The organism is Salinicola halimionae (assembly GCF_003206065.1).
Taxonomy (GTDB): Bacteria; Pseudomonadota; Gammaproteobacteria; order Pseudomonadales; family Halomonadaceae; genus Salinicola; species Salinicola halimionae.
In genome coordinates this window covers 173,015-229,350 of record NZ_PZJQ01000003.1, presented here as the reverse complement: position 1 = coordinate 229,350, position 56,336 = coordinate 173,015, and the positions used below count along the sequence as shown (strand labels likewise).

The window sequence follows — 56,336 nt, the reverse complement described above, 5'->3', positions numbered from 1 at the left end:
GGCGTAAGCGGTTCGGGGATCGGTCATGGCATGGTTATCGGTCGTGGAATGGGATGTGTCGCACTATCGGGCCGACTCAATGGCCAAGAGTATACCTTCGATTGATCGGGGATTCGTCCCTTGAACGGTCGCGAGCACAGTCGTTCAGTGACGGCTGGTCGCTACCGCCAAGGTTAGGATACAATGTTCGATAATCAATCTCATTGAATTGGTGGATGCTGCATGGATGACCCGATTATGGTCGAGGTCAAGAATCTGCACTTTTCCCGCGGCAACACCGACATTTTCCGCGGTGTCGATCTGCAGATTCCGCTCGGCAAGATAACCGCTATCATGGGGCCCAGCGGAACCGGCAAGACGACGCTGCTGAAGTTGATCGGTGGCCAGTTGGTTCCGGATCGAGGGCAGGTTCTCATCGACGGACAGGACGTACACCAGCTTTCCAGACGTTCGCTGTTCACGCTGCGGCGCCGGATGGGCATGCTATTTCAGAGTGGCGCCCTGTTCTCTGATCTCGACGTGTTCGAGAACGTTGCCTTTCCGCTTCGCGTTCACACTGAACTGCCGAATGCCATGATCCGCGACATCGTGCTGATGAAGCTTCAGGCGGTAGGGTTGCGCGGCGCGCGGCATCTGATGCCGTCCGAGCTTTCCGGTGGTATGGCCCGTCGTGTGGCGCTGGCGCGAGCGGTGGCTCTGGATCCCGATCTGGTGCTGTACGACGAGCCATTCGTGGGTCAGGATCCGATCTCGATGGGCGTGCTGGTGCAGCTGGTCAAGAAGGTCAACCAGGCGCTCGGGCTGACTGCCGTGATGGTTTCTCACGATATCAAGGAGACGCTGTCGATCGCGGATTACGTTTACATCATCGCCGACGGCCAGGTCATGGCGCACGGTACGCCGCAGACACTGAACGTGAATGATGACGCCCATGTGAAACAGTTTGTGCACGGCGAGCCCGATGGACCGGTGCCGTTCCACTATCCGGCGCCGGATTTCTTCGACGATATTCTGGCGCCGGCGGGGCAGTTTTCATGACGGGATATATCTCCGCCCTGGGTCGGGCCACCCTGGACACGCTGAGTTCGATCGGTCGGGCCGGTCTGTTTCTGATTCAATCGATCTTTTGCCTGCCGTCCCGCGAGGGCTTTCATCTCTGGCTTCGTCAGATGCATTTCGTTGGCGTGATGTCGGTGGCGATCGTGCTGGTGTCGGGGCTGTTCATCGGGATGGTATTGGCACTGCAGGGCTTTACCATTCTGGTTGGCTTTGGTGCGGACGAGGCGCTGGGCCAGATGGTCGCGTTGTCGCTGGTCCGGGAGCTGGCGCCGGTGGTGGCCGCGCTCCTCTTCGCCGGCCGCGCGGGTTCCGCGTTGACGGCCGAGATCGGCTTGATGAAAGCCACCGAACAGCTCACCAGCATGGAGATGATCGGCGTCGATCCGCTAAGGCGCATCGTTGCCCCGCGACTCTGGGCGGGGTTCGTCTCGCTACCGATCCTGACCGTGCTCTTCGGCGTGGTCGGCATCTGGGGTGGTTACCTGGTCGGCGTCGATTGGCTGGGCGTCTACAAGGGGTCCTACTGGAGCAACATGCAGGATAGTGTCGACTTCGTCGACGATGTGCTCAATGGTGTGATCAAGAGCCTAGTGTTCGGTCTGGTGGTGACATGGATCGCGGTGTTTCAGGGTTACGACCTGGTTCCCACCTCGGAAGGTATTTCGCGCGCGACCACCCGGACGGTGGTATACGCCTCGTTGGCGGTATTGGGCCTCGACTTCGTGCTCACCGCGTTGATGTTTGGAGATCTTGGATGAAGCGCAACAATTTACTGGAACTGGGCGTCGGCATTTTCATGCTGGCAGGCATTCTGGGGCTGGTGTTCCTAGGCCTCAGGGTCAGCGGTCTGGGTGTTGGGGTGCCCAACGACACCTTCACGCTGAGCGCGAACTTCGCCAACATCGGCGGGTTACGGCCTCAGGCCAAGGTTACCATGTCCGGCGTGCGCATCGGCGAGGTGACCAATATCCAGCTCGATCCCAAGTGGTTCGATGCCAAGGTCACCCTGAAGCTGGACTCGAAGTACGACGGTAAGCTTTCCAACGACACCACGGCGGCGATCCTGACGTCAGGATTGCTGGGCGAGCAATACATCGGCCTGACCGTGGGCGGGGCACCCGACATGCTGCATGACGGTGACGTCATCCATGACACCCAGCAGGCACTGGTGCTCGAGGAGCTCATCCAGCAGTTCGTGTCGAATATGTCCAAGTGAGTCAATCGCAGGTGTTAGCAGACAAGGAGTCGATGATGAAAATGATTTCCGCACGATACCCTTCGGAAGTTGAGTCAAGGTCTGAGGTTGAGTCGAAGGCTACATCGAGGTCTTCGAAGCGCATTGCCCAGGGCGCAGGCAGCTGGATTTTCGGCACGGCAATACGTCGCGCCTGCATGGCCAGCCTGACACTGGTCGCGATGTGTCTGGCCGGCCTCGTGACCCCGGCCCAGGCGGAGGAATCGCCGACTCAGGTGATTCAGCAAAGCGTCGATTCGTTGATGTCCGAACTGGACGGCAAGAAGGACTACTACGCCCAGCACGAGGGCGAACTGTCGAAGCTCGTCGATACCAACATGGCGGACGTGGCCGACTTTCGTTACATCGGTGCCAGCGTGATGGGCCGCTATTTCCGCGGAGCCACGCCGGAGCAGCGTTCGCAATTCGTCACGGTGTTTCGCAAGACGCTGATCGACACGTATGCCAAAGGCCTAGTGACGTTCGACTACAAGACGCTCCGAGTGAAGGAAGACCAGGATGCGGGACGTTACGACGACCAGGCATCGGTGGCGATGGAGGTCGTTTCTACCGGCGGGGAAACCTATCCGGTCAACTTCACGCTGCGTCAGAGCGACGGGCAGTGGAAGGTAATCAATGTGATCGTCAACGGCATCAACCTCGGCCTGACGTTCCGTAATCAGTTCGATCAGGCGATGAGAGACAACAATCGCGATATCGACGCGGTGATCTCTAACTGGGCACCGGAAGTAGGTACCGACGAGCTCGAAAAGGGCGGCGACGCGTGAGCATGCTGCTCGAGCGCAAGGACGCCACGCTGGAAGTCGTCGACGAACACGTGTTGACGATTCGCGGCGAGGCGGACTTCGACAGCGCCGGCCCGCTGGCCCAGGCGGGCCGGCATTGGCTCGCGGATCAGCCGGAGCAGACCGAGGTCTCCTTCGATCTGACCGGTGTGCAGATAGCCAGTAGCGCCGTCCTCAGCGTGCTGCTGGTATGGGTGCGTAGCGTCAATCGGCACTCTCTGACGTTACGCCGCGTCTCGCTGTCGTTGCCTCTGCAACGGCTGATGGATATCACCGAGCTGGCGCCGTTGCTGCCGGTTGTCGAGTCCACCGGCGCCGAGTCGGCCGAGCTTCGGCGCTAGCGCAGGCTCCGGCGGCCAAGTTCGATCCCCGGCGTCGGCGTCACCTCCGGCCTTATTCTGGCTGTCGACAAGATCGCCAAGACGGGGCGCTTTCCGCTACCATGTGGCGCTTTCCCTGCGCATTCTGCGCAGCTGTCACAAGGGAGCCCGATCGTCATGCAACCCAGCGATGTCAAAAGCCGCCTCGAGAACCAGATCGACGGCTGTGAGTTCCATATTCAGGGTGAAGGCTGCAACTTCCAGGTGATCGCCGTGGGCGATGTCTTCGATGGCATGAGCCCGGTCAAGCGGCAGCAACTGATCTACGGCGCGTTATCGGATGAAATCGCGTCCGGCGCGTTGCACGCCATCACCATCAAGACTTTCACGCCTGCGCAGTGGCAAGCAGCGCCCGAAAACCTGGGCGCTTGATTCAAAACAGGCGCCTGAACGTCGTTCTGGACCTTCGGGTCGGTCATCTCTCTCGATTCTATAGCGAACCTTCATGGACAAGCTGATCATCACCGGTAACGGGCCGCTCGACGGCGAGGTCTGGGCCAGCGGCGCGAAAAACTCCGCGCTGCCGATCCTGGCGGCGACGTTGCTCGCCGACGAACCCGTCACCATCGGCAACCTGCCACATCTTCAGGACATCACCACGACGCTCGAGTTGCTCGGAAGGATGGGCATCGAGCCGGTCATGGGTGAGAAAATGAGCATTCAGATCGACGGCTCCCAGGTGCGTGATTGCCACGCACCCTACGAGCTGGTCAAGAAGATGCGTGCCTCGATCCTGGTGCTAGGCCCGCTGCTGGCACATTTCGGCACGGCCGACGTGTCGCTGCCGGGCGGCTGTGCCATCGGCTCCCGCCCGGTGGATCTGCATATCCGCGGGCTCGAGGCGATGGGCGCCGAGATCACGGTCGAAAGCGGCTATATTCGCGCGCGCGTGAACGGCAAGCTCAAGGGTGCCACGATATTTTTCGATACCGTGACCGTGACCGGCACCGAGAACCTGCTGATGGCGGCAACGCTGGCCGAAGGCACGACGGTGCTGGAAAACGCTGCCCGCGAACCGGAAGTCGTCGATCTGGCCGAATGTCTGATCGCCATGGGCGCCAACATTCGCGGGCAGGGTACTGACACGATCACCATCGAAGGTGTCGAGCGTCTTCACGGTTGCCACTACGAGGTCATGCCGGACCGTATCGAAACCGGAACGTTCCTCGTCGCTGCCGCGGCGACCGGCGGCCGCGTTCGCGTACGCAAGACCCGCTCGGACATCTTGGAAGCGGTGCTGGCCAAGCTCGAGGAAGCCGGCGCGACCATCACCACCGGCGAAGACTGGATCGAGCTCGACATGGGCGGGCGTCGGCCCAAGGCCGTCAATCTGCGCACGGCGCCGTATCCGGCGTTTCCGACCGACATGCAGGCGCAGTTCGTGGCGATGAACGCCGTGGCCGAAGGCACCGGCACCGTGGTCGAGACGATCTTCGAGAACCGCTTCATGCACGTGCAGGAGCTCAACCGCATGGGCGCGCATATCGCTCTCGAGGGCAACACGGCGGTGGTGACCGGCGTCGAGAAGCTGTCCGGCGCGCCGGTCATGGCGACGGACCTCCGCGCCTCGGCGAGCCTGGTCATCGCGGCGATGCTGGCGCAGGGGGAGACGATGGTCGACCGGATATATCACATCGATCGCGGTTACGAGTGCATCGAAGAAAAACTGCAGCTACTGGGCGCGCGCATTCGTCGCGTGCCGGGTTGAGCGACGGCTAGAGAGACCATGAGCAACCAACTGATTCTGGCCCTTTCCAAAGGCCGTATCCTCGAAGAGACCTTGCCGCTGCTGGCGGATGCCGGCATCACGCCGGCGGACGATTTCGGCAAGAGCCGCAAACTGCTGTTCGATACCAACCTGCCCGACGTCAAGCTGGTGGTCATTCGCGCCGTCGATGTGCCGACTTACGTGCAGTTGGGGGCAGCCGACCTTGGCGTCGCCGGCAAGGATGTGCTGCTGGAGCATGGTGCCGAAGGGCTCTACGAACCGCTCGATCTGGGTATCTCGCGTTGCCGTCTGATGACGGCGGGAATCGTCGGCGCAGAGCCGGCCCATGCCAGGCGGCGCGTGGCGACGAAGTTCGTCAACGTGGCGCGCCGCTATTATGCGGAGCAGGGAATTCAGGCCGAGGTGATCAAGCTCTACGGGGCGATGGAGCTGGCGCCGCTGATGAATCTGGCGGATGAAATCGTCGATATCGTGGACACCGGCAATACGCTGCGTGCCAACGGCATGGCGCCCCGCGAGTTGATCGAGAACATCAGCACTCGGTTGGTGGTCAACAAGGCGTCGATGACCATGAAGCACGAACGGCTGCGTCCGCTGATCGAGCGTTTGCGTCAGGCGGTCCAGGATCGAGGTATCACCGCCGTCTGAGACGAACCCGGCGCCCCAGGCGACGGGCATCGACAGCGTCGTTCGAACGTAGAGAGAATCGAGAGAATCGAGAGATGAGCCAGATGACAACCATAGCCCGTCTTACCACTCAGGACGTCGACTTCGAGGCGCGACTCGAGTCGCTGCTGGCCTGGGAAGGGGTTTCCGATCAGGAGGTCGGTTCGCGGGTCGCGGAGATTATCGCCGCCGTCCGTCAGCGCGGCGATGACGCCGTGGTCGAATACACCAATCGCTTCGATCGTCTTTCCGTGAGCTCGATGTCCGAGCTGGCGATCGGCGCTGAGCGCCTGGCGGCAGCGTTCGCCGCGGTACCGCAGGAACAGCGCGAAGCGCTACAGCAAGCCGCCGAACGCATCCGCGCTTATCATCAGCGCCAGAAGCCGGAATCCTGGCAGTACAACGAGCCGGATGGAACCCTGTTGGGGCAGAAGGTTTCGCCGCTCGACCGGGTCGGCATTTACGTCCCCGGTGGCAAGGCCGCTTACCCATCGTCCGTGTTGATGAACGCGGTGCCGGCGCACGTGGCGGGCGTGGCGGAAATCATCATGGTCGTGCCGACGCCGGATGGCATCGTCAACGAACTCGTGCTGGCCGCTGCGCATCTTGCCGGCGTCGATCGTGTATTCACGTTGGGCGGCGCTCAGGCGGTGGCGGCGCTGGCCTACGGCACGCAGACCGTACCGCGGGTCGACAAGATCGTCGGGCCCGGCAACATCTATGTCGCTACCGCCAAGCGGGCAGTTTTCGGACAGGTAGGTATCGACATGATCGCGGGGCCGTCCGAGATTCTGGTGGTTTCCGACGGCAAGACCGATCCGGACTGGCTGGCGATGGACCTGTTCTCCCAGGCCGAGCACGACGAGGACGCACAGGCCATTCTGGTGACGTGGGACGCGGATCACCTGGATGCCGTGCTGGCTTCGATCGAGCGTCTGCTGCCGACGATGGAGCGAGAGGCGATCATTCGCGAGTCGCTGGCCCGTCGTGGGGCGCTGATTCTATGCGATGGGCCGGCGCAGGCGGTCGAGCTGATCAACCGGGTCGCGCCAGAGCACCTGGAACTTTCCGTGGAGGCGCCGCAGGAGATGGCGGAAGGCGTGCGTCACGCCGGGGCCATCTTCATGGGACGCTACACGGCAGAAGTCCTGGGCGACTACTGTGCCGGGCCCAATCACGTGCTGCCGACCTCCGGAACAGCGCGCTTCTCGTCGCCGCTGGGGGTCTACGACTTCCAGAAACGTTCGTCGTTGATCCAGTGTTCGGCGGAGGGTGCCGACACACTGGGCCGAACCGCTTCCGTGCTGGCGCGGGGCGAGTCACTGACCGCTCACGCACGATCGGCCGAGAACCGTTTCAAGCGTTAGCAATGACGCGCCTGGCAATGATTCACCCCCGTCATGACCGCGATCGCCGCCCTTCGAGGCGGCGATCCTGTCTGGGTGCCGGCCCGAGCTAGGGCTGGTCGTTGCCGTCGTCGCCGTTACCCGGTGGCGTTGTTTCGACACGCTGCTCGTCGCCGTTCGTGCCGTTTTTACCCGGTTCCTCGAGGCTCTTGTCATCGGTGCCCGATCCATTGGCGTCGGGTTGCTCAGTGCTATCGGATTGCGGTGCTTGCCGGGACGCGCTATCGCGATTTTCGGTGGGTTGGGGGCGCTCGCCGACGTTCAGGGTCACCTGGCGCTTCTCACCGCCGCGCACGATCGTCAATGGCAGCCGTGTACCGGGTGCGATTTCGGCGATGTCCACCTGCGTCTCCCTAGGGTCGAGAATCGGCTTTCCATCGATCGCCAGCAGAATATCGCCAGGCCGGAGCCCGGCTTCGGCGCTGGGGCCACCCGGTGCCACATTGGCGATTATGACGCCGCTCAAGGTCTTGAGGCCGAACGAAGAGGCGAGGTCTGGAGTCATCTGCTGGGCATCCAGCCCCAGCCAGCCACGGATGACTCGGCCCTGAGTCACGATGTCGTCCAGAATGCTGCGTGCCAGATTGGCCGGGATCGCGAAGCCAATGCCTTGAGAGCCGCCGGAGCGCGAGAAAATCGCCGTGTTGATGCCGATAAGCGAACCGTTGGCATCCACCAGTGCGCCGCCGGAATTGCCCGGATTGATGGCGGCGTCGGTCTGGATGAAATCCTCATATCGGCTCAGGCCCAGATGGTCCCGTCCGGTCGCACTGATGATGCCCATGGTGACGGTCTGACCGACCCCGAAGGGGTTGCCGATCGCCAGGGTGACATCACCGATGGCAATATCTTCGGAGTCGCTCAGCTTGATGACCGGGAGGTTCTCCATATCGATCTTGAGCACCGCTAAGTCGCTGTCGGGGTCGGTCCCTATCACTCGGGCAATGGCTTCCCGGCCATCCCGCAGCGCAACCTGAATCTCATCGGCATCGCTGATGACGTGGTTGTTGGTGAGGATGTAGCCGTCTTCGCTGACCACGACCCCGGAACCGAGACTCGACAGCATGCGTTGACGCTGAGGCATGTTCTTGCCGTAGAACTGTCGGAAGAAAGGATCCGACATCAGCGGATGCTGATTGGTATCGACCACGCGGGACGAGTAGACGTTGACCACCGCGGGAGCGGCGTGATTGACGGCTCGGGAGTAGCTGACAGGACCTTCGTGGCGACTCAGCGCCGGGGCATCGACCACCTCGGGCGCGGAGCGATCGCCGGCGGTCGTGGCAGCCGCTGTGTCAGCTTGCGGGTTTGCGCCGCGGGGCTGCTGGCGGCCCAGCAGCGATGGAAACGTATAAAGCAGGACGATTGATAACAGAATGCCGCAGAGAGCGGGCCACAGGTAGGTAGCGAGATGGCGGCGCATGTGCTGGGTCCTTGGACTCGAGGTCGGGCTATTTCGTGGCAGCCGATGGCGATAAAAAGGGTGGTGTTGCGTTCATTGGGATGACTCGCCGACACGATAAGGCGGCTCGGCCAGGCGGCTCTCTGCCGTGACAGCTTCCTAGTTACCAATACGGGCCCGGCGTGTTGTCGTGCTAATGACAGAAGGACGCTAAGCTCGATGACAGTCACGCCGTAAAGGCGATGGCGATACATACTATAAGTGTAACATTCAACAATGCTTTTCGCTGGGAGGCGGTATGGTTTCGCGACAGGTGCTGCAGGCGGCTATCGACACTGAATTGCGTGTCGATACGTTCCAGGACTACACCGTCAACGGTTTGCAGGTCGAGGGGCGTGAGTCGGTCAGCCGAATCGTGACCGGTGTTACCGCATGCCAAGCGTTGCTGGACGAGGCGGTCGCCTGGCGCGCCGACGCCGTGCTGGTTCATCACGGTTATTTCTGGAAAAACGAGCCTGCAATCGTGACAGGTATGAAGCGGCGCCGCTTTGCGACCTTGCTTCAGAACGATCTCAATCTTCTGGCTTACCACTTGCCTCTGGACGCGCATGTCTCGCTAGGCAACAACGCTTGTCTGGGGCGACGTCTTGGCTTTCGAGCAGAGCGTTGCCTAGATGGCGAGCTGGGGCAGGGGCTGCTATGGATGGGTGTGCCGGAGGTAGAGCTCGACAGCCAGGCGCTGGCGGCTCGGATCCAGGACACATTGGGGCGCCAGCCGACGTTGATCAAGGGGCATGCCGGGGTGATTCGCCGTGTTGCCTGGTGCACGGGCGGGGCACAGGACATGTTGCCGCTGGCGGCGGAGGCGGGTGCCGATGCATTCATCTCCGGCGAGATATCCGAGCGCACCACGCACATGGCACGAGAACTCGGCATCACCTATCTGGCCGCAGGTCATCACGCCACCGAGCGGGATGGCATCGAGGCGTTGGGACAATGGCTGGCAGATCGGTTCGAGATCGAACAGCGCTTTATCGATATCGACAATCCGGCATGAGTGACCGCCGCCGCCAGCTCGCCGTCGGTCTTTCGGCGAGTGGCGGGCTAGCGTGAGCGGCGTCAGTCGGGTTGAGGGCGCCAGCAATATCGATGGCGCGGTCGTGTGGGTGGCACCTGCAGGATTGCTGGCGCCGATAGCGCTAATGGCGTCAGTAGCGGGGCGGCTGAGGCGAGTCTTCCTGCTGCCGGCCGGCGTTATGACGTTGCCGAATGCCGTAATCCTCGGCAAGCGTGCCGCCGGTGCCGTCGGCGTAATCACGTGGGACCTCGGGTGCGTCGATCTCCTCGCTCTCTTCCTGTTGGCCGTGCAGGCGGCGCTTCAGCTTCAGGTCGTCGACCAGCTTGTCCGCGCCCTGAACCAGATGTAGTTCTAGGTCGTGGCTCTGGCGCTGAATGCTGGCTGCCAGGTCGGCTACCTTGGCGAAGTGATCATTGAGCCCGTCCTTGACCTGATTGAGTTCGAGTTCGGTCTCGGCCAGGCGTTGCCGCACTTTCTGATTGCGGGCCACATTGGCATTCATCAAATGATAACAAAGGGCGCCGATACCGATGCCCGCCAGGAAGCAGGCGATGGCCAGAATCCAGTCGATATTGCTTTCGTTCACAGTGCGCTCCTCGTCGTCGTGCCCGGCACGACCTGTCCTGTAGGTCTTTGCAGGGCCATTATATCGATCTGCTTGGCTCTCGGGTCAAACCTTGCTTGCGCGTGCCCCCCTGTCAAGACTTTCGTCGAAGCGTATAATCGCGCCACCTGTCCCGACGTGAGGTCACGATACCGCCATGAGTTCTCCCCAGTCTGCGACGTCCGATCCTGATACGATGAAAAGCGCCATGACGCCGATGTCCCGCTATCGCGCCGACCTCGAGCGCGATGATTTCAGCCATGACGCCGCGCAGGAGAATGCGGTCAAGCATTTGCAACGTCTCTATGATGACCTTGCGCGGACGCCGGCGCCGAAGCCGTCATCCTCGGCGCCGGGGGAGTCGAAGCTGTCCAAGATGGCGGGGCTATTCGGCAAGCGTAAGTCATCGGAGCCGGAAGCGAGTGGGGAGCCGCGTGTGATGGGGCTCTACTTCTGGGGCGGCGTCGGCCGCGGCAAGACCTATCTGGTCGATGTTTTCTACGAGTCGCTGCCGTTCGATAGCAAGATGCGCACGCACTTCAATCGCTTCATGCAGCGAGTGCACCGTGAGCTCGAAATTCACAAGGGCGAGAAAAATCCGCTGACCCAGATTGCCGCCACATTTGCCGGCGAGGCGCGTGTCATCTGTTTCGACGAGTTCTACGTCAAGGACATCACCGACGCGATGATCCTCGGCAATCTGATGGAGGCGCTGTTCGCGCAGGGCGTCGTACTGGTGGCGACTTCCAATATCGTGCCGGGCGATCTCTACAAGGACGGCCTGCAGCGGACCCGGTTTCTGCCGGCGATCGATCTGCTTAAGCGGCACTGCGAGGTGGTCAACGTCGATTCCGGCGTGGATTATCGCCTGCGGGCACTCGAGCAGGTCGAAATCTTCCATTCGCCGCTGGATGCCGAGGCCGAGCAGCTGCTAGCGAAGAGCTTTCGCTCGGTGGCGGGCAACGCGGGCCGCGAGAATGCCTCGCTGACGATCAATCATCGTGAGCTGAAAGCTCTTCGGCTTCACGAAGGCGTGGTGTGGTTCGATTTCAAGATGCTTTGCGATGGGCCTCGCAGCCAGAACGATTACATCGAACTATCCCGGGAATTTCATACCGTGCTGGTCTCCGATGTGCCACGGATGAGCGCGAACAGCGACGATCAGGCAAGGCGTTTCATCAGCATGGTCGACGAGTTCTATGATCGTGCCGTCAAGTTGCTGCTTTCCGCCGAGACCGACATCGAGTCGCTTTACACCGGCGACAACCTCAGCTTCGAATTCGAGCGTACGCTGTCGCGCCTGCAGGAAATGCAGTCTCGCGATTACCTGGCGCTGGCGCACAAGCCTTGATCCGGGGGGTGCAGCAAAAGCGCAAGTCGATCTTTCGTCGTTCATTCGGCTCGTGTACAATGCGCGCTCTCGATCCGTTACCGCCATGTCGGCCGCCGTTTTTGGCTCAAGCATGATCGGTAACCCAAGAAAAATAGGGATGGCCGAGAAGCATTGGCTTCGACGCCCAAATACGCTTATTTGGTGAAACACTCATGAAGACGTTCAGTGCCAAGCCGCATACCGTGGAGCGCGATTGGTATGTCGTTGACGCGACGGGCAAGACGCTCGGTCGCCTGGCGACAGAAATCGCACGCCGTCTGCGTGGCAAACACAAAGCGGAATACACCCCGCACGTTGACACTGGCGATTACATCGTCGTCGTCAACGCCGAGAAAGTGCATGTGACCGGCAACAAGGCGCAAGCCAAGACCTATTATCGTCACACCGGTTACCCGGGCGGTCTGCGCACCATGTCGTTCGAGAAGCTGATCGACCATGCGCCGGAACGTGTCATCGAAACCGCCGTCAAGGGCATGCTGCCCAAAGGGCCGCTGGGTCGTGCCATGCACGCCAAGCTCAAGGTGTATGCCGGTACCGAGCATCCGCACGCCGCGCAGCAGCCGCAAGAACTGAACATCTGAGGGTAATCCGTCATGGCACAACAGTATTACGGCACCGGGCGCCGCAAGACTTCTACCGCTCGTGTGTTTCTCAAGCCGGGTACCGGCAAGATCACCGTCAACGACCGCGAGCTGAATGAGTTCTTTGGCCGCGTTACCGCACAGATGGTCGTGCGTCAGCCGCTGGAACTGACCGAGACCACTGGTCAGTTCGACGTCTACGTCACGGTCAAGGGTGGCGGTGGTTCCGCTCAGGCCGGTGCGATTCGTCACGGCATCACGCGCGCGCTGATGGAATACAACGAAGAGTTGCGTCGTCCGCTGCGTGCGGCCGGTTACGTGACCCGCGACGCTCGTGAAGTCGAGCGTAAGAAAGTGGGTCTGCGCAAAGCTCGTCGTCGTCCGCAGTTCTCCAAGCGCTGATCCTGCGGGTCGCGTCTGCGCTCAACGCCCGACTTACTCAGTCGGGCGTTTTGTCGTTGGTACGATGCGTATGGGCATTTGTGCTTCCCGTGGTTGCGGCGGAAACCCAGCCGGGTTACCCGTCGTGTTACCATTGGCCATTGAATTAATGCGAGGAAAGTTTCATGGGTGTAGTGGCCAAGCGATCGTCGATGATCTTTTACTCCGGTAGTGATGATCATTTCAGCCATCGCGTCAGAATCGTGTTGGCAGAAAAGGGCGTGGCCGTCGATATCCTGGAAGTCTCAGCCGACGAGCACAACGCCGAACTGGCGGATCTGAATCCGTACAACAGCGTGCCCACGCTACTGGATCGTGATCTGGTGCTGTACGAGTCCAAGGTCATGATGGAGTATCTCGACGAGCGTTTCCCGCATCCGCCGTTGTTGCCGGTTTACCCGGTGGCGCGTGCGCAGAGTCGCCTCTGGATGCACCGTATCGAGCGCGAATGGTGCCCTCTGGTCGAGCAGATTCAGCAGGGCTCCAAGAAGGATGCGGAGAAGGCGCGCAAGGAACTGCGCGAGAGTCTGACGGGAATTTCGCCGATTTTCGAAGACATGCCGTTTTTCATGAGCGAAGAGTTCACGCTGGTGGATTGCTGCATCGCGCCGATTCTCTGGCGCTTGCCGGCGCTGGGCGTTGAGCTGCCCGAAAAGCAGGTCGCCCCGCTGGTAAGCTATATGGAGCGCGTCTTCGCGCGTGATGCTTTCAAGGTGTCACTATCCGAATCCGAACGTGAAATGCGTAGCTGACACGGCCGTGTCGATAGCTGCCCGAGAGGAGATGACATGCTGACTAGCCGTCCCTATCTGGCGCGAGCCCTCTATGAGTGGCTGCTGGATAACGAGCAGACGCCTTATGTCGTGGTCGATGCCGGAAAGCCCGATGTCAGGGTTCCGCAGCAGTTCGTGCAGAACGGCCAAATCGTGCTGAATATCGCACCGGCGGCGGTACGGGATCTGTCCATCGACAACGTGGCGGTCACCTTCGGGGCCCGATTCAGCGGCCAGCCAATGCAGGTCGTCGTGCCGATGGATGCCTTGATCGCGATCTATGCTCGTGAAAACGGCGTTGGCATGGTTTTCGGTCAGGAGCCAGTCATGCCGAGCTTCGCCAGTGAGGAGGATGCCGCGCTGGAAGACGAGGGGCGGCCTACGCTGGAGAGCGTCGACAGTCGTGTGGAAGAGGATGCTGTCGAGTCATCCGAATCCGCGGCTGAAACGAATGATGCCCGCTCGGATCGTCCCGAAAAAGGCAAGCCGTCCTTGCGCATCGTCAAGTAGGCTCTGCTTTTGTCAGCGCCGTGATTTCATCGGCGTTCGTCAAACGTCAAAGCATTAAAAAAGCCGCCGCCGAATTCGATTCGGCAGCGGCTTTTTCTTTTCGACCCGGGCTTTAGAATCTGGCCTTGGACTCAGGCGATCAATTGAGGTATTCGAACACCTTGACGATACGCTGTACGCCGCCGACGCCGGAGGCGGCGCCGGTCGCTTCGTTGGCTTGTTGCTGGGAGACCAGGCCCATCAGATAGACCGTTCCGTTTTCGGTAATCACCCGAATCAGGTTGGCGTCCAGGTCTTCGTTGGCGACGATGTTGGCCTTGATGCGGCCGGTGATCCAGGTGTCGGTCATGCGCTGGCTGACCGGCGTGTTGGCCGATACCGTCAGCTCGTTGTGCACCTGACGCACGCTGCGTACGTCGCGAGAAATTTCGGTGGCTCGCTGCTTCAGGTCGTCGCTGGGCACCTGGCCCGTCAGCAGCACATTGCTGTTGTAGCTGTCGACATTGACATGCGCGTCGCCGTAGCGAGCGTCAGCGGTATTGAGAGCATCGAATATCTTGCTCTGGATATTACTGTCTTCGACTTTGGCGCCGGGGGTGCGCTCGGCATAGTTCTCTTCCTGGCTACCGGTGGCGCAGCCGCCCAGTGTCAGCAGGCCAATCAAGCAGGAGGAAACGATCAGGGTTCTGTTCATAGGGCTCACTCGTTGCTGCCAAAAAGCTGTTGGTCGATCAGATCGCACAAGCAGTGGATCACTAGAAGGTGGACTTCCTGGATACGCGCGGTGGAGGTCGCGGGAACGCGAATTTCGCAATCTTCCTGGCCGAGCAAGGAGGCCATGTCGCCGCCGTCACGGCCGGTCAGGGCGACGACGTTCATCTCCCGATCGTGGGCGGCCTGAATGGCCTGAACCACGTTGGCGGAATTGCCGCTGGTCGATATGGCCAGCAGGATGTCGCCGGGTTGGCCCAGGGCGCGAATTTGCTTCGAAAACACATCGTTGTAGCTGTAATCGTTGGCGATCGATGTCAGCGTCGATGTGTCGGTCGTCAACGCCAGTGCTGGCAGGCTGGGGCGTTCGCGTTCGAAACGATTGAGCAGCTCGGACGAAAAGTGCTGGCTATCGCCGGCGCTCCCACCATTGCCGCAGGCAAGAATCTTGCCTTCGCTCACCAGACACTGAACCATCATCTGGCTGGCAACTTCGATGAATGGCGGTAACACCTCGCTGGCGTAGGTCTTGGTGTCGATGCTTGAGTTGAACAGGTCGAGAATGCGTGCTTGAAAATCCATGAGCTGCCTATTAGGGCCTGGGTCAATATGCGTCGAAGGCGGCGCGAATCCAGTCGAATTCGAGCGCAGGTAAGCTTCCGGTCACGCCAACGACGTCGAAGCGACAGGGGCATGATAGCCCGTGTGCATGCAGATAAAAACGCGCCGCCTTGATGATCCTTCGCTGCTTGGCCGGCGTGATCGTTTCGAGCGGGTTGCCGTAGTCGGTTCGTCGACGATGGCGGACCTCGACGAAGACCAGATTATCGCCATCCTGCATGACCAGATCGATCTCGCCGCCCTTGGCGTGCTGATTGCTGGCAATCAGTGTCAGGCCCTGCGTCTCGAGCCAGCGGGCGGCGGCCTGTTCGACCTGCTGCCCAAGTTGACGACGATTGGCCGGCCCGGATCGATCAGTTGGCATCGGGCGATTGATTGGTGCGGCCCTCTTTGGTGTCGAGCGCGAACCCGTTGAGGTTGCTGTCGGGTGAGCCTTGCGATTGCGAGACTGGCGTGCTGCGTTCACCATCTCGACCAGGGATCGATGACGCGCGGCTCGACGCGGCCGGGATGGGTGTCAGCAATGGCTGAGGTGTGCCGGACTGGAACACGGCCCACGGTAGCGTGCGTTGGATGCGGCCGTCGTCACCGGCCTGAAGCATGCCGGTGGCACCGAATATCTGAGTATTCGGTAGTGCCTGGATCAGCGGCAGACGACGGGCCAGCTCATAGGCGTCCACGCCCATGGCGTTGAGCTTGAGCAGCCCCGGGTCATCTTGTGTCGACAGTTGCTGATAGGTGGAAGCGAACGGAAGGGCGTCGGCGCCACCTGCAGCGGCATCCGGAATCATCCACGGGATGTCTACGAACTGCACGCCGTTCAGGTCATGGTCCGCGCGTGGCTGAGGCATGCCGTCGTAAAGATGCGATGTCGCGTATACCGGCAAACTGCCAGCATAGTAGAAGTCCAGTGTGGGCGGCACCTGGCGTGCATAGCTGGGCAGTGCCAGCAGGAACAGCATGTCCATGCTCGAGGGATCGCTGTTCAGCAGATTACGCACCGCCGTGGCGACCGAGCCCGAAGGATCGTAGCTGACCACCGAGGCAACATCGCCGCCTTCACGCGTCCAATCTTTGCGGAAGGCAGCCAGTACGCGGGAGCCCCACTCGTTGTCCGGAACCATGATGCCGGCGCGTGAATGACCGTCGAGAAACGCGCGGTGGGCGATCTGGCGAGCCTCGTCTTCAGCGGAGAGGCCGTACTGGAACAGGCTGACGGCCTGATTGTGGGCATGTTCGCCGTAGTTCAGGGCCAGGGTGGGCAGCGGTACGCTGCTGCGAGTTTCCAGCTCACTGACCTTGTTCTTGTCGAGAGGCCCGATGACCGCCTGAGCGCCATTCATGGTTGCCTGGGCATAGAGTGCGTCGATATCCCGCTCGCTGGAATCGACGAAGGTCAGTTGCGGAGTGCGTTCTCCCTGCGCCTCGGCATCGCGAGCGCGCGCCTCGAGGCCTTGGCGAATGGCCGAACCCACATTGGCCAGCGGGCCGCTGCCGGGTAGGAATACCGCGATCCGGTCGATCTCGTTGCCTTCGACTTCACGCAGCGTTGCCAGATCCTGGGGTAGTCGGCGATTGGCCGGGTGATCCGGATAGCGACTGCGCCATTGATCCAGGCGATCGAACAGGTTGGAGATGTCGCCGCTGCTGGTGCGATAGAGTCGGGCGAGAGCCACCCAGCCTTGGGTGATCGAGTCGCTGTTCGTCGCGGCCAAGGCGTCGAGCGCGGCCGGATCGAGGCGTGACAGCGGCTTCCATATCTCGTCGTTCAGTTCATAGGGGGCGTCTTCGCGCTGGAGGCCGATCAATAGGCGGGCAGACGCTTCCGGCTCTTCGACCATGTTCAGCGCAATTCCGCGTCGGTAGCGCAGTGTCTGCCGGTCCCCGTTGGAGAGGTTGCTGGTGCTATCGAGAATATCGGTGGCGCGAATCACGCTTACACCGTCTTCTTCGTTCAGCGCGCTATCGGAAAGCACGAGAGCCCAGCGAATTCGCTGTTCGCCGTCGAGCAACCCTTCGTTGATCTGGCTGGCGATCTGGAGCGCCTGCGCCGTGTCGCCCTGGCGTGCTAGGATATCGGCCGCCTCGAGACGGGAGGCGGCGGCCTGCTGTCCGCTCTGGCTATTGGCTTGTTCGAGCAGCTCCTGAGCACTTGGCCCGCTGATACCTGACATCATGCTCTGACCGGCACAGCCTGCCAGCATCAGAGTTGCCATCAGTGGGAGGAGAAGTTGCCGCAGCGCGTAACGCATAGTGTCTTTCCCTTTACGTGTTGAAGGTCTTGCGCTGTCGATGCCGGTTGTCGCTGACCCGGAGATCGATAGCGGCAGCTCGAAAACTCGAGGCGCTGACCTGTTCCCGTTCCGTGGGCGACGTCGGCGGTCGATGCTGGCTGACCATCGTTGCCTCACGGAGGCTTCCTTGTTGAACTGAGCATCGAGCTCGCCGCTGGCAGTCGTCGATGTCTGAATGCACGTCAATCCGGATGGTACCGAATGAGCGAGACAAAGGAAGGCGTATTGTACGTGGTCGCCACGCCGATTGGGAATCTCGAGGATATCAGCGCCAGGGCGGGCCGGCTTCTTTCGGAGGTCGATGCCATTGCGGCCGAGGATACTCGGCATACCCAGCGTCTGCTGCGGCACCTGGGGATAGAGCGTCCGCTGATTTCACTCCATGAGCATAATGAAGCCGCTCGCGTGGAGCAGTTTCGCCGACGCCTGGCGGACGGAGACACGCTGGCATTGGTGAGCGATGCCGGCACGCCCTTGATCTCCGATCCGGGCTTCTTGCTGGTTCGGGAACTGCGCCAGGCGGGATGTCGGGTCGTCCCGGTGCCAGGGCCCTGTGCGCTGATCGCCGCGCTGAGCGTGGCCGGTTTGCCGACGGATCGCTTCACTTTCGAGGGGTTTCTTCCCGCCAAGTCGGGCGCGCGTAAGAAGCAGCTGGAGGCCGGAGCGGCTCGCGACGAGACACGGGTTTTCTACGAGTCGCCGCATCGTATTCGCGATCTGCTCGCCGATCTCGCTGCGGTGGTCGGCGAGCGCCAAGTGGTGCTCGCCCGTGAGTTGACCAAGACTTTCGAGACGCTGCTGGAGGGCTCCGCAAGCGAGCTGCTGAGTGTTTTGGAGGATGATCCGGATCAGGCCCGGGGGGAGTTCGTAGTGATGCTGGCCGGCGCGCCACCCAAGGAGGTGTCTGCCGATGACGCGGAGGGCGAAGCGCTGATTCGAGCGATGCTGGCCGAGGACGTCGGGGTCAAGAATGCGGCGGCCGTGGCAGTGCGTCTACTCGGTGGGCGGCGCAAGCATTGGTATCAGTTGGCGTTAACGCTGAAATCCGAATCCTAGGTTTCCGTCGGATGATTCGTTATCTGGCTTCCTTCATCTGACAGTCGAGCCACTGGCTGCTCGTTTCGTCTTCGCGAGTGTCGGCTTTAGGCGACGTTTCTGTGCCAATGATGGCGGCTTTTGGCGATCGCGACACTGCCGCCTTGAGAGGGCCCCGGGGGGCTGCTATTCTTGCGCGCTTGGGAGTTGGCCAGACAGTCGCCGCCGGCATTGCCGGGGGAGGAAAGTCCGGGCTCCATAGGGCGAGGTGCCAGGTAACGCCTGGGCGGCGCAAGCCGACGGCTAGTGCAGCAGAGAGTAGACCGCCTAAGCAGCGATTTCGCTGCCGGTAAGGGTGAAAGGGTGCGGTAAGAGCGCACCGCGCGCCTGGTAACAGTGCGTGGCAAGGTAAACCCCACCTGGAGCAAGACCAAATAGGGATCCTTTGGCGTGGCCCGCGCTGGATCCGGGTAGGTTGCTCGAGAAACGTGGCGACGCGTTTCCTAGATGAATGACTGTCTTAGACAGAACCCGGCTTATCGGCCGACTCCCTCTCCGATTTTTGCCGTTCGACACCGAGATCCGCATGCTGCACCGCGACAACGCTTCACAGGCACCCGAAGGCGGTACGGCAGATCGCCCCGATTTTCGTCATACCAGCGTTTTGCTCGAAGGTGCCGTGGATGCCTTGGTGCAATATCCATCGGGTGCTTATCTCGACGGCACCTTTGGCCGCGGCGGCCATTCCCGCGCGATTCTTTCGCGTCTCGATGATCGTGGTCGGCTGATCGCGATCGATCGTGACCCCGCTGCATTGGCGGTGGCCGCCGAGATCGACGACGCTCGCTTGACGGTGTGTCAGGGCGTTTTCGCCGAATTGGACCGTCATGCCGAGACGTGTGGTGTCCATGGCAGTTTGAGCGGTGTCCTCCTCGATGTCGGCGTTTCCTCCCCCCAACTGGATGATCCCGAGCGCGGCTTCAGCTTTCTTCGCGACGGTCCACTCGACATGCGCATGGATCCCACCTCGGGGATCGGCGCCGCCGAATGGATTGCGCGAACCGATGATCATGAGATGGCGCGCGTCTTCAAGACCTACGGCGAAGAGCGTTTTGCCAAGCGCATCGCGCGGGCCATCGTGGCCGCAAGGCGTGAAGCGCCGATCGAGCGAACTCACCAGCTCGCCGAGATCGTCAAGGCCGCACACCCCGCCTGGGAGAAGGGAAAGCATCCCGCGACACGTGTTTTTCAGGCGATCCGCATTCATTTGAACGATGAGCTGGGTCAGCTGGAGCGTGCGCTGGATGTCGCACTGGAGTCGCTGCAGACGGGTGGGCGGCTGGTCGTCATCAGCTTTCATTCGCTCGAGGACCGTTTGGTCAAACGTTTCATCCGCGATCAGTCGCGTGGCGATACACACCTGCCGCGCGGCATGCCGATCCGCGAAGATCAGCTCAACAAGCGCCTCAAGCCGGTCGGCAAGGCAATGCGTGCCAGTGAAAGTGAAGTCCATGCCAACCCGCGCTCGCGCAGTGCGGTGATGCGCATCGCCGAGAAGTTGAAATAAGGAGCTCCATGGCCGTTCAAGGACGACACCGTCTACTGGAAACCGGTGATTGGCCATTCGCTCGGCGCCCGAGCGGTCGTACTCTGCTGCTCGGCGTGGTGATCGTTGCGGTCTTGATCACGGCGGTAGCCATCATCAGCACGTCACATTTGACCCGCGTACAGTATGCGAGATTGCAGAAGTTGGAAAATCAGCGCGACTCGCTACAGACGGAGTGGGGGCGTCTGCTGCTCGAAGAGAGTACCTGGTCATCGCCGGCGCGGATCGAGTCGTTGGCGAGCAAACGTCTGGATATGCGCGTGCCGAGCGTCGATGAAGTGAAGGTGATTCATCCATGAGTGCGACGCGTCGCAAGTCTCCGGGCAGAGTGCGCCGTTCGAATGCGCCATTGGGTGCGGGGCGTTACTGGTTCATGCTCCTCGTTATCCTGGTGGCGCTGTCCGCGCTGGTTGGGCGTGTCGTCTATCTTCAGGTGATCGATCGCAGCTTTCTTCAGAATCAGGGTGATGCTCGCACCCTGCGCGTCGAAACCATCGGTGCCCATCGCGGCATGATCAGCGATCGTAACGGCGATCCGCTGGCGATCTCGACACCGGTGGTGACGTTGTGGGCCAATCCCCAGGAACTCCCTCGGGATCCCATTCAGCAGACGCTGTTGGCTAAGGCGCTGAAGGTCGATCCCCGGCAGCTCGAAGATCGTATCGAGCGCTACTCGAATCATGAGTTCATGTACCTGCGGCGACAGTTGACGCCGGCCGCGGCCAAGCCGGTGCTCGACCTGCAGATGCCCGGGGTCTATTCACGTGACGAGTACAAGCGCTATTACCCGGCGGGAGAAGTGGCGGCCCAGCTCGTGGGCGTGACCAACGTCGACGACAAGGGCCAGGAAGGGCTTGAACTCGCCTACAACCGATATCTGACCGGTCAGCCTGGCAAGCGCCGCGTGCTCAAGGATCGTAAGGGTCATCTGGTTCGCGACCTTCACTTGATCGAAGAGGCCAAGCCCGGCGGCGATCTCACGCTGTCCATCGATCTGCGTCTGCAATACATGGCCTATCGAGAGCTGGCGGCAGGAATTCGCAAAAACGATGCCGATGGCGGCTCACTGGTGATGCTGGATGCGCGCACCGGTGAGGTGCTGGCAATGGCCAACTTGCCTTCCTACAACCCCAATAATCGTAGTGATGTCGATGTGCGCGGGTTACGCAATCAGGCGGTCACCGATGCCATCGAGCCCGGCTCGGTGATGAAGCCACTGGCGATGTCGGCGGCGCTGGCTTCCGGCAAGTACACCCCGGATACCATTGTCGATACTACTCCGGGCTGGATGATGGTGGACGGCTATACCATCAGTGATTTCCGCAACTACGGCAAACTCGACCCCGCAGGTATCCTGTTCCACTCCTCCAATGTCGGCATGTCGCATATCGCGCTGTCGTTGCCCCAGGACACCATCTGGAATCGCTATCGCGAGCTGGGGTTGGGCCAGTCTCCCGGCACCGGGTTCCCCGGAGAAAACAGTGGCAGTCTGCCGTCGCTGACCAATCTGCCACGCAGTGTTCAGGCTGCCATGGCCTACGGTTACGGGATTGCGGTCACGCCGCTGCAGCTAGCGAGTGCCTATACAGCTATTGCCAACGATGGCAAGCGCCTGTCGCCGTCCCTGCTCAAACTCAACGGCAGCCCCGAAAGCCAGCAGGTCATCTCGCCGACGATTGCTCATGAGTTGCTTGGCATGATGGAAAAGATCGTGCAGCCCAACGCCGGTGGTCATCTGGCAATGGTCCCCGGCTATCAGATCGCAGGCAAGACCGGCACCGTGCGCAAGGTCACCAGTTCGGGATATCAAAAGAAGGCGTATCGGGGCTTGTTCGCGGGTATCGCGCCAGCTTCCAATCCGCGCGTCGTCACCGTGGTGATGATCGACAATCCCAAAAAGGGTGACTATTACGGCGGCCTGGTCGCTGCGCCCGTGTTCAGTCGAGTCGTCGGCAGTGCCTTGCGCCTGCTCGATGTGCCGCCCGACGCCCCCGCCGATGTGGCGAAACAGGAGGCATCTCCATGAGGATCGATGCGACGCGGCTGGCGACGACGCTGGCCGAGCTCTGGCCCGAGGCCGCCTCACCGTCTCGACTGACATCATGGATGCCGGCTTCGCCCGAATTGGTGCTGGAACCGGATAGCCGTCAGCTGCACCAAGGCGACCTGTTTCTGGCAGTGCCCGGCGTCAGCGTCGACGGGCGTCGCTTCATCGATACCGCGCTGCAGGCCGGTGCCGTCGGCGTGCTGTGCGAGGCGGATGGACTAGATTCGGCGTGGCTGGCGGACGATCGCGTTCTGGCGCTGCCAGGGCTGACGCATCGTCTTGCAGCGTTGGGTCGTCGGCTGTTCGCAGTGCCGGAGACGCTGAAACTGATCGGCGTTACCGGCACCAATGGCAAGAGTTCCGTGACCCACTATATCGCCACGTTGCTGGAGGCGCTGGGTACGCCGGCCGGGGTGATTGGCACGCTGGGGTACGGCAGGCCGGGTGCCATTCGTTCCGCGTTGCAGACCACGCCGGGGCCGCTTTCGTTGCAGCAGATGCTCGGCGAGATGGCGAGCGAGGGCGTCGATGTCGTGGCGATGGAGGTTTCCTCCCACGCGCTGACTCAGGAGCGGCTGGGCGACACGCGGGTGGACGCGGCGGTTTTCACCAACTTGACTCGCGATCATCTCGACTACCACGGCAGCATGGCGGCTTACGCCGCGGCGAAGGCTCGGCTGTTCAAACGGGAGTCGCTTCAGCTTGCCGTCGTCAATGGCGACGATCCTTTGTCTCGACTGATGCTGGCCGGTCTGGCACCGGGCATCCGCGTGCTGGCGACAGGCGATGGCGATGCAACGACTCTTCGAGTCGTCGATTGCGAAGCACTACCCAATGGCCTGCGCGCGATAGTCGCCACGCCCGAGAACGAAGGCGTGCTCGAACTACCGTTGATGGGTCGCTTCAATCTCGATAATGCGCTGCTGGCGATGACAGCGCTTTACGGATTGGGTTATCCGCTGGAATCCTTGTGGCAGGCTGCCGGCGAGCTGCAACCCGTTCCAGGCCGCATGCAGCGTCTGCCGCGTGAAGACGGCGCGAACGTACCGGTGGTAGTCGTGGATTACGCCCACACGCCGGATGCGCTCGAGAACGCTTTGTCCGCTTTGCGGATGCATTTGCCCGGCGTGGACGGTGGCGAGCTGTGGTGCGTGTTCGGCTGCGGTGGTGATCGCGACAGTGGAAAACGCCCCTTGATGGCGGCTGCGGCCCAGAAGCTGGCGGATCGGCTCGTCATCACCGATGACAATCCGCGTGGTGAAAATCCGCAGTCGATTCGTGATCAGATCATGGAGGGACTTTCGGGCTCGGCTCGAGTCAATAGCTGGTCCGTTGCGGGTCGAGGGCAGGCAATCGAGCGCGTCATCGAGACCGCCAAGTCCGACGATATCGTGCTGATTGCCGGCAAGGGCCATGAGGACTACCAGGAAATCGCCGGCGTGCGGCAGGACTTCAGCGACGTCGATGTCGCGACACGAGCCTGTCGGGCGCGGGGGGCGCTTTATGAGTGACAAGCTTGGCGCTGTCGCCGCGCGTCTGGGTGCTTCTCTGCGAGGGCCTGACGCCGAATTTTCGCGGATCGTCACTGATACCCGGGCGCTTTCGCCTGGTGACCTGCTGGTCGCGCTCGAGGGAGAGCGCTTCGACGCGCATGATTTTCTGGCTCAGGCGCGCGACAAAGGCGCGGTGGGGGCGGTCGTTTCTCATCCAGTCGACGACCCGCTGGCACAGATCGAGGTGCCGGATACACGCCTCGCGTTGGGTCTGCTGGCACGCGCGCATCGGCTTGCCTGGACCGGCCAGCTGATCGCCGTGACCGGTAATAGCGGCAAGACGACGGTCAAGGAGATGCTGGCATCGATCCTGCCGGTCCGCGCACCGACGTTAGCCACGCGGGGTAATCTGAACAATGACATCGGCGCGCCGCTGACGCTGCTCGAGCTCGGCGCGGACCAACGCTATGCGGCGATCGAGCTGGGGGCCAATCATCTGGGAGAAATCGCCTGGACGACGGCGCTCGCCAAACCGCAGGTCGCTGTCATTACCAATGTTACCGGCGCCCATGTCGGTGAGTTCGGTGGGCTTGGACAGATCGCCCAGGCCAAGGGCGAGATTCTTGCCGGGCTGCCGGCCGATGGCTGCGCCGTTCTTGATCGCGACGAGCGCTACTTCCCGGTCTGGCGGGCGTTGGCGGGGGGCACCCGGGTGATCGATTTCGGCATCGACGCCGATGCCAGTGTCACCGCCGGTGATCTGGTGTGTGACCCGGCCGGGCGTTATGCTTTCACGCTTCGTTTACCGAACGGCACGTCGGTCCGAGTCACGCTGTCACTGATGGGGCGGCATAACGTGCGTAACGCACTGGCGGCCGCGGCTGCGGCTCACGCGCTGGGCTTCAGTGGCGCAGAAATCGCCGCGGGGCTCGAGGCCTGTCGCAGCATGGCCGGGCGGATGCAGGCGATCGACGGCATCCGCGGCAGCCGCGTGATCGACGATAGTTACAACGCCAATCCCGGCGCGATGCGAGCGGCGCTCGAAGTACTGGCGTCGCTGCCGGCGCCGCGCTGGTGTTTTATCGGCGCGATGGGCGAGATGGGTGCTGACGCCGAGCGTTTGCATGCCGAAATCGGCCACGCGGCGCGCGATTTCGGTATCGATTTTCTGGGTACGTACGGCGAACCCGCGCGTGCCGCAACCGAGGCCTTCGGTGACGAAGGCCATCATTTCGATGACTGGGCAACGCTCGAGCGTTTCGCCCAGGATCAGCTTCCTTCCCGGGCCAGCGTGCTGGTCAAGGGATCTCGCAGTGCCGGTATGGAACGACTCGTTGCCGCGCTGCGTGATGACGCCTCAAGGTGAATCTGACTCATGCTGCTTTTTCTGGCTGAACTGCTGACCCACTTTCAAAGTGCTTTCAATGTTTTCGGTTACCTGACCCTGCGTGTGATCCTGGGTACGCTGACGGCGCTGTTCCTGAGCCTCTGGATGGGGCCACAGATGATTCGTCGTCTGGTCGAGCGCCAGATCGGCCAGGCAGTACGCGACGATGGCCCGCAGTCGCATTTGTCCAAGGCTGGCACGCCGACCATGGGCGGCGCGTTGATTCTGGTTTCGATCGCCGTGAGCACGCTGCTGTGGGGAGATTTGACCAACCACTATGTCTGGCTGGTGCTGGCAGTGACGTTGGGTTTCGGCGCCATCGGCTGGGTCGACGACTTCCGCAAGGTGGTGGAAAAAAATCCTCGCGGTCTGCCGGCTCGGTGGAAATACTTCTGGCAGTCGGTCATCGGTATCGGCGCCTCGCTGGTTCTCTATTTCACGGCTGCGAGTCCCGTCGAAACCAGTCTGATAGTGCCGCTGTTCAAGGACGTGGTGATTCCGCTTGGCGTGTTCTACATCGCGTTGAGCTATCTGGTCATCGTCGGCAGTTCGAATGCGGTCAACCTGACCGATGGTCTCGACGGCCTGGCGATCATGCCCACCGTGCTGGTCTCCATGGGGCTGGCAGTGTTCGCCTACGCCAGCGGCAACGCCGTCTTCGCCAACTACCTGCACATTCCCGAAGTGCCGGGAGCGGGTGAGCTGGCGGTATTCTGCGGCACCATCGCCGGCGCCGGTCTCGGCTTCCTGTGGTTCAACACCTATCCCGCCCAGGTCTTCATGGGCGACGTCGGCGCGCTGGCGCTGGGCGCGGCGTTGGGCATCGTCGCCGTCATCGTGCGCCAGGAGATCGTGCTGTTCATCATGGGCGGTGTGTTCGTGATGGAAACGGTATCGGTCATCCTTCAGGTCGGCTCCTACAAGCTCACAGGTCGACGAATCTTCCGGATGGCGCCGTTGCATCACCATTTCGAACTCAAGGGATGGCCGGAGCCGCGCGTGATCGTGCGCTTCTGGATCGTCACCGTGATGCTGGTCCTGCTGGGACTGGCGACTTTGAAACTGCGTTGATGTCATGAGCGATCAGTCGGGTATTGAACGAGTCGTGCCGCATTCGAGGAGTGACGGGGGAAAGGGCGGCATGCCCAAGCTGGTCGTCGGGCTGGGAATCTCCGGCCGGGCGATCGCCCGGTTTCTGCAGCAGCGCGGAGAGCACTTCGTGGTCGCCGATACCCGAATCGAGCCGCCCGGTATCGATGCGTTTCGTGAAGCATACCCGGACGTCGAGATTCATCTCGGCGATCTGGCGACGCTGGATCTATCGGCGTTCGCCGAGATCGTCGTCAGTCCGGGGGTCGATCTCGACAAGAGCGGTTTGAACCCGGTGCGAGATCGCATCATCGGTGAAATTTCGCTTTTCGCGCGTCACTGCGAAGCACCGATCGTGGCCATTACCGGATCGAATGCCAAGTCCACGGTGACGACCCTGGTCGGCGACATGGCTCGGCAGGCCGGCAAGCGAGTCGCCGTGGGCGGCAATCTCGGCGCCGCCGCGTTGGATCTGCTGATCGATCAACCGGATGCCGAGCTGTTCGTGCTGGAGCTTTCGAGCTTTCAGTTGGAGACCCTGAGCTCTCTGGGTGCGAGCTGCGCCGCTTTCTTGAACCTGTCCGCCGATCATCTCGACCGTCATGGCGATATGGAAAGATACCGGCGCGCCAAGGCCAGAATTTTCGAGAGCGCCGTGCATGTCGTCGTCAACGCCGACGATCCGGCAACCTGGCCGGACAATCCATCGTTACCCTGCGAGCGTTTCACGACGCAGTTGCCAACAGGCGAGGCGTGGGGCATCGCGATTCCCGCTAGCGTACCCGGCGAATCGGGTGCACCCGGCGAGTGGCTATGCCATGGCCAGCAACCGCTGATGCCGGTCAGCGAACTGGGTCTGGCGGGTCGCCACAACCAGGCCAATGCGTTGGCGGCGATGGCGATCGGGCACGTCATCGGTGTGTCGGTGGCGGTCATGCGTGGGGTTCTGACACAGTTTGCCGGGCTACCCCATCGAGGGGAGGTCGTCGCCGAGCGGGATGGCGTGCGGTGGATCAACGACTCCAAAGGCACTAACGTGGGCGCCACTCTGGCGGCGATCGCCGGATTGGGCGAGACCTTGACCGGACGGGTGATCTGGTTGGGCGGCGGTGTCGGCAAGGGGGCGGACTTTACCCCGTTGGCGGCGCCGCTGGCCCGTCATGCTCGCGAGGCGATCGTGTTCGGTCAGGACGCTGGGCTGCTGGTTGCTGCGCTCGAGTCGCAGGTGGCTACCTGCCGTGTCGACACACTCTTGCAGGCCATGCGTCGGGCTGCCTCGATCGCCGAACCGGGCGACTGTGTGCTGCTGTCACCCGCTTGCGCCAGTCTCGATCAGTTTCCTAACTATCTGGCGCGTGGCGAATCGTTCCGGAAGATTCTCGAACAAGGGCAGGAAGCCGCATGTTGAAGGCCATGTTGAAGACGTCGCAGGACCGGCTCACCACGCGGCATCATTCATTCGATGGCTGGCTTCTGTTGGCGACGCTGTCATTGATGCTGATCGGCTGGGTGATGGTGACTTCTGCCTCGACCGAGATCGCTGCCAATCTGACGGGTAATCCTTACTACTTCAGCATTCGTCATGGCATTTTCGTGCTCGCGGCGATCGGAGCCGGTCTGGTTGCCGTATGCCTGCCGCTGGACTGGTGGCGGCAGAAAGGGCCGCTGATGCTGATCGTGGCGCTGTTGCTGCTGTTCGTGGTGCTGATCGTGGGGCGCGAGATCAATGGCAGTCGCCGCTGGATCCCGCTGGGCATCATCAATATCCAGGCTTCGGAAGTCGCCAAGCTTTGCATGATCGTTTACGTCGCCGGCTACCTCGAACGTTATCTGCCCGATGTGCGTCGGAGCTGGAGCGCGTTCATGCGTCCGTTGGCAGTGATGGCGCTGATCGGGTTTCTGCTGATACTGGAACCCGATTACGGTGCGGTCGTGGTGCTGACCGGCTGTGTCATGGGGATGTTGTTGCTATCCGGCGCGCCGCTATGGCGATTTCTGCTGATTCTGGCCGTCGTTGGCTCGGGCGCCGTGATGCTGGCGGTGGCGGAGCCATATCGTCTTCAGCGCATCACCAGCTTTGCCAACCCATGGGCAGACCAGTACAACACCGGCTATCAGTTGACGCAGGCGTTGATCGCCTTCGGTCGCGGCCACTGGTTCGGCCTGGGGCTGGGTAACAGCGTGCAGAAGCTGTTTTATCTACCCGAGGCGCATACCGACTTCGTGTTTGCCGTGCTGGCGGAAGAGCTGGGGTTGTTCGGGGCCGTCGGGGTGATTCTACTATTCGCACTGCTGGTGTTTCGGGCCTTCCGGATCGGCCGCAAGGCCGAGTTGGCGGGGATCCCGTTCGCGGCCTATCTCTGTTATGGCATCGCCCTGGTCATCGGTGCCCAGGCGTTCATCAACATTTCCGTCAGCGCTGGTATGTTGCCAACCAAGGGGTTGACACTGCCGCTGTTGAGTTACGGTGGCTCGAGTCTGATCGTCAGCGGGGTCATGATGGCAATTCTGTTCCGAGTCGATGCGGAAGTGCGGCGACTCCAGCGTCGGCCCGCGCCAGGTGTCGATTCCGAGGCCGATACCCATTCCGGGGTCAGAACCACGAACGGTATACGGCCGGCGAATGGCGCGAGGGAGTCGGACCATGAGTGAGTTGCGACGCGTCTTGATCATGGCTGGTGGCACCGGTGGACACGTCGTGCCGGCGTTGTCGCTGGCCAGAGCCCTGCGTGAACGTGGCGTCACGGTAGAGTGGCTGGGGAGTCCTCGCGGGATTGAAAATTGTCTCGTTCCCGCCGCGGATATCACGCTGAACCAGATCGATGTGGCGGGGTTGCGCGGCAACGGCCTGACCGGTTGGTTGGCGATACCCTGGCGCCTGACGCGTGCCATCTGGCAGTCGCGCCGGGTGATCCGACGCTTCGATCCGCAGCTGGTCGTCGGACTGGGTGGTTTTGCCAGCGGCCCCGGCGGGCTGGCGGCGCGATTGAGCGGCAAGCCATTGATCGTGCATGAGCAGAATGCAGTCGCCGGGTTGACCAACCGGTCATTGGCGCGACTGGCAACGCGCGTCTATGCGGCGTTCCCCGGTGCTTTTCCCGGCAAGCAGGCCGAGGTAGTGGGCAACCCCGTGCGTGCCGACATCGCTACGCTGGGTGAACAACCCAGAACGGCCGGGCAGATGGACGGGCGTAGCCTGCACTTGTTGGTATTGGGTGGTTCGCTGGGCGCGCAGTCTCTGAATCAGAAATTGCCGGAGGCGCTGGCGGCATTGCCGGTGGCGCGGCGTCCCGAGGTTCGTCATCAGGCCGGACGTGACAAGGACGATGTCACGCGAGAAGCCTATCGCGGGGCCGGCGTCGAGGCGGATGTCAGCGTTTTCATCGACGATATGGCCGAGGCCTATGACTGGGCGGATATTATCGTATGTCGCGCCGGTGCGCTGACCATCGCCGAACTGACGGCGGCAGCCAAGCCGTCGTTGCTGGTGCCGTTTCCTCACGCGGTCGACGATCACCAGACCCACAATGCGCGTCACCTGGTCGAAGCCGGTGGCGCCGAGCTGATACAGCAGGCCGAGTTGACGTCTGAGCGCCTGCAGGCAGCTCTCGAGTCACTTTTGCAGCCCGAGGTGCTGGCGCGGATGGCGATCCAGGCACGTCGGGTAGCCCACCTCGATGCCGTCGAACGTCTGGTCGACGGCTGCATGGAGATCGATTTTGAGCGATAGCATTCAGACGCGGCCGACGCGATCGCATCTCGGGATGCGCCGCATTCGAGGCATTCATTTCGTCGGGATCGGTGGAGCCGGTATGTGCGGTATCGCCGAAGTCCTGGTCAATGAAGGCTACGAGGTCAGTGGCAGTGACCTGCGGGAATCCGCGGTGACGCAGCATTTGCGCCAATGCGGCATTCGGGTGGCCATCGGCCATGCGGCGGTCAACGCCGAGGGTGCCAATGTCATCGTGGTTTCGACCGCGGTCGACCCGACCAACCCCGAGATCCAGTGGGCGCGCGAGCATCGCATTCCGGTCGTGCGGCGAGCGGAGATGCTGGCCGAACTGATGCGCTTTCGCCACGGGATCGCGGTTGCCGGTACCCACGGCAAGACCACGACCACGAGTCTGTTGTCGACGCTATTCGCCGAAGCCGGGCTCGATCCGACTTTCGTCATCGGTGGCAAACTGACCAGTGCCGGCACCAACGCACGATTGGGTTCCGGGGATTTTCTGGTTGCCGAGGCCGACGAATCCGACGCGTCTTTTCTCCATCTGCAGCCGATGACATCGATCGTCACCAACATCGATGCCGACCATATGGCGACCTATGATGGCGATTTTTCGCGATTGAAGACGACTTTCATCGAGTTCCTTCACAATCTGCCGTTCTACGGCCGTGCCGTGCTGTGTCTCGACGATGATAACGTGCGGGAATTGCTGCCCCAGGTTCAGCGCCAGTTCGTGACTTATGGCTTCAGCGAGGAAGCCGATTATCGGGTGACGAACTTCCAGCAGACCGCCGAGACCATTCGATTCATCGCCGAACGCCCCGACGGACTGGCGTCCTTGCGGATCACTCTGGCAATGCCCGGTACTCACAACGCGCTGAACGCGCTGGCGGCGATCGCTGTCGCTACCGATGCGGGCGTCAGCGACGATGATATCGTCAAGGGGCTCGCATCTTTCGGAGGCGTCGGCCGACGGTTCCAGGTCCATGGTCATTACTCGCTGCCTCGCGGGGGCGAGGTGATGCTGGTCGACGACTATGGCCATCATCCTCGGGAAGTCGAGATGGTCATCCGGGCGGTGCGGGCGGGCTGGCCGCAGCGTCGTCTGGTGATGATCTATCAGCCGCACCGTTACAGTCGTACGCGTGATCTCTACGAGGATTTCGTGCGCGTGCTTTCCGGGGTCGACACGCTGCTGTTGCTGGACGTATACGGTGCCGGCGAGGCGCCGATCCCCGGGGCGGAGGGCAAGACGCTGGCAGGCTCGATTCGTCAGCGAGGCCAGGTCGATCCGTTGTTCGTCGAAGACAAGTCGGCCTTGCCGGCGATCCTGTCGCGAGTCCTGCTCCCCGGAGACATTCTGTTGACCCAGGGCGCTGGCGATATCGGCGGGATTGCTCAGCGACTCGCCCAGAGCGCGCTCGATCTCGACGAGGTGAGCCTTTGAGCGGGTTATCGGAGAAGAACGTGCGCGTCATGACGCGACAGGGCCGGGTTGTTTCGGCTCTCGACGGTACCTCAGGTTTCGATGACGTCACCGAGTCCCGTGACGTTTGGCGTCTCGATGACGCGAACATGGGGCGACCGTCATGAACACGAACGCGCGGGGCACGTTGCTGGGTGTGCTCATGCTCGTGGTCCTCATTGGTGCCGGCGGCAGGGCGCTGTGGCTGTGGTTGGACAAGCCCATCGAGCGAGTCTCGATCAGTGGCGACTTGAATTACGTGAGTGCGAGTTATCTTCAGAAGGAGCTGGCGCCGCTGGTGAGGGGACACACCTGGCTCTCCTTGTCCTTGACCGATCTACGCAATGAAGCGCGCGCGATTGGATGGTTGCGGGAAGTGACGGTCTCGCGGGAATGGCCGAATACCCTGAGATTCGTTCTCTATGAACAGGATCCGGTTGCTCGCTGGAACGATGACCGATTGCTGAATAGCCGGGGGCAGTCGTTCGCGCCCGGCCCGGTGACGGATCTTGGTCGCCGCCTGCCTGATCTCGGGGGGCCCCAGGGATCGGGTCGAGAGGTGCTCGGTTATTACGACTCGTTGCGCCGCACGCTGTCGAATCTCGGACTGTCGATCACGCAGTTGAGATTGGAACCCCGAGGCGCCTGGCGTTTCCAAGTCAATGATGGCGTCTGGGTAATTCTGGGGCGTGCCGACTTGGATGCACGATTGGCTCGTTTTATTGCTGCATGGAAGCGACAGTTAAGTGAAGAGGCGTCGCAGATACGCTACATCGACTTGCGTTATCCCAACGGAGTTTCGGTGGCACGTCATGGCGAAACGACAATGACGTCGGGTGATTAGTTCTCGTCATCGCGGTTCGTTTAGCCAGTCCTGACCCCTTGGCCGGCGCTTCTGAGAGAATATTATCTTGAGCGATAGACGCCGTGAGAAGCGGGGCAACAGGCTTGTTCAGCCTCGCTCTTCATCACGACTATCGACCCATTTCGTTATTTCGCAAGCTCGTAAATAGCCGCTAGCCTCCTTCCTTATTTCCCTTTTAAAGAAAAAGAGCTTAATGTGGCTTTTGTTTCAACGATGGGCTGGTGAAAAAGGTCGTCTTGTTCCTATAATAAGCGCGAGTCTTTATTAGCCTATTTTCATCCGGTTTACTGGTGAAGTTTGAGGAGCGACCCCGACCTATGGCAGGACAATCCAACGCTTCCAATATGGTGGTCGGGCTGGATATCGGAACATCCAAGGTGGTCGCCATCGTGGGGCAACCCACTGACGATGGCGGGTTGGAAATCGCCGGGATTGGTTCACATCCTTCTCGTGGTATGAAGAAGGGCGTCGTGATCAATATCGAATCAACCGTTCAGTCGATTCAGCGCGCCGTGGAAGAAGCCGAATTGATGGCTGGCTGCGACATTCATTCCGTGTATGTCGGTATCGCCGGTAGCCATATCAGCTCCATGAATTCCGATGGGGTCGTGGCGATCAAGGACCGCGAAGTCGCGCAGGCCGACATAGAGCGTGTCATCGATTCCGCTCGCGCCCGCGCCATCTCTGAAGGACAGCGGGTGCTTCACGTCATCCCGCAGGAGTTCGCGATCGATACCCAAGAGGGGATCCGCGAACCCCTTGGCATGTCCGGCGTACGCCTCGAGGCTCGCGTGCATCTGGTGACGGCGGCCATGAATGCCGTTCAGAATATCGAGAAATGTGTGCGGCGTTGCGGGCTGGAAGTGGATGACATCATTCTTGAGCAGCTCGCCTCCAGTCATGCGGTGTTGACCGAGGACGAACGTGAGCTCGGCGTGTGCATGGTCGACATCGGTGGTGGTACCACGGATATTGCCGTATTTACCGAAGGCGCGATTCGACACACCGCAGTGATTCCGATCGCCGGCGATCAGGTGACCAATGATATCGCCATGGCGTTGCGTACGCCGACCCAGTATGCCGAAGACATCAAGGTCAAATATGCCTGCGCGCTGACACAGTTGGCGAGCAGCGACGAAATGATAAAGGTTCCCAGTGTCGGTGACCGCCCGGCGCGGGACCTCTCCCGCCAGGCATTGGCGGAAGTCGTGGAGCCCCGTTACGAGGAACTCTTCACCCTGGTGCGCGAAGAGCTGCGTCGTAGTGGGTACGAGGACCTGGTGGCGGCCGGTGTCGTACTGACGGGTGGCACCTCTCGCATGGAAGGCGTCGTGGAGCTGGCTGAGGAGATATTCCATATGCCGGTACGCATCGCTTGCCCGTACAATGTCCGCGGCTTGGCGGACGTGGTGCGTAACCCGATTTATTCGACGGGGGTTGGTTTGCTATTCTACGGAATGAAAGACGCCAAGCACTCTCGCGCAGTATCAGCCCAGCCTCAACGGGAAGACTCACTTCCCCGGCGCGCAACCAGGGATGAGGTTTCGACGCTGGAGCGACTCAAAGGCTGGTTTAAAGGAAATTTCTGACAGGCCGCAAGCGGTCTTGGAGACGGGGCAATGTTCGAACTAGTAGATAACGCACCTTCTAGTAGTGCAGTCATCAAAGTCATCGGTGTCGGCGGCGGCGGCGGCAACGCTGTCAACCACATGGTCGAGAGCAACATCGAAGGCGTCGAGTTCATCTGCGCCAACACCGATGCCCAGGCGCTCAAGCGCGTGGCGGCCAAGACCGTGCTTCAGCTGGGTGGCGAGATCACCAAAGGGTTGGGCGCGGGAGCCAACCCTGATGTTGGTCGCCAGGCGGCGATGGAAGATCGCGAACGCATCGCGGAAATGCTCCAGGGTGCGGACATGGTCTTCATCACGGCCGGCATGGGCGGCGGCACCGGCACCGGCGGTGCACCCGTCGTTGCGCAGGTGGCGAAGGAGCTCGGCATCCTGACGGTTGCGGTCGTCACTCGCCCGTTCCCGTTCGAAGGTCCTAAGCGCATGCGCGCAGCCGAAGAGGGAATGAAGGAGCTGTCCGAGTACGTCGATTCGCTGATCACCATTCCCAACGAGAAGCTGCTGTCGGTACTGGGCAAAAATGCCAGCCTGCTGACGGCGTTCAGCGCTGCCAACGACGTGCTGTTGGGCGCCGTCCAGGGGATCGCTGAGCTGATCACCAGCCCCGGTATCATCAACGTCGACTTTGCTGACGTGCGGACGGTGATGTCGGAAATGGGCATGGCGATGATGGGCACTGGCGCCGCCACCGGTGAAAACCGCGCGCGCGAAGCTGCCGAGAAAGCCATTCGTAGCCCGCTACTCGAAGATATCGACCTTCATGGCGCTCGCGGCATTCTGGTCAATATCACTGCTGGTCCGGATCTCTCCATCGGTGAATTCAACGATGTGGGTGCCACGGTTCAGGAGTTCGCTTCGCAGGATGCCACCATCGTCGTGGGGACTTCCATTGACATGGAGATGTCCGACGAACTGAGGGTGACGGTCGTGGCCGCAGGTCTCGACGCGCAGAAAGAGAAGGCGATTCCTCGCGAAACCGCTGCCTCGCGTCCGGAAACGACGGACTATCGCAAGCTGCAGCAGCCGGCGGTAATGCGTCAGCAGGCCGCGCGTGCCGAGCAGGAAGCCGCGGCGAAGAAGCCGCAGCAGGATCGGCGCAAGTCGTCTGACATGGATGACTACCTGGACATTCCTGCGTTCCTGCGTCGTCAGGCTGATTGATAGTATTTTAAACTGCCGATCATCATTCTGTAACGTCGATATGGTTGGTAGGCCTTTGGTTTGGTGTTATAGTGAACACCGTTTCCAAACCATTTGACTGTTAGGTCGATGCCATGATCAAACAACGAACGTTGCAGAACACGATTCGCGCCACTGGCGTGGGGCTCCACTCCGGAGAGAAAGTGTATCTGACGCTGCGTCCTGCGGCGCCCAACACGGGCATCGTGTTCGTGCGTACCGATCTCGACCCGGTAGTGCACATTCCGGCTCACGCCGAAAGTGTTACCGACACTAACCTGTGCACCGCGCTGTCCAAGGATGGCGTCAAGGTGGCCACGGTCGAGCACTTGATGTCAGCGTTTGCAGGTTTGGGCATCGATAATGCCTATGTCGAACTGAGCGCGCCGGAAGTGCCGATCATGGACGGCAGTGCCGGACCGTTCGTCTTCCTGATTCAGTCGGCGGGCATCGCCGAGCAGGCGGCCCCTAAGCGGTTCATTCGTATCAAGCGCGAAGTGACGGTCAACGATGATGGCAAGCAGGCGACCTTCCTGCCGCATAACGGCTTCAAGGTCAGCTTCGCGATCGACTTCGATCACCCTGTCTTCGAGCAGCAGAAGCAGACGGCCAGCGTCGATTTCTCGACCACGTCTTTTGTCAAGGAAGTTTCCCGTGCCCGCACTTTCGGGTTCATGCGTGATCTGGAGTTTCTGCGCTCACAGAATCTGGCGCTGGGTGGCAGTCTCGACAATGCGATCGTTGTCGATGATTACCGCATCGTCAACCAGGATGGCTTGCGTTACGACGATGAGTTCGTGAAGCACAAGATGCTGGATGCGATCGGTGACCTCTATCAATTGGGTTGCAGTCTCATCGGCGAGTTCAAAGGCTACAAATCCGGCCATGGACTCAACAACCAGCTTTGCCGCGAGCTGCTGGCTCATCCCGAGGCTTACGAGATCGTGACTTTCGAAGAGTCGACTCAGGCCGCCCCTATCTCTTATGCAGCACCTGCCATGGCGTAGGGCTCCGGCAGCCGATCACTTCAGGCTGTCCTGCTTGCCGCTTGGCCAGACGCCGATCTCCGGATCGGCGTTGTCGTTTCTGCGGTTTGCAAATCGTCAGCGGTCATGACGGCCAGCCCGCACTCATTCATGGCTCGTAAGAAGACTAGGATCTTGCCAACGCTCGACTCGTGCCAAGGTCACGCTGAGGGCTCGTCGCCAGACTCGGATGGCACATCGGCGTGGGAGGCCAGTCGATTCAACGATCGCTTGAGTGGCGAATCATCGAGACTCTCCGCGCAGTGAGAGAGCGCCTCGGCGCCGGCCGGCGACAGGCGGCGGGTTTGGCGCGGCACTGCCTTGACGGGACGTATGGGGCGTACCTTCAGCGAGAATTTCATGATCGCCTCGAACCCCGGCAACTGATGCAACAGCTTGAGCAGGCGCGGCTGCTCGTAGCGTAGCCAGGTCAGCCAGGCGGCTCGATCGGTGATCAGCGTCAGCACGCCGTCGTGATAGCCGCCCACGTAGAGATGTTCGGCGACGTCCGGTGGCACGTGGCTTCGCAGATGGGTCTGGGCGCGTTCGATCAGTGTCGCCATGCGCATGACGTCACCCAATCCGCCGGGTTGTTCCAGCAGTCGGGAAACGGGCTGGGCTCGTAAACGCTTAGCCTTTATACTCATCGGCTTGCACGCAGTGGGAAATGACCCGCTAAACCTATCACGACGCGGAGTTCGTCGACAGCATGACTTCGGCCAAAGCGCAGTCCGGTCAGCGTGGCGCAATCTGGCGCCCCCGGCAGCGAGCCCATTGGTGGCTGGCCAGTGTGCTGGTCGGCTGTCTGTTGCCCGCGGGCCTGATTCACGCCGAGGCATTGCGGCTGGCCGAGCGCCTCACCCAGGTCTATCTGATGGCTCCGGAGGCCATCCGTGCGGAATCCCGGCGTGTTGCGCGCGTTGCCGCCAAGCGCCCCACGCACCCGCAAGCCGCGGCCGCTCTGTCGCAACGCTCCGTCTATGTCGAACCCGTCATCACTCTCAGTGCTGCGCTGGACGTCATCTCCCGTCGCGGCCCGCCGATTTCTGTCTGATCTCTGGTTACACGTTTCATCATATCGGCAGCCGATGCGGGTCGTTCGTCGTGTCGTTGCCCCAGCGCAGCACAAGAACAGAGTTAGGCAGGAACTACATCATGTTGAATGGATTGCTACATAAACTGGTCGGCTCCAAGAACGACCGCGACGTCAAACGCATGCGCAAGCAGGTCGTGGCGATCAACGATCTTGAGGCGACCTTCGAAGCGCTCGACGATGTCGCGCTTCAGGCCAAGACCGCCGAGTTTCGTCAGCGCCTCGCCGATGGTGAAAAGCACGAGGGGCTGCTGCCGGAAGCGTTTGCCACCGTCCGAGAGGCCAGCAAACGCGTTCTGGGCATGCGCCATTTTGATGTGCAGATGGTCGGCGGCATGTCCCTGAACGATGGTCGAATCGCGGAGATGAAGACCGGTGAAGGTAAAACGTTGGTTGGCACCCTGGCCGTCTACTTCAACGCGTTGCTGGGCAAAGGCGTTCATGTGGTCACGGTCAACGACTATCTGGCCAGTCGTGATGCCAACTGGATGCGTCCGCTCTACGAATTCCTCGGTCTAAGCGTCGGCGTCATCGCTTCGGGCCAGCCCAACGATGAGAAGCGCCAGGCCTACGCCTGCGACATCACTTACGGCACCAACAACGAATATGGCTTCGACTACCTGCGCGACAACATGGCGTTCTCGATGCAGGACAAGGTCCAGCGTCCGTTGCACTACGCGATCATCGATGAGGTCGACTCGATCCTGATCGACGAGGCGCGTACGCCGCTGATCATCTCCGGCCCGGTTGAGGAGAACGTCGAGCTTTATCGCACCATCCACACGCTCTCCAAGCAGCTCGTGCAGTGCACCGACGAGGAAGATCCGAGTACCGGTGACTTCCTGATCGATGAAAAGCAGAAACAGGTCGAATTGACCGAAGAAGGGCATCAGAAGGTCGAGGAGCTGATGCGCGAGGCGGGGTTGCTGAAAACGGAGGAATCGCTCTACGCCGTACAGAACCTGGGCCTGTTGCAGCATATTCACTCCGCGCTGCGTGCCCGATGCCTCTACCATCGTGATGTCGACTATATCGTCGCCGACGGCAACGTGGTCATCGTCGACGAACATACCGGTCGTACCATGCCCGGTCGTCGCTGGTCGGAAGGCCTGCATCAGGCGGTCGAGGCCAAGGAAGGGGTCAACATTCAGCGCGAGAGCCAGACGTTGGCCTCTACCACCTTCCAGAACTATTTCCGGCTCTACGAAAAACTGGCTGGCATGACCGGCACCGCGGATACCGAAGCATTCGAGTTCAACCATATCTATGGTCTCGACGTGTTGGTCATTCCGACCAACCGTCCGTTGGCGCGTCAGGATCTCAATGATCTGGTCTATCTCAGCGCCGAAGAGAAATATGGCGCAATCATCGAGGACGTCAACACCCAGCGCGAGGCCAACCGACCTGTGCTGGTGGGTACCGCGTCGATCGAAACCTCTGAATATCTCTCCAAGCTGATGCAGGAGAAGAAAATCCCGCACAACGTGCTCAATGCCAAGCAGCACGATAGTGAAGCCGAGATCATCGCCCAGGCCGGCCGCCCCGGCGCTATCACCCTGGCGACCAACATGGCCGGTCGCGGTACCGACATCATGTTGGGGGGTAACTGGGAGGCCGAGGTTGCCAAACTCGAAAATCCCAGCGACGAACAGATCGCCGCGATCAAGGCCGAGTGGCAGCAGCGCCACGATGCGGTGCTCGAAGCCGGCGGACTGCACGTCATCGGTTCAGAACGTCACGAATCTCGACGTATCGACAACCAGCTGCGCGGGCGTGCCGGCCGTCAGGGGGATCCGGGCTCGACGCGTTTCTTCCTGTCGTTGGAAGATAGTCTGATGCGACTGTTCGGGTCCGACCGCGTGCAGCGTCTGATGGGGGCCCTGGGGCTCGAGGAAGGCGAAGCCATCGAACACAAGATGGTCTCGAATGCCGTCGAACGCGCGCAGAAGAAGGTCGAGGGCCGCAACTTCGACATTCGTAAACAGTTGCTGGAGTACGACGACGTCTCCAACGATCAGCGCCGGGTCATCTATGAGCAGCGCGACGACATTCTTGCCGCCGACGAGATTTCCGATAACGTCGCCAGCATTCGTGACGAGGTACTCGAGCAGACTATCTCCGATTATGTGCCGCCGCAGAGTCTGCCGGAGCAGTGGGAGCTGGCCGGGCTCCAGGATCAGCTCAAGCAGGAGTTCAATCTCGATCTGCCGCTGGTGCAATGGGCGGAAGAGGACGACAACTTCAACGAGGAAGTGCTGCGCCAGCGCCTGCTCGATCAGCACCGTGGGCAGTATGTTGCCAAGGTCGACGCGATCGGCGGTGACATGATGCGACGCTTCGAGAAGCAGGTGATGCTTCAGGTGCTGGACACTCGCTGGAAGGAGCACCTGCAGTCGATGGATCACCTGCGACGCGGTATCCACCTGCGTGGCTACGCGCAGAAAAACCCCAAGCAGGAGTACAAGCGCGAAGCGTTCGAACTGTTCCAGTCGTTGCTCTACAACATCAAGCACGATGTCACGCGAATTCTGAGCCACGTCCAGGTGCGCCGTCAGGAGGAGGTCGAGGATCTCGAACGCCAGCGTCGCGAAGCGCTCGAGCGGGAAAAGGCTTCCAGTCAGTCGGTGCACGAAGACGCTGTGGCCGCTGCTCAGCAAACGGCCGAACGGGAAACGGAAGCCGATGACGACGGCGCCCAGCCGGTCCGTCGCGAGAGCCCCAAGGTCGGCCGCAACGATCCTTGCCCGTGCGGTTCCGGCAAGAAATACAAGCAGTGCCACGGCACGCTCAGCTGAGGCGATGCAGGGCCCGGCAAGCCCGGGCCTTTCAAGGAGAATCGAGATGGCCGTAGGACAGTCAGTATTTCCGGAGATGCCAGCCATCGGGGGCGTGCGTCTGGGTACGGCGATGGCCGGGATCAAGAAGCCCGATCGCCGCGATCTGGTAGTGATCGAGATACCGGAAGATGCCGCGGTCGCGGCAACGTTCACGCGCAACGCCTTCTGTGCCGCGCCGGTACAGGTGGCGCGTGAGCACTTGCAGCAGTCCGCTCCGCGCTATCTGCTGATCAATACCGGAAACGCCAATGCCGGGACGGGCGTTCGTGGCCGCCAGGATGCCGAAAGCTGCTGTACCTCGTTGGCGGATCTGGCCGGTGTCGGTCCCCACCAGATACTGCCGTTCTCGACCGGCGTGATCGGCGAGCCCTTGCCGGTGGGACGCATTGCCGCTGGCTTGCCGGCGGCGATGGAGTCGCTTGACGAAGCCGGCTGGGCGCTGGCTGCCGAGGGCATCATGACCACCGATACCCGAATCAAGGGCGCTTCGATTCAGGTCGAGCTCAGCGGTGGCACCGTTACCCTCAACGGCATCAGCAAAGGCTCGGGCATGATCCAGCCCAACATGGCGACCATGCTCGGCTTCGTCGCTTGCGATGCGGCCGTGGAACCGGCGAAGCTTCAACACTGGCTGCGCGAATCCGTTCAGGTATCGTTCAATTCGATCACCGTGGATTCCGATACCTCCACTAACGACGCCTGCACCCTGATCGCCACGGGCCGCGGCCCGGCTGTCGAGTCCGCCGATGACGAGCGACGCTTCCGCGAGGCCCTGACGGCGGTATTGACCGAACTGGCCCAGGCGATCATCCGCGATGGCGAAGGGGCGACCAAGTTCGTCACGCTCAACGTCGAACAGGCGGCCAGCGTCGACGAGGCCCGTGCGGTCGCGTTTACGGTGGCCCACTCGCCGCTGGTCAAGACGGCGCTCTACGCCTGCGATGCCAACTGGGGCCGGATTCTCGCGGCCGTGGGCCGTGCGCCAGTGGAAGCGCTCGACGTCGAGCGTATCGTCATCGATCTGGGTGGCGAACGTCTGGTCGAACACGGTGGGCGTGCCGACAGCTATACCGAAGAGATCGGCAGTCGGGTCATGGCGCAGGAAGAGATTCCCATCCGGATTCGACTTGGCCGGGGCGCGGCCAGCGCGACGGTCTGGACTTCCGATCTCTCTCACGATTACGTATCGATCAACGCGGATTACCGCAGTTGAGCGCTATCCAAAAGATGGGCGCTATCCCGACGACGAGCGCGATCCAGGGGATGAGCGCCATTCGAACGACCGACGCTTTCCACGGGCGCGCGTCGACGTTAAACACTGCAGTGGTGCGAGAGACATAGCGAGATGATCAAAAGACGGGTCCATGTAGCGGCAGCCGCTGTCATTCGCGGCGACGGACGGGTGCTGATCGCCAAGCGCCCCGCGACTGCCGATCAAGGTGGTCTGTGGGAGTTCCCGGGGGGCAAGCTGGCGCCCTACGAGACCGGGCTCGAGGCACTCAAGCGGGAACTGAGCGAAGAACTCGGCATCCAGATCGTGCGCGCGCAACCGCTGATTCGGGTGCACCACGAATATCCCGACAAGCATATTCTGCTGGACGTGTGGCAGGTGCGCGAATATGACGGCGATCCTTACGGCCGAGAAGGCCAGCCGGTACGCTGGGTCGAGGTCGATGACCTGCCCAATTATCCGTTTCCGGCGGCCAACCTGCCGATTCTGCAAGCGGTGGCGCTCCCCCAGGAGTATCTGATTACCGCGGAAGAGACCGACGATACGGTCTTTCTGCAGCGGCTCGAGCACGCGCTGAAGGAAGACAACGTTCGGCTGGTCCAGCTGCGCGCGAAGGGGCTGGACGACGCCGCCTATCAGGCGCGAGCGGAGAAGACTCTCGAGCTGTGTCATCGATACGCGGCCCGACTGCTGCTCAATGCGGACCCCGAATGGCTGCAGCGCGTCGATGCCGACGGCATTCATCTGACCAGTGCGCGGCTGATGTCGCTCAAGCATCGCCCCGTCCCCAGCAACAAGTGGCTGGGCGCATCGACTCACGGCGATGAGCAGCTGACTCAGGCCGGCGCGATCGACTGCGATTTCGTCACACTGTCGCCGTTGGCGCCAACGCCATCGCATCCTGATGCGGTCACCATCGGCTGGCACGATTTCCAGCAGATGGTGGAAATGGCTGCGATGCCGGTATTCGCACTGGGCGGCATGACGCGCCACCACGCCAGTCAGGCGCGGGCTGTCGGCGCCCAGGGCATCGCGTCGATCCGTGATTTCTGGCGCAACGATCAGGATTGAAAGGCATTGACACGAACAAAGACTCCGCGCGAATTCGTGCGGCGTCTTTCGTTTCGGTGGGCGGACCGTGGGTTTGCCGGAGGAGGCTCGAGGTGGCGGCCTCGCTGCGAGTGTCAGTCCTGGCCGCGCTCGAGGCGGTCGATCAATTCGTCGAGTTCGGTTTCATCCATATGCGGCTCGCCGGCAATGCGGTGGGAGCCGTCGGCCCAGGCCCCGAGATCGAGTAGCTTGCAGCGTTTCGAGCAGAATGGCCGATAGAGATTTTCGGTCGTCCAGGCGATCGGTTTCTGGCACTGAGGGCAGGGTACCGTCAACGGCTTCTTGCCGGAGGCGGGGCCGGCACCCGGGGTTGCATCATTACTGGGGTCGTTACGTCGGGTCATGGCGAGAGGTGTCGTGTCGGTGGCTTTCATGTCGGAGATTGGCGCGGCGGCTTGGGTATCGGCCGCTATCGTTCCCGTGAACGAGCCAGTTGACGATAGCGGATATCCAGCCGGGCGACCTGTTCGAGTAGATGTTGGTGGTCGCGTCCATTGTCGATGACGTCATCGGCGGCTGCAAGACGACGTTCCCGCGGGCTCTGGGCGGCAATGATGGATTCCACCTGACGTCGATCGACACCATCGCGTGCCAGGGTGCGGGAAATCTGGAGTTCCTGCGGCACGTCGACCACCAGAATCCGATCGACCAGCTCGCGCTGCCCTGACTCGATCAGCAGCGGCGAGACCAGCAGGCAGTACGGCGCGCCGCTGCCGGCCAGCCGTTCCAGGTGCCTCATCAGACCCTGACGGATACGCGGGTGGGTCTCGTGTTCCAGCCACCGGCGTTCCGCCTCGTCGTCGAATATCCGAGCGCGCAGGGCGCGTCGGTCGAGCGTGCCGTCCCGCTGCAGGATCGTCGGACCATGGCGTTCGGCAATAGCGGCCAGTGCCGGTTCACCCGGCATGACGATTTCCCGCGCCACCTGGTCGGCATCGACCCACCCGATCCCCAGCGCGCCAAAGGCATCCGCCACCGCGCTCTTGCCCGAGCCGATTCCGCCGGTAACCCCGACCACCAGGGTGGCGGTCTCGGCTTCGCTTTGCGTACCGCTCGTGTGCATTACCAGCCTCCCATCAGCAACGCCTGATAGCCGGCCAGCAGCGGAGCGCCGACCAGCAGCGAGATCCACCCGGCCAGCGCGATGTAGGGCCCGAACGGCATTGACTGGTCTCGGTTCTGCCGTCGCGAGGCGATCAGGATCAAGCCCACAATTGCGCCGAGGCCTGCGGAAAGCAACAGCAGCAGCGGCAGATTCTGCCAGCCTAACCAGGCGCCGAGCGCCGCCATCAGCTTGAAGTCACCGTAGCCCATGCCCTCCTTGCCGGTGGTCAGCTTGAATAGCCAGTAGACCGACCACAGCGATAGATACCCGGCGACCGCACCCAGCACGGCGCTACCCAGCATCAGCTGGTCGAACAGCCATTGATAGAGCAGTCCGGCCCAGAGTAGCGGCAAGGTCAATGCATCCGGCAACAGTTGGGTTCGCCAATCGATGACGGCCAGGGTCAACAACGTCAGGCAGGCGCCGATCAACCACAGGCTTTGCCAGCTCAAACCGTGCAGTGCGATGACTGCCACCGTCAGTAGCGCCGAGGCCAGTTCGACCAGCGGATACTGGGCGCTGATCGACGTGCCGCAGGCCGCACAGCGGCCGCGACGCTTGAGCCAGCCGATCAGCGGTAGATTATCGTGCCAGGCGATGAAATGGCCGCAGCTCGGGCAGTGCGAGCGTGGCGTCGCCAAGTTGTAAGGCGCGTTGGCTTCCGTCGGCTGCTCCAGGGCTTCCAGCGCCTCGGCTCGCCACCGCCGCATCAGCATCACCGGCAGCCGTACGATGACGACATTGAGAAAGCTGCCAAGCGCCGCGCCGAATAGAAACGCCAGCGGCCAGATAAATAGAGGGGGAAGGTCGGACAACGGAAGCTCCACGAACATCGAATAAATAGTCAGCGCTAAGGGTAACGCATATGAAAGCTGGCTTTTGAGTGCGCTGAGGTCGAGATTCATTGTCGAGCGCTTTTGCCGCTAGGCGCCCGACGCCGAGAACCCGGAGCGGACGCGGTTGTCCGTGAGGATTTCGAGGTGGCGGGCAACAACGCGGCGGATGCGCGCAGTCATGAATAACAACCCTAGATGGCGGAACCCATCTGGAAAATAGGCAAATACATCGACACCACCAGCCCACCGACCAGCGTTCCCAACACCACCAGAATGAACGGCTCCATCAATGACGTCAGCGCATCGACCTGGTTGTCGACCTCTTCCTCGTAGAACTCCGCCACCTTGTCGAGCATGGTATCCAGTTCGCCGGCCTCCTCGCCGATGCTGACCATCTGGATGGCCATCACGGGGAAGATTTTTGTCCGGCGCATGGCAAAGTTGAGCTGCTGGCCGGTACCGACGTCTTCGCGAATACTGGCGATCGCACGCTGGTGGACCTGGTTACCGGTTGCCCCTGCGGCGGTCTCGAGCGCTTCGACCAGCGGGATGCCGGCATTGAACGTCGTCGCCAACGTACGCGAGAAGCGCGCGATCGAACTCTTGTCGACGATATTGCCGATCACCGGCAGCTTGAGTGCCAATTGATGAACGCGATAGGTGAAGGCAGGAGAGCGTTTCATCACCTGGCGTAGGCCGAAAATGACCAGCGCTACTGCCAGAATCGCCTGCCACCAATAAGCCTGGGTCAGTTCGGAGAGATGCACGGTGAACTGGGTGAACGCCGGCAGTTCGGCACCGAAACCGTTGAACAGACTCTGGAACTGAGGAACGACTTTGACCAGCAGCAGGGCGGTCACCCCCAGACCTACGAGAACCACCGCAGTCGGGTAGTAGAGCGCTTTCTTGACCCGGCTCTTGAGCGTCTCGACCTTCTCGCGATAACTGGCGACACGCTCGAGCATCTTGTCCAGGGCGCCGGCCTGTTCGCCGGCCGCCACCATGTTGACGAACATGCGATCAAATCGCGAAGGATGCTTGGCCAACGCTTCCGAGAAGCTGGAGCCGGCGCTGATATCGTTGGCCAACGTCTCGACCAGATTGCGCATGGCCGGGTTCTTGAGGGTTTCGGCCACGACCTTGCAGCCTTGCAGCAGCGGAACGCCGGCGCGGATCATGGTCGCCAGCTGACGCGAGAACAGCGTGATGTCCTTTGACTTGATCCGGCCCAGACCGAACATTCCGGTCTTGCGGGTGATGCGCTTGACGATGATCTTCTGGCGCGTCAGCTCACTGCGGACCTCTCCGATATCGCTGGCAATGAGTTCGCCTGAGACGGCTTCCCCACGCAGATTCTTTCCACGCCACTGCCAGCGGTGCATCACCACTCGCTTTGGCGATTTGGAGGGCTTCAACGATTTGGCTGACTTGAGCGTGGTCGCCATGATTGCGTTCCTGACAGTGAATCGACGGAAAAAGTGGAAACCCGACCTGCGACGAGCGCGTTCGTCGTCAGTCGGTGCTGTTAGTCGGTGCCTTTAGTCTGTCGTTACGCGGTTGATCTCCTCGAGGCTGGTCAGGCCCTGGAGCACCTTGTCGATCCCGCTCTGCCGCAACCCCGGGAAGCCGGCATTACGCGCCGCACGGGCCAGTTCCAGAGCGTGACTATCGGTCATGATCAGTTGGCTCATGGCGTCGTCCACCGCCACGACCTCATAGATCCCGATGCGCCCCTTGTAGCCCAGCGTGCAGTGATCGCAGCCCACGGCGCGGTAAAGGGTGGCACTTGCCAGCAGCTCCGATGAGACGCCTTCCCCCCGCAGTACATCCAAGGGGACTTCCGCCGGGGCCTTGCAGCGCGGACAAAGCAGGCGCGCCAGGCGCTGGGCGATGATCAGCGACACCGAGCTTGCGATATTGAAGCTCGCGACGCCCATGTTGCGAAGGCGCGTCAGCGTCTCGGCGGCGGAATTGGTATGCAGGGTCGACAGCACCAGGTGACCGGTCTGCGCTGCCTTGACTGCGATTTCGGCGGTCTCCAGATCGCGGATCTCGCCGACCATCACCACGTCCGGATCCTGGCGCAGGAAGGCACGCAGCGCGCTGGCGAAATCGAGGCCGATACGCGGCTGCACGTTGACCTGATTGACGCCGGGAACCTTGAGTTCCACCGGGTCCTCGGCCGTCGAGATGTTGCGCTCCTCGGTATTGAGCAGATTGATGCCGGTGTAGAGCGTCACCGTCTTGCCGCTGCCAGTGGGGCCGGTGGCCAGAATCATGCCCTGGGGTTCGGCCAGCGCGGCCTCGAATAGACGGCGCTGATCCGGCGCAAAGCCCAGCGCATCGATACCGAAACTGGCGGTCCGGGCATCCAGCAGACGCAGCACGATCTTCTCGCCGAACACGGTCGGCAGCGTGTTGACGCGGAAATCGATGGCACGCTGGGCATCCAGGCGAATCTTCATCGCGCCATCCTGCGGCAGGCGTCGTTCGGAGATATCCAGCCGCGCCATGACCTTGAGGCGGGCCGCCAGACGGGTGCGCAGGTTGAGCGGCGGGCGGGCGATCTCGATCAGCATTCCGTCGATGCGAAAGCGAATCCGGTAGCTGGCTTCATAGGGTTCGAAGTGGATGTCCGACGCGCCGCGATGAATGGCGTCGCGCAGAATCTTGTTGACGAAGCGCACCACCGGTTCGTCGTCTTCCCCGCCCTTGTCGAAAGCAGCGGCCTCGCTCGCCAGGTCGGCCTCGCTGGTATCCAGCGTCAGCGATTCGCTGGCTTCTCCCAACGCTTCCAGCATGCCGGAGGTCTCGTGGTGCTGGTAGCGCTTGGCCAGCGCCCGTTCCAACTGATCGAACGGCACCAGTACGCCCTCGATCGCCAGACCGGTGGTGAACTGCAGCTCGTCCAGGCTCGCTAGCGTCGCGGGGAAGGCGATCGCCACGGTGAGGCGGCGATCGTCGCGAGCCAACGGCAGTACCTGGAAGCGTCGAATGACCTTGTCCGCCACCGGTTCGATGATCGGCAACTTGTCCCAGTCGACGTGCTTCAGGTCCATGAACGGCAGGCCATATTCGCGCGCTGCCAGGATGCCGGCCTCACGCGCATCGACCCGGCCTTCGCGAATCAGGAATTCCAGCAACGTCAGCTGTTTGCTGGCTGCTTCGTGAAATGCCTGTTCGCATGCCTCCGCGCTGATCAACTGCTGCTCGATAAAGCGCTGGGCGAGACTGCTCTGCGCGCGCGATGCGATGGCGTCCGGCATGGAATTGGGTGTCCCAGTGTAGCGGTGGAGTCGCAGGCAAATGGTCTGAAAGCGGGCCAACAACGACCCGAATGGCTAGTCGAATATCGTGTTCGGATAGCTTAGCTATCGGCGAAGACCATTTTTTCTTTAAGTATTCTTCGCAATCGGCCGATAAAGCGACTGATGTGTCATCAAAGGTAATTTTGTGTATCTGTGCGTGTGCGGATTTCAAGTGTCTCGGGCGGGTTCAGCGGGGCGCGATGAACTTGAACAAGGCAGGCGGGCAGAACGCAAAATTCGGGGGCGCACGGCGGGGAATGACGAAGGGATCACGCCGAGCGGTTCGACAATTGGCTTAACGATCGATTCAGCGATCGATCCAACAAACAGCAAGGCAGGGAACCACGATGCAGCAATCACGAAAGAATATGTCACGCCGGCAGGGCGGTTTCACCCTGATCGAACTCATGATCGTTGTCGCGATCATCGGCATCCTCGCCGCCATCGCGATTCCGCAGTATCAGAACTATGTGGCGAGGTCTCAGGTGGCGTCTGGTCTGGCGACTCTGAAAGGCTTACAAACGCCCGCTGAGTTATATATTCAAGAGAACGGACAGCTTGCGACTGACTTAAGCGACTTAGGCCTCGATTCGACGGACTACACAGGTATTATCACCGCTACTTCTGGTACAAGGGAAAACGGCGTGCTTGAGGGAGCGGCACTAACCTATACATTCCAAGATGGCCCTTATGGCACTGCCAACGACACTATGACTCTGACTCGCAGTGGCAGTGGGGGCTGGACTTGTGCAACATCTATAGATGCCGGTGATCCTGCGGTTCCTGATAGCTGTGAAGGAACTACGACAACGCCTTGAATAGTCGGGGCCGGCGTCTGCCGGCCCCTATTTGTTCAAAGAATCGTAGGCTTCAATAAAGCGCCTTCTCTTCCCCCACAACTTCCCGCAACACCTCCAGAAACAGCCGGTCCGCTTCCGAGTGCTCGGCCGGGTCTTCCGGAATATGCACGCTGGTGGTATCCGAAATTTCGTTGGCGATGGTCGCCCAGGCCGCGGCGTCGTTGCTGCCGTCGGAGTGGCGCTTGGCGATGGTCAGCGAGTTCTCGAGAATGCCGGGTTCCTGCAGCAGTTTCTTGATGAAGGCGCGAAGCTCCTGAATGACGCGGGTCTTCTGCATTTCCGAAGCGGAACTCATGGGGTTTTCCTCTCGTGCTTGGCGGGTCATGTTCGGCAGTGCTGATTGGCGCCACCATAGCATATCTCGCTGCGGGCCCAGAGCGGATCCGGTCCGTAGCTTTCGGCGGCTTTGTGCCGCCAGTCTCGGGCAAGGCATATCGATAACAAATGGTGTCCGGGTCGTGTCTTGCGCGTCGGGATGGCCTATTATCGCTGCGGTTTATTCGGCTTGTCGCAGTGATGGCGGCCGAGCGGTAACGGGATCAGGAGGAAGTCTTGCAAGACGCCAAGCCAATTTTCAAGATTCTGGCGCTGCTGTTGATCGTATTGGCGCTGTTCATGGTGCCGCCGGTGATCATGCTGGGGTTGGAGAACGACCCTGATCTGTGGGCGTTTCTCAAGTCGATGGGGTTGGTGGCCGGCGTTTCGACGACGCTGCTGATCTGGACCTGGCGCACGCCGGTGGAGTTGAAGACGCGCCACATGTTCATCCTGACCACGTCGAGCTGGGCGGTGATCAGCGCCTTCGCCAGCCTGCCGCTGGTGCTGGGTGCGCCGCAACTGTCGTTCACCGATGCGGTATTCGAGTCGGTATCGGCGATCACCACCACCGGTTCCACCGTGCTCTCCGGGATCGAGAATCTGTCGGATGGGTTGAAGCTTTGGCGCGGGCTGATGCAGTGGCTGGGCGGCATCGGGATCATCGTGATGGCGATCGCGATCCTGCCGTTCCTGAAGGTCGGCGGCATGCGGCTGTTCCAGACCGAATCCTCCGACTGGTCGGACAAGGTGCTGCCGCGGGCCGGCGGTATCGCCAAGGCGTCGACCATCATCTATCTCGGCTTTACGCTGGCGGCGATCCTGAGCTACCGGCTGGCGGGCATGGGCACGCTGGACGCCGTCGTGCATGCCATGAGTTCGGTGTCCACCGGCGGTTTCGCCAACTATGACGCGTCTTTCGGTATCTACCACGATAACCCGCTGATCTTGTGGCTGGGCTGTCTGTTCATGCTCGGCGGCGCACTGCCGTTCGTGCTCTATATTCGCCTGCTGCGAGATAGCCGGGGTGCGCTGTGGCAGGACCAGCAGGTGCGAGGGCTGGTCGGGCTGCTGCTTCTGGTGATCACGGCGCTGACGCTCTATCGGGTGCTGGCTTTCTCCGATGCGCCTTTCCAGGCATTGACGGATGTCGCCTTCAACGTGATCTCGGTGGTGACGACTACGGGCTACGCCAGCGCGGATTACACCCAGTGGGGGCCGCTGGCCGTCACGACGTTCTTCTTCATCACGTTCATCGGTGGTTGCAGCGGTTCGACCAGTGGCGGCATGAAGATTTTCCGCTTTCAGATCGGCGGTCTGCTGCTGGCCAACCAACTGCGCTACCTGGTGCATCCCAGCGGCGTATTCGCCCAGCGTTACAACGGCCGGCCGCTTAACGACGAGGTGGTGCGGGCCGTCATCGCCTTCTCGTTCTTCTTCTTCCTCACCGTGGCGGTACTGTCACTGGCACTGGCGGCGCTGGGGCTCGATATGGTCACCGCGATTACCGGCGCGGCCACGGCGCTGGCCAATGTTGGCCCGGGGCTGGGGGAGACGATCGGCCCTGCCGGCAACTTCGCCTCGCTTCCGGATGCCGCCAAGTGGCTGCTCTCCATCGGCATGCTAATGGGGCGTCTCGAAATCCTGACCGTGCTGGTGTTGATGACGCCGTTCTTCTGGCGCAAGTGACATCTGTCATCGTCACGAACGTTTTTCATCGCCCCGAGCGTTCGCTCGGTGGCGCCAATGTTTTTTCATTGGCATCGAGGTTCTTCGGTCGCCACTTATCGAGCGCCCATAAAAAAACCGCCATCGCGAGGCGATGGCGGCGGGAGACGGTATGCTCGAGGTCGACCGGGCGTCAGGCGTCCTGAGGGCGCGCCTTACCGGCCCGGTTCAGAATCGGATTGGCGTATTGCAGCAGCCACCAGGGACGCAGCGTCTCGGGGACCTTGGCCAGTTGCGCCTGGAAGCGCTCGCGGTCTTCCGGGGTCACGCCGGTCAAATCGACCAGTTCGGGCGCCAGTCCGGTCTCCGCCAGCGCGAGCTGGTGGCTGGGGAAAGTCGAGTAGTTTTCCAGTACCTGGCGGTCGATCTCTTCGGCGACCTGGTCGGCGTTGTCGAAGTCTCCGGGGAGCGGCGTACCGAACTTGAGCTTGACGCGGCCCTTGTCGCCGGTGATGCCGGCAACGATCGAAAAGATGTCCTCGAACTCGACCTTTTCGTAGGCGCCGTCGGTTTCCTTGGCGTGCAGCTCGCGTGCCTTGTTGATCGCGCATGGATCGTACTCGTAGCTGATCGAGACCGGTACGATCTTGAGTTCGCGTACGGCGCTGCCGATCTCGCTGTCGCCTTCTTCCAGCCGACGGGCAATGCACAGCATCTTGACGATGGCGCTGTCGGTGCGATCGATGCCGTTCTTGGCTCGGCCTTCACGCTGGGCCAGCCACACCGAGTGGTTGTCATCGGTGATCGAATGTCGGATATAGCCCGAGAGCGACTGGTATGCCGCCAGCATCGCGCGTTTTCCCTTGACCGATCGCGGTACGATGAAGCTCTTGTTGAGCCGCATCAGATCGGTGACGAAAGGTTTCTGCAGCAGGTTGTCACCGATGGCGATGCGCACGGTGTCGTGGCCTTCGCTATACAGTGCGTAATTGACGAAGGCCGGATCCATGGCGATATCGCGATGATTGCCGATGAACAGATAGGCCTGATCCGAGGCCAGTCGATCGAGACCCTCGACCGTAAAGCCGCGAGTGGTGTGGCTGATCATGTGCGCCATGTAGTCGGCGATTCGCAACTGGAGGTCGCGCACGGTCTTGACGCCACGCATCTCGCGCTGTAGCCGAAAACTCGCCAGCGCCCGCGCCAGCGGCGGGGCGAAGCGCGCCAACCGAGGCAGACGGAAGCGGGTGATCGCATCCAGCAGCTCGCTGTCATGCGCCAGTCGGGCCAGTACGGCCTCGACTTCTTCGTCATGATAGGGGCGGATATCGGCGAAGCGATCGAGATCGATCGCCGCCTCGGCGCTATGTGTGTTGCCGGTCGCGGGACGATCGTCGGTTGCGGCGCTGTTGTTGTTCACAGGGCGATCGTCGGGCGCGGTGCTGTTGTGGGTATCGGAACGGGGCGTCATGGTGTCGGCGCTGCCGGGTCGGCTTCACCGCCCAGCCATTCGATGAGTTGGTCGACGAAAGTGGAAAGCGTCTGCGACATCAGCGCGAAGTCCGTCTCCAGACTCACGATCGGATCGTCGCCATTGTCGTTCTGGCTGGCTTCGTCCAGCAGCGCGTCGTCGAACTGCAGCGACTTGAGCGCCAGATCGTCGTGCAGCATGACGCGGAGCTGACCTTCGCTACCCAGGCTCAGTTGGCTCGCCTGACGCCCGTTCTCGAGCAGCGACTGGATCTCTTCGCTGTCCAGATCGACCTTGCGTGCGCGGAGCACGCCGTCGTCCTCGGCGGCACGTAACTCGACCTGATCGCCCAGCAACAGGTTTTCGGGGCGGCTACTCGGATCGCTCAGCCACTGGGTCATGCCGCGCGCCGGCGGCGTCTTGGTCGCCAGCGGGGTGACCTTGAGCGAGCCCAACGACTGACGCAGCAGATCGAGCACCTCTTCGGCGCGCTTGCGGCTGGAGGCGTTGATGCCAATCAGGCGATTGCGAGTGTCCCACCACAGTTCGACCCGCTGCGTGCGAGTGAAAGCCTGCGGCAGCAGCTCCTCCATCACCTGCTCCTTGAGCAGTTGACGTTCGCGCCGCGACAGCGGCTGGCCCTCGGCCTGCTCGCGCTCCTCGCTGCGTTCGTTGACTTCGTCGTTGATCACCGCTGCCGGCAGCAGGCGCTCCTGGCGCAGCATCGACAACAGCCGATGGCCCTGGATTTCGTGTGCGCGCTGTTCACTGCGACGGCCGGCCGGCGCGCTCCAGCCGACCCGACGCGCCTCGCGTGGCGAGACGGGGCGAAATGCGAATTCTGCCAATGCGGTTTCCAGATCCTCTAACGAGAGAATCTCGACGTCATGGCAGCGATACAGATGACAATGCTTGAACCACATGCGCCAGTTCCGTTTGAAAGGAGGCATATTATGGCGAAATGACCCAGCTGTTACCACCGAGGTGGACCTTTGATATTTGCGCGCCAGTTTCAAACGAGCGTATGTTTTTGGGCTCTGAACTTGCAACTGAGCCGAGGGGTTCCATGGATTCACGCATTACCGTCACCCAGGTCCGCGTTCGCGGTTTTCATCTCGACGGCTACGGCCACGTCAATCATGCCCGCTACCTGGAATTTCTCGAGGAGGGCCGTTGGGCCTACGTCGATGCCCATCCCGAGTTCGCTGACGGGCTGGCGAAAGGCGTGGCACTGGTCGCGGTCAACCTCAATATCGACTACCGCCGTGCCGCGGTGATGAACGACGATCTCGAGGTCGAGACGTGCCTCACCCGGATCGGTGGGCGCAGTGGTATCGTCGGTCATCGGATTACCCACGTCGGCAGCGGCGAATTGGTGGTGGCGGCCTCGCTGGTATTCGTGCTGCTCGATCAACAGAGCGGTCAGGTGATCCCGATGACGGGCGAATGGGCAGAGCGTTTGGGGCCGTTGGTAGTGGCGACACCCGAAGCGACATAGAAAACCCGGTCAAAGCGCGTCAACGCCTGCCTTTGGAGCCCCTGAAATGGTATGATCCCGTGATTGTGCGGCTGAGCCTCTCAGTCGCCTTGCCGGGGCTTTATTAACGCTGCCACGGCCGGACTCCGGTCGTGGCAGCGGTGCAAAGGATTTGACGACCCATGGGTGATATCGCCAGAGAAATTCTGCCAGTCAACATCGAAGATGAGCTCAAGCAGTCCTACCTGGACTATGCGATGAGCGTCATCATCGGGCGGGCACTGCCTGACGTCCGCGATGGCTTGAAGCCGGTCCACCGGCGTGTGCTTTACGCCATGCACGAACTCGGCAACGACTGGAACAAGGCCTACAAGAAATCGGCGCGCGTGGTCGGCGATGTAATCGGTAAATATCATCCCCACGGCGACAGTGCGGTCTACGACACCATCGTACGTATGGCCCAGCACTTCTCGATGCGTCACGTGCTGATCGACGGTCAGGGCAACTTCGGTTCCATCGATGGCGACAACGCCGCCGCGATGCGTTACACCGAGGTGCGCATGTCGCGCCTGTCCCATGAGCTACTCGCCGATCTCGAGAAGGACACCGTCGACTGGGTCGACAACTACGACGGCACCGAGCGGATTCCCGAGGTGCTGCCGACCAGGGTGCCGAACCTGCTGATCAACGGCGCCTCCGGCATCGCGGTCGGCATGGCGACCAACATTCCGCCGCACAACATGGTCGAAGTGATCAACGGCTGTCTGGCGCTGATCGAGGATTACACCCTGACGGTCGACGACCTGATGGAGTACATTCCCGGTCCCGATTTCCCCACCGCCGGCATCATCAATGGCCGCGCGGGTATCCTCGAGGCGTATCGCACGGGGCGCGGGCGCATTTACGTGCGAGCCAAGCACACCGTCGAATTCGACAAGAAGAGCGGTCGTGACCACATCGTCATTACCGAGCTGCCTTATCAGGTCAACAAGGCCCGGCTGATCGAGAAGATCGCCGAGCTGGTGAAAGAGAAGCGGGTCGAGGGCATCGCCGAACTGCGCGACGAGTCCGACAAGGACGGGCTGCGCGTGGTGATCGAGATCAAGCGCGGCGAGTCCGGCGACGTCGTCGTCAACAACCTGTTCGCACATACCCAGCTCGAGAACGTGTTCGGGATCAACATCGTCGCGCTCGACGATGGCCAGCCCAAGACGCTCAATCTCAAGCAGCTGCTCGAAGCCTTCGTGCGTCACCGGCGTGAAGTCGTCACCCGCCGGACGCTCTATGAGCTGCGCAAGGCCCGCGAGCGAGGCCACCTCCTCGAAGGTCTGACGGTCGCGATCTCCAACATCGATGAAGTGATCGAGCTGATCAAGGCCTCGCCCAACGCCGCCGAGGCCAAGGAAAAGCTGCTGGGCCGCGATTGGCAGCCGGGGCAGGTGACCGGCATGCTCGAGCGAGCAGGTGCCACGTCGTGCAAGCCGGAGGATCTCGAAGAGGGCTACGGCCTGACCGACGACAGCGCAATGTATCGGCTCTCCCCGGCGCAGGCTCAGGCGATTCTGGAGCTGCGGCTGCACCGTCTGACCGGGTTGGAGACCGAGAAGCTGCTCGACGAGTACCTGAGCATTCTCGAGAAAATCGCCGAACTCAATCATATTCTGGCCTCGCCGGATCGGCTGCTCGAGGTCATCCGCGAGGAGCTGGAGGCGGTCCGCGATCAGTACGGCAACGAGCGCCGGACGGAGATCCACACCAGCCGTCTCGACCTCTCCATGGAAGACCTGATCGCCGAAGAAGACATGGTGGTCACGCTTTCGCGTGGCGGTTACGCCAAGACTCAGCCGATCACCGACTATCAGGCACAGAAGCGCGGTGGCCGCGGCAAGTCGGCGACCAGCATGAAGGACGAGGACGTCATCGAACATCTGGTGGTCGCCTCGACCCACGACACCATGCTGCTGTTCTCCAGTCGCGGCAAGGTGTACTGGCTCAAGACCTACGAGATGCCCAACGCCAGCCGCGGTTCGCGCGGCAAGCCGCTGGTCAATCTGCTGCCGCTGGACGCCGACGAGTCGATCAGCGCGATCCTGCCGGTGCGTGAGTATCGCGCGGACAGCTACATCTTCTTTGCCACGGCGAACGGCACGGTCAAGCGGACCTCGCTGGATCAGTTCTCTCGCCCCCGTAGCGTCGGTCTGATCGCCATCGATATCGACGAAGGGGATCGCTTGATCGGCGCCGCGATCACCTCGGGCTCGGATCACGCGATGATGCTCTCTTCCAATGGCAAAGCGATCCGGTTCGAGGAGGGCAACGTGCGCGCGATGGGCCGTACTGCACGCGGCGTGCGCGGCATGCGTCTGCTCGGTGGCGCCGAGGTGATCAGTCTGATCATCCCGCAGAGCCAGACCATCGATGCCAATGCCGACGCCGAGGCTGACAGTCAGCCGGACGTCGCCGAAGGCGAGAGCAACGGTGTCAACGACGAGCAGATCTACATTCTGACCGGCTCTGAGAACGGTTACGGCAAGCGTACCCGGCTCGAGGAATTCCCGATTCGCGGCCGCGGGGGCCAAGGCGTGATCGCGATGCAGACCACGGCGCGCAACGGTGCGCTGGTGGCGGCGATGCAGGTGCGCTCGAGCGACGAGATGATGCTGATCACCGATCGCGGCACGCTGGTCCGCACACGTGTCGCCGAAGTCTCGATCAGCTCGCGTAATACCCAGGGTGTCACGCTGATCCGAACGGGTGACGATGAGCATTTGGTCAAGACCGTGCGCGTCGA

54 protein-coding genes and 1 other RNA gene (2 of these 55 running past the window's edge) are annotated in these 56,336 nt (G+C 61.5%); 39 read left to right on the top strand and 16 right to left on the bottom strand.

Going from position 1 to position 56,336, the window contains the following annotated elements; genetic code table 11:
- Window positions 1-27, bottom strand: partial view of a KpsF/GutQ family sugar-phosphate isomerase gene (locus DOM27_RS05845; protein WP_110655126.1) — the 5' end (the start) only. Its footprint begins 984 nt before the window's first position; only the first 27 of its 1,011 coding nucleotides appear in the window; the start codon lies at window positions 25-27; its stop codon lies beyond the left edge, outside the window.
- A gap of 195 nt (window positions 28-222) precedes the next feature.
- Between DOM27_RS05845 and DOM27_RS05840 the strand changes: the two genes are divergently transcribed.
- The 9 genes from DOM27_RS05840 (at window position 223) to hisD (ending at window position 7,241) form a co-directional block, all read left to right on the top strand.
- Window positions 223-1,038 (top strand): ATP-binding cassette domain-containing protein, encoded by an 816-nt coding sequence (locus DOM27_RS05840; RefSeq protein ID WP_110655125.1) that lies wholly within the window; start codon window positions 223-225, stop codon window positions 1,036-1,038.
- Complete coding sequence (mlaE, locus tag DOM27_RS05835) at window positions 1,035-1,817, top strand: lipid asymmetry maintenance ABC transporter permease subunit MlaE (RefSeq protein ID WP_110655124.1); 783 nt, start codon at window positions 1,035-1,037, stop codon at window positions 1,815-1,817. Before DOM27_RS05840 ends, mlaE begins: the two co-directional genes overlap by 4 nt.
- Window positions 1,814-2,275 carry an outer membrane lipid asymmetry maintenance protein MlaD gene (gene mlaD, locus DOM27_RS05830; RefSeq protein ID WP_110655123.1) on the top strand — a complete coding sequence of 154 codons (462 nt, stop codon included), beginning with the start codon at window positions 1,814-1,816 and terminating at the stop codon, window positions 2,273-2,275. Before mlaE ends, mlaD begins: the two co-directional genes overlap by 4 nt.
- A gap of 176 nt (window positions 2,276-2,451) precedes the next feature.
- Window positions 2,452-3,081, top strand: coding sequence for an MlaC/ttg2D family ABC transporter substrate-binding protein (locus DOM27_RS05825; RefSeq protein ID WP_110655122.1), 630 nt, complete (start codon window positions 2,452-2,454; stop codon window positions 3,079-3,081).
- 2 nt (window positions 3,082-3,083) lie between these two features.
- Window positions 3,084-3,440: an STAS domain-containing protein gene (locus DOM27_RS05820; protein WP_245392613.1), complete on the top strand. Its 357-nt coding sequence runs from the start codon at window positions 3,084-3,086 to the stop codon at window positions 3,438-3,440.
- Window positions 3,441-3,596: 156 nt separating this feature from the next.
- Window positions 3,597-3,851 (top strand): BolA family protein, encoded by a 255-nt coding sequence (locus tag DOM27_RS05815; RefSeq protein WP_110655120.1) that lies wholly within the window; start codon window positions 3,597-3,599, stop codon window positions 3,849-3,851.
- A gap of 73 nt (window positions 3,852-3,924) precedes the next feature.
- On the top strand, window positions 3,925-5,187 hold the full coding sequence (murA, locus tag DOM27_RS05810; RefSeq protein ID WP_110655119.1) for a UDP-N-acetylglucosamine 1-carboxyvinyltransferase: 1,263 nt from the start codon (window positions 3,925-3,927) through the stop codon (window positions 5,185-5,187).
- 18 nt (window positions 5,188-5,205) lie between these two features.
- Window positions 5,206-5,856: an ATP phosphoribosyltransferase gene (hisG, locus tag DOM27_RS05805; RefSeq protein ID WP_110655118.1), complete on the top strand. Its 651-nt coding sequence runs from the start codon at window positions 5,206-5,208 to the stop codon at window positions 5,854-5,856.
- Between the two features lie 74 nt (window positions 5,857-5,930).
- A complete protein-coding gene (hisD, locus tag DOM27_RS05800) occupies window positions 5,931-7,241 on the top strand; it encodes a histidinol dehydrogenase (protein ID WP_110655117.1) in 1,311 nt (436 codons plus the stop codon).
- An 88-nt stretch (window positions 7,242-7,329) separates the two neighbouring features.
- Here the strand turns inward: hisD and DOM27_RS05795 are convergent, their stop codons facing one another.
- Window positions 7,330-8,703, bottom strand: a complete 1,374-nt coding sequence (locus tag DOM27_RS05795; protein WP_110655116.1) for a Do family serine endopeptidase — start codon at window positions 8,701-8,703, stop codon at window positions 7,330-7,332.
- Between the two features lie 277 nt (window positions 8,704-8,980).
- Here DOM27_RS05795 and DOM27_RS05790 point away from each other — a divergent pair, with 277 nt between their 5' ends.
- Window positions 8,981-9,739, top strand: coding sequence for a Nif3-like dinuclear metal center hexameric protein (locus DOM27_RS05790; RefSeq protein ID WP_110655115.1), 759 nt, complete (start codon window positions 8,981-8,983; stop codon window positions 9,737-9,739).
- 151 nt (window positions 9,740-9,890) lie between these two features.
- Here DOM27_RS05790 and DOM27_RS05785 read toward each other — a convergent pair whose 3' ends face one another.
- Complete coding sequence (locus DOM27_RS05785) at window positions 9,891-10,346, bottom strand: Z-ring associated ZapG family protein (RefSeq protein ID WP_110655114.1); 456 nt, start codon at window positions 10,344-10,346, stop codon at window positions 9,891-9,893.
- Window positions 10,347-10,521: 175 nt separating this feature from the next.
- Between DOM27_RS05785 and zapE the strand changes: the two genes are divergently transcribed.
- From zapE to DOM27_RS05760, 5 genes are all read left to right on the top strand, one after another.
- Window positions 10,522-11,715: a cell division protein ZapE gene (gene zapE, locus DOM27_RS05780; RefSeq protein WP_245392606.1), complete on the top strand. Its 1,194-nt coding sequence runs from the start codon at window positions 10,522-10,524 to the stop codon at window positions 11,713-11,715.
- A gap of 194 nt (window positions 11,716-11,909) precedes the next feature.
- The gene (gene rplM / locus DOM27_RS05775; RefSeq protein WP_110655113.1) at window positions 11,910-12,338 is read left to right on the top strand and encodes a 50S ribosomal protein L13; all 429 of its coding nucleotides are present in this window, start codon (window positions 11,910-11,912) and stop codon (window positions 12,336-12,338) included.
- A 12-nt stretch (window positions 12,339-12,350) separates the two neighbouring features.
- Entirely contained in the window at window positions 12,351-12,740 is a 390-nt protein-coding gene (gene rpsI / locus DOM27_RS05770; RefSeq protein ID WP_110655112.1) for a 30S ribosomal protein S9, read from the top strand.
- Between the two features lie 164 nt (window positions 12,741-12,904).
- Window positions 12,905-13,531, top strand: a complete 627-nt coding sequence (locus tag DOM27_RS05765; protein WP_075563123.1) for a glutathione S-transferase N-terminal domain-containing protein — start codon at window positions 12,905-12,907, stop codon at window positions 13,529-13,531.
- Window positions 13,532-13,567: 36 nt separating this feature from the next.
- Window positions 13,568-14,062 (top strand): ClpXP protease specificity-enhancing factor, encoded by a 495-nt coding sequence (locus DOM27_RS05760; RefSeq protein ID WP_110655111.1) that lies wholly within the window; start codon window positions 13,568-13,570, stop codon window positions 14,060-14,062.
- Between the two features lie 139 nt (window positions 14,063-14,201).
- Here DOM27_RS05760 and DOM27_RS05755 read toward each other — a convergent pair whose 3' ends face one another.
- From DOM27_RS05755 to DOM27_RS05740, 4 genes are read right to left on the bottom strand one after another with little or no spacing between them, the layout of a single operon-like run.
- Window positions 14,202-14,756 (bottom strand): BON domain-containing protein, encoded by a 555-nt coding sequence (locus DOM27_RS05755; RefSeq protein ID WP_110655110.1) that lies wholly within the window; start codon window positions 14,754-14,756, stop codon window positions 14,202-14,204.
- A gap of 5 nt (window positions 14,757-14,761) precedes the next feature.
- Window positions 14,762-15,355: a phosphoheptose isomerase gene (locus DOM27_RS05750; protein ID WP_110655109.1), complete on the bottom strand. Its 594-nt coding sequence runs from the start codon at window positions 15,353-15,355 to the stop codon at window positions 14,762-14,764.
- Between the two features lie 22 nt (window positions 15,356-15,377).
- Window positions 15,378-15,758, bottom strand: a complete 381-nt coding sequence (locus tag DOM27_RS05745) for a YraN family protein (RefSeq protein ID WP_110655108.1) — start codon at window positions 15,756-15,758, stop codon at window positions 15,378-15,380.
- The gene (locus DOM27_RS05740) at window positions 15,748-17,646 is read right to left on the bottom strand and encodes a penicillin-binding protein activator (protein WP_110655107.1); all 1,899 of its coding nucleotides are present in this window, start codon (window positions 17,644-17,646) and stop codon (window positions 15,748-15,750) included. The genes DOM27_RS05745 and DOM27_RS05740 overlap by 11 nt, the downstream gene beginning before the upstream one ends.
- 243 nt (window positions 17,647-17,889) lie before the next feature.
- On the opposite strand from DOM27_RS05740, the gene rsmI reads away from it, so the two are divergent.
- From rsmI to lpxC, 16 genes are all read left to right on the top strand, one after another.
- Entirely contained in the window at window positions 17,890-18,744 is an 855-nt protein-coding gene (rsmI, locus tag DOM27_RS05735; protein ID WP_110655106.1) for a 16S rRNA (cytidine(1402)-2'-O)-methyltransferase, read from the top strand.
- Window positions 18,745-18,926: 182 nt separating this feature from the next.
- Window positions 18,927-19,278: RNase P RNA component class A (rnpB, locus tag DOM27_RS05730), an RNA gene on the top strand.
- Between the two features lie 31 nt (window positions 19,279-19,309).
- A complete protein-coding gene (gene rsmH / locus DOM27_RS05725) occupies window positions 19,310-20,290 on the top strand; it encodes a 16S rRNA (cytosine(1402)-N(4))-methyltransferase RsmH (RefSeq protein ID WP_110655167.1) in 981 nt (326 codons plus the stop codon).
- A gap of 8 nt (window positions 20,291-20,298) precedes the next feature.
- Window positions 20,299-20,628, top strand: coding sequence for a cell division protein FtsL (gene ftsL, locus DOM27_RS05720; protein ID WP_110655105.1), 330 nt, complete (start codon window positions 20,299-20,301; stop codon window positions 20,626-20,628).
- Entirely contained in the window at window positions 20,625-22,355 is a 1,731-nt protein-coding gene (locus DOM27_RS05715) for a peptidoglycan D,D-transpeptidase FtsI family protein (protein ID WP_110655104.1), read from the top strand. Before ftsL ends, DOM27_RS05715 begins: the two co-directional genes overlap by 4 nt.
- Entirely contained in the window at window positions 22,352-23,887 is a 1,536-nt protein-coding gene (locus DOM27_RS05710) for a UDP-N-acetylmuramoyl-L-alanyl-D-glutamate--2,6-diaminopimelate ligase (protein WP_110655103.1), read from the top strand. The genes DOM27_RS05715 and DOM27_RS05710 overlap by 4 nt, the downstream gene beginning before the upstream one ends.
- Window positions 23,880-25,235, top strand: a complete 1,356-nt coding sequence (locus tag DOM27_RS05705; protein ID WP_110655102.1) for a UDP-N-acetylmuramoyl-tripeptide--D-alanyl-D-alanine ligase — start codon at window positions 23,880-23,882, stop codon at window positions 25,233-25,235. Before DOM27_RS05710 ends, DOM27_RS05705 begins: the two co-directional genes overlap by 8 nt.
- A gap of 9 nt (window positions 25,236-25,244) precedes the next feature.
- The gene (gene mraY / locus DOM27_RS05700; RefSeq protein WP_110655101.1) at window positions 25,245-26,327 is read left to right on the top strand and encodes a phospho-N-acetylmuramoyl-pentapeptide-transferase; all 1,083 of its coding nucleotides are present in this window, start codon (window positions 25,245-25,247) and stop codon (window positions 26,325-26,327) included.
- A gap of 70 nt (window positions 26,328-26,397) precedes the next feature.
- On the top strand, window positions 26,398-27,753 hold the full coding sequence (gene murD / locus DOM27_RS05695) for a UDP-N-acetylmuramoyl-L-alanine--D-glutamate ligase (protein ID WP_110655100.1): 1,356 nt from the start codon (window positions 26,398-26,400) through the stop codon (window positions 27,751-27,753).
- Window positions 27,747-28,997: a putative lipid II flippase FtsW gene (gene ftsW / locus DOM27_RS05690; protein WP_245392605.1), complete on the top strand. Its 1,251-nt coding sequence runs from the start codon at window positions 27,747-27,749 to the stop codon at window positions 28,995-28,997. The genes murD and ftsW overlap by 7 nt, the downstream gene beginning before the upstream one ends.
- Window positions 28,990-30,075 (top strand): undecaprenyldiphospho-muramoylpentapeptide beta-N-acetylglucosaminyltransferase, encoded by a 1,086-nt coding sequence (murG, locus tag DOM27_RS05685; RefSeq protein ID WP_110655099.1) that lies wholly within the window; start codon window positions 28,990-28,992, stop codon window positions 30,073-30,075. The genes ftsW and murG overlap by 8 nt, the downstream gene beginning before the upstream one ends.
- Before the next feature lie 34 nt (window positions 30,076-30,109).
- Window positions 30,110-31,519, top strand: coding sequence for a UDP-N-acetylmuramate--L-alanine ligase (gene murC / locus DOM27_RS05680; protein WP_245392612.1), 1,410 nt, complete (start codon window positions 30,110-30,112; stop codon window positions 31,517-31,519).
- A gap of 142 nt (window positions 31,520-31,661) precedes the next feature.
- On the top strand, window positions 31,662-32,381 hold the full coding sequence (locus tag DOM27_RS05675) for a cell division protein FtsQ/DivIB (protein WP_110655097.1): 720 nt from the start codon (window positions 31,662-31,664) through the stop codon (window positions 32,379-32,381).
- 338 nt (window positions 32,382-32,719) lie between these two features.
- Complete coding sequence (gene ftsA / locus DOM27_RS05670; RefSeq protein WP_110655096.1) at window positions 32,720-33,991, top strand: cell division protein FtsA; 1,272 nt, start codon at window positions 32,720-32,722, stop codon at window positions 33,989-33,991.
- Between the two features lie 30 nt (window positions 33,992-34,021).
- Complete coding sequence (ftsZ, locus tag DOM27_RS05665; RefSeq protein WP_110655095.1) at window positions 34,022-35,191, top strand: cell division protein FtsZ; 1,170 nt, start codon at window positions 34,022-34,024, stop codon at window positions 35,189-35,191.
- Window positions 35,192-35,304: 113 nt separating this feature from the next.
- Window positions 35,305-36,216 carry a UDP-3-O-acyl-N-acetylglucosamine deacetylase gene (lpxC, locus tag DOM27_RS05660; protein WP_110655094.1) on the top strand — a complete coding sequence of 304 codons (912 nt, stop codon included), beginning with the start codon at window positions 35,305-35,307 and terminating at the stop codon, window positions 36,214-36,216.
- 179 nt (window positions 36,217-36,395) lie between these two features.
- Here the strand turns inward: lpxC and DOM27_RS05655 are convergent, their stop codons facing one another.
- Entirely contained in the window at window positions 36,396-36,881 is a 486-nt protein-coding gene (locus DOM27_RS05655) for a DUF721 domain-containing protein (protein ID WP_110655093.1), read from the bottom strand.
- 62 nt (window positions 36,882-36,943) lie between these two features.
- Between DOM27_RS05655 and DOM27_RS05650 the strand changes: the two genes are divergently transcribed.
- The 4 genes from DOM27_RS05650 (at window position 36,944) to DOM27_RS05635 (ending at window position 42,466) form a co-directional block, all read left to right on the top strand.
- Window positions 36,944-37,288, top strand: coding sequence for a hypothetical protein (locus DOM27_RS05650; protein WP_110655092.1), 345 nt, complete (start codon window positions 36,944-36,946; stop codon window positions 37,286-37,288).
- 101 nt (window positions 37,289-37,389) lie between these two features.
- Window positions 37,390-40,122 (top strand): preprotein translocase subunit SecA, encoded by a 2,733-nt coding sequence (gene secA, locus DOM27_RS05645; RefSeq protein WP_110655091.1) that lies wholly within the window; start codon window positions 37,390-37,392, stop codon window positions 40,120-40,122.
- 46 nt (window positions 40,123-40,168) lie between these two features.
- Window positions 40,169-41,377 (top strand): bifunctional glutamate N-acetyltransferase/amino-acid acetyltransferase ArgJ, encoded by a 1,209-nt coding sequence (gene argJ / locus DOM27_RS05640; RefSeq protein WP_110655090.1) that lies wholly within the window; start codon window positions 40,169-40,171, stop codon window positions 41,375-41,377.
- Window positions 41,378-41,509: 132 nt separating this feature from the next.
- Window positions 41,510-42,466 carry a Nudix family hydrolase gene (locus tag DOM27_RS05635; protein WP_110655089.1) on the top strand — a complete coding sequence of 319 codons (957 nt, stop codon included), beginning with the start codon at window positions 41,510-41,512 and terminating at the stop codon, window positions 42,464-42,466.
- Between the two features lie 113 nt (window positions 42,467-42,579).
- On the opposite strand, the gene yacG is transcribed toward DOM27_RS05635, so the two are convergent.
- From yacG to pilB, 5 genes are all read right to left on the bottom strand, one after another.
- Window positions 42,580-42,849 (bottom strand): DNA gyrase inhibitor YacG, encoded by a 270-nt coding sequence (gene yacG, locus DOM27_RS05630; protein ID WP_110655088.1) that lies wholly within the window; start codon window positions 42,847-42,849, stop codon window positions 42,580-42,582.
- Window positions 42,850-42,914: 65 nt separating this feature from the next.
- Window positions 42,915-43,568 carry a dephospho-CoA kinase gene (gene coaE / locus DOM27_RS05625; RefSeq protein WP_245392604.1) on the bottom strand — a complete coding sequence of 218 codons (654 nt, stop codon included), beginning with the start codon at window positions 43,566-43,568 and terminating at the stop codon, window positions 42,915-42,917.
- Window positions 43,568-44,443 carry a prepilin peptidase gene (locus DOM27_RS05620; RefSeq protein ID WP_110655164.1) on the bottom strand — a complete coding sequence of 292 codons (876 nt, stop codon included), beginning with the start codon at window positions 44,441-44,443 and terminating at the stop codon, window positions 43,568-43,570. The genes coaE and DOM27_RS05620 overlap by 1 nt, the downstream gene beginning before the upstream one ends.
- A gap of 194 nt (window positions 44,444-44,637) precedes the next feature.
- Window positions 44,638-45,891, bottom strand: a complete 1,254-nt coding sequence (locus DOM27_RS05615) for a type II secretion system F family protein (RefSeq protein ID WP_110655087.1) — start codon at window positions 45,889-45,891, stop codon at window positions 44,638-44,640.
- Window positions 45,892-45,984: 93 nt separating this feature from the next.
- On the bottom strand, window positions 45,985-47,712 hold the full coding sequence (gene pilB, locus DOM27_RS05610; RefSeq protein WP_110655086.1) for a type IV-A pilus assembly ATPase PilB: 1,728 nt from the start codon (window positions 47,710-47,712) through the stop codon (window positions 45,985-45,987).
- Between the two features lie 389 nt (window positions 47,713-48,101).
- On the opposite strand from pilB, the gene DOM27_RS05605 reads away from it, so the two are divergent.
- Entirely contained in the window at window positions 48,102-48,572 is a 471-nt protein-coding gene (locus DOM27_RS05605) for a pilin (RefSeq protein ID WP_223162297.1), read from the top strand.
- 52 nt (window positions 48,573-48,624) lie between these two features.
- Here the strand turns inward: DOM27_RS05605 and DOM27_RS05600 are convergent, their stop codons facing one another.
- A complete protein-coding gene (locus tag DOM27_RS05600; protein WP_110655084.1) occupies window positions 48,625-48,909 on the bottom strand; it encodes a hypothetical protein in 285 nt (94 codons plus the stop codon).
- 257 nt (window positions 48,910-49,166) lie between these two features.
- On the opposite strand from DOM27_RS05600, the gene DOM27_RS05595 reads away from it, so the two are divergent.
- Window positions 49,167-50,618: a TrkH family potassium uptake protein gene (locus DOM27_RS05595; RefSeq protein ID WP_245392603.1), complete on the top strand. Its 1,452-nt coding sequence runs from the start codon at window positions 49,167-49,169 to the stop codon at window positions 50,616-50,618.
- A 172-nt stretch (window positions 50,619-50,790) separates the two neighbouring features.
- Here the strand turns inward: DOM27_RS05595 and DOM27_RS05590 are convergent, their stop codons facing one another.
- A complete protein-coding gene (locus DOM27_RS05590; RefSeq protein ID WP_110655083.1) occupies window positions 50,791-52,068 on the bottom strand; it encodes a 1-acyl-sn-glycerol-3-phosphate acyltransferase in 1,278 nt (425 codons plus the stop codon).
- Window positions 52,065-52,991 carry a recombination-associated protein RdgC gene (locus tag DOM27_RS05585; RefSeq protein WP_110655082.1) on the bottom strand — a complete coding sequence of 309 codons (927 nt, stop codon included), beginning with the start codon at window positions 52,989-52,991 and terminating at the stop codon, window positions 52,065-52,067. Before DOM27_RS05585 ends, DOM27_RS05590 begins: the two co-directional genes overlap by 4 nt.
- 143 nt (window positions 52,992-53,134) lie before the next feature.
- Between DOM27_RS05585 and DOM27_RS05580 the strand changes: the two genes are divergently transcribed.
- Window positions 53,135-53,566, top strand: a complete 432-nt coding sequence (locus tag DOM27_RS05580; RefSeq protein ID WP_110655081.1) for an acyl-CoA thioesterase — start codon at window positions 53,135-53,137, stop codon at window positions 53,564-53,566.
- 161 nt (window positions 53,567-53,727) lie between these two features.
- Window positions 53,728-56,336 carry the 5' portion of a DNA gyrase subunit A gene (gene gyrA, locus DOM27_RS05575; RefSeq protein WP_110655080.1) on the top strand. It continues 181 nt past the right edge of the window, so only the first 2,609 of its 2,790 coding nucleotides appear in the window; its start codon is at window positions 53,728-53,730; its stop codon lies beyond the right edge, outside the window.

Bases quoted from the DNA above. Each gene is read 5' to 3' on its own strand.
- DOM27_RS05840 (WP_110655125.1), top strand. From the start codon at position 223: ATGGATGACCCGATTATGGTCGAGGTCAAGAATCTGCACTTTTCCCGC.
- mlaE (WP_110655124.1), top strand. From the start codon at position 1,035: ATGACGGGATATATCTCCGCCCTGGGTCGGGCCACCCTGGACACGCTG.
- mlaD (WP_110655123.1), top strand. From the start codon at position 1,814: ATGAAGCGCAACAATTTACTGGAACTGGGCGTCGGCATTTTCATGCTG.
- DOM27_RS05825 (WP_110655122.1), top strand. From the start codon at position 2,452: ATGGCCAGCCTGACACTGGTCGCGATGTGTCTGGCCGGCCTCGTGACC.
- DOM27_RS05820 (WP_245392613.1), top strand. From the start codon at position 3,084: ATGCTGCTCGAGCGCAAGGACGCCACGCTGGAAGTCGTCGACGAACAC.
- DOM27_RS05815 (WP_110655120.1), top strand. From the start codon at position 3,597: ATGCAACCCAGCGATGTCAAAAGCCGCCTCGAGAACCAGATCGACGGC.
- murA (WP_110655119.1), top strand. From the start codon at position 3,925: ATGGACAAGCTGATCATCACCGGTAACGGGCCGCTCGACGGCGAGGTC.
- hisG (WP_110655118.1), top strand. From the start codon at position 5,206: ATGAGCAACCAACTGATTCTGGCCCTTTCCAAAGGCCGTATCCTCGAA.
- hisD (WP_110655117.1), top strand. From the start codon at position 5,931: ATGAGCCAGATGACAACCATAGCCCGTCTTACCACTCAGGACGTCGAC.
- DOM27_RS05795 (WP_110655116.1), bottom strand. From the start codon at position 8,703: ATGCGCCGCCATCTCGCTACCTACCTGTGGCCCGCTCTCTGCGGCATT.
- DOM27_RS05790 (WP_110655115.1), top strand. From the start codon at position 8,981: ATGGTTTCGCGACAGGTGCTGCAGGCGGCTATCGACACTGAATTGCGT.
- zapE (WP_245392606.1), top strand. From the start codon at position 10,522: ATGAGTTCTCCCCAGTCTGCGACGTCCGATCCTGATACGATGAAAAGC.
- rplM (WP_110655113.1), top strand. From the start codon at position 11,910: ATGAAGACGTTCAGTGCCAAGCCGCATACCGTGGAGCGCGATTGGTAT.
- rpsI (WP_110655112.1), top strand. From the start codon at position 12,351: ATGGCACAACAGTATTACGGCACCGGGCGCCGCAAGACTTCTACCGCT.
- DOM27_RS05765 (WP_075563123.1), top strand. From the start codon at position 12,905: ATGGGTGTAGTGGCCAAGCGATCGTCGATGATCTTTTACTCCGGTAGT.
- DOM27_RS05760 (WP_110655111.1), top strand. From the start codon at position 13,568: ATGCTGACTAGCCGTCCCTATCTGGCGCGAGCCCTCTATGAGTGGCTG.
- DOM27_RS05755 (WP_110655110.1), bottom strand. From the start codon at position 14,756: ATGAACAGAACCCTGATCGTTTCCTCCTGCTTGATTGGCCTGCTGACA.
- DOM27_RS05750 (WP_110655109.1), bottom strand. From the start codon at position 15,355: ATGGATTTTCAAGCACGCATTCTCGACCTGTTCAACTCAAGCATCGAC.
- DOM27_RS05745 (WP_110655108.1), bottom strand. From the start codon at position 15,758: ATGCCAACTGATCGATCCGGGCCGGCCAATCGTCGTCAACTTGGGCAG.
- DOM27_RS05740 (WP_110655107.1), bottom strand. From the start codon at position 17,646: ATGCGTTACGCGCTGCGGCAACTTCTCCTCCCACTGATGGCAACTCTG.
- rsmI (WP_110655106.1), top strand. From the start codon at position 17,890: ATGAGCGAGACAAAGGAAGGCGTATTGTACGTGGTCGCCACGCCGATT.
- rsmH (WP_110655167.1), top strand. From the start codon at position 19,310: ATGCTGCACCGCGACAACGCTTCACAGGCACCCGAAGGCGGTACGGCA.
- ftsL (WP_110655105.1), top strand. From the start codon at position 20,299: ATGGCCGTTCAAGGACGACACCGTCTACTGGAAACCGGTGATTGGCCA.
- DOM27_RS05715 (WP_110655104.1), top strand. From the start codon at position 20,625: ATGAGTGCGACGCGTCGCAAGTCTCCGGGCAGAGTGCGCCGTTCGAAT.
- DOM27_RS05710 (WP_110655103.1), top strand. From the start codon at position 22,352: ATGAGGATCGATGCGACGCGGCTGGCGACGACGCTGGCCGAGCTCTGG.
- DOM27_RS05705 (WP_110655102.1), top strand. From the start codon at position 23,880: ATGAGTGACAAGCTTGGCGCTGTCGCCGCGCGTCTGGGTGCTTCTCTG.
- mraY (WP_110655101.1), top strand. From the start codon at position 25,245: ATGCTGCTTTTTCTGGCTGAACTGCTGACCCACTTTCAAAGTGCTTTC.
- murD (WP_110655100.1), top strand. From the start codon at position 26,398: ATGCCCAAGCTGGTCGTCGGGCTGGGAATCTCCGGCCGGGCGATCGCC.
- ftsW (WP_245392605.1), top strand. From the start codon at position 27,747: ATGTTGAAGGCCATGTTGAAGACGTCGCAGGACCGGCTCACCACGCGG.
- murG (WP_110655099.1), top strand. From the start codon at position 28,990: ATGAGTGAGTTGCGACGCGTCTTGATCATGGCTGGTGGCACCGGTGGA.
- murC (WP_245392612.1), top strand. From the start codon at position 30,110: ATGCGCCGCATTCGAGGCATTCATTTCGTCGGGATCGGTGGAGCCGGT.
- DOM27_RS05675 (WP_110655097.1), top strand. From the start codon at position 31,662: ATGAACACGAACGCGCGGGGCACGTTGCTGGGTGTGCTCATGCTCGTG.
- ftsA (WP_110655096.1), top strand. From the start codon at position 32,720: ATGGCAGGACAATCCAACGCTTCCAATATGGTGGTCGGGCTGGATATC.
- ftsZ (WP_110655095.1), top strand. From the start codon at position 34,022: ATGTTCGAACTAGTAGATAACGCACCTTCTAGTAGTGCAGTCATCAAA.
- lpxC (WP_110655094.1), top strand. From the start codon at position 35,305: ATGATCAAACAACGAACGTTGCAGAACACGATTCGCGCCACTGGCGTG.
- DOM27_RS05655 (WP_110655093.1), bottom strand. From the start codon at position 36,881: ATGAGTATAAAGGCTAAGCGTTTACGAGCCCAGCCCGTTTCCCGACTG.
- DOM27_RS05650 (WP_110655092.1), top strand. From the start codon at position 36,944: ATGACTTCGGCCAAAGCGCAGTCCGGTCAGCGTGGCGCAATCTGGCGC.
- secA (WP_110655091.1), top strand. From the start codon at position 37,390: ATGTTGAATGGATTGCTACATAAACTGGTCGGCTCCAAGAACGACCGC.
- argJ (WP_110655090.1), top strand. From the start codon at position 40,169: ATGGCCGTAGGACAGTCAGTATTTCCGGAGATGCCAGCCATCGGGGGC.
- DOM27_RS05635 (WP_110655089.1), top strand. From the start codon at position 41,510: ATGATCAAAAGACGGGTCCATGTAGCGGCAGCCGCTGTCATTCGCGGC.
- yacG (WP_110655088.1), bottom strand. From the start codon at position 42,849: ATGACCCGACGTAACGACCCCAGTAATGATGCAACCCCGGGTGCCGGC.
- coaE (WP_245392604.1), bottom strand. From the start codon at position 43,568: ATGCACACGAGCGGTACGCAAAGCGAAGCCGAGACCGCCACCCTGGTG.
- DOM27_RS05620 (WP_110655164.1), bottom strand. From the start codon at position 44,443: ATGTTCGTGGAGCTTCCGTTGTCCGACCTTCCCCCTCTATTTATCTGG.
- DOM27_RS05615 (WP_110655087.1), bottom strand. From the start codon at position 45,891: ATGGCGACCACGCTCAAGTCAGCCAAATCGTTGAAGCCCTCCAAATCG.
- pilB (WP_110655086.1), bottom strand. From the start codon at position 47,712: ATGCCGGACGCCATCGCATCGCGCGCGCAGAGCAGTCTCGCCCAGCGC.
- DOM27_RS05605 (WP_223162297.1), top strand. From the start codon at position 48,102: ATGCAGCAATCACGAAAGAATATGTCACGCCGGCAGGGCGGTTTCACC.
- DOM27_RS05600 (WP_110655084.1), bottom strand. From the start codon at position 48,909: ATGAGTTCCGCTTCGGAAATGCAGAAGACCCGCGTCATTCAGGAGCTT.
- DOM27_RS05590 (WP_110655083.1), bottom strand. From the start codon at position 52,068: ATGACGCCCCGTTCCGATACCCACAACAGCACCGCGCCCGACGATCGC.
- DOM27_RS05585 (WP_110655082.1), bottom strand. From the start codon at position 52,991: ATGTGGTTCAAGCATTGTCATCTGTATCGCTGCCATGACGTCGAGATT.
- DOM27_RS05580 (WP_110655081.1), top strand. From the start codon at position 53,135: ATGGATTCACGCATTACCGTCACCCAGGTCCGCGTTCGCGGTTTTCAT.